Here is a 57671-nt window from a genome sequence, read left to right on the forward strand (position 1 = left end):
ATTTTTCGGTGACCATAGCGAAGAGGCTCCACCCGTTCCCATTCCGAACACGGTAGTTAAGCTCTTCAGCGCCGATGGTACTGCATGGGTGACTATGTGGGAGAGTAGGTCGTCGCCGTCTCTTTTTAAAATCCCCAATACACTCATTGTGTATTGGGGATTTTTTTTTGCCCATTGCCTGGAGTCCCCTATTTCGCTTTTTTTGGATTTTTTTTTAAAATGTTCTGCTCATTTAGCTAACAGTGTTGTAAATTTATACGGCCACGCGTCTCCAGGCAGGCAGGTAAAGATCATCCTTTTTTTTAGCGTTGGATGGTTACAGCCATATGCAGCAGCATGGAGGGCAATTTCACGTTGACCAAACGGTCGAGCACTTTCATTATAGCGATAGTCTCCCAGTAAAGGATGCCCTCTGTGAGCGAATTGGAGCCGTATTTGATGATGTCTGCCGGTAACCAGAATAACTTCAACGAATGAAACCCGGCCATCATAAGCTATTCTCGTAAACCGAAGCTCAGCCTCTTTGCCATCACTGTCTATAACACTATGGCTTTTTCTGCGGCCAATGTTATCTGCCCACACGCCCTGTTGAGGCACTTCTCCTTCTACCAGGGCAATATACTTTTTTTCCACTGTCCGTAAGCGAATTTGTTCTGACAGTCTCGCTGCAGCTTTGGATGTGCGTGCCAGCACCACTGTGCCGGATACAGGTCTATCAAGTCTATGGACCAAGCCGAGATACACATTTCCCGGCTTTTTATACTGCTCTTTCAAATACGATTTACACACGGTTAAAAGGTCAGGATCACCTGAGCTATCCTTTTGCACCAACAGTCCTGTAGGCTTATTTACAACAAGAAGATGGTTGTCTTCATACAGAACTGGTATTATTCGTCCTGCATTAGCAATTTGCTGCCTATCTTGCTCTATAACCACTTATTTCAATCCTCTTTTCTAAGGAGTTATCCTGGAATAACTTGAACATCTCTAATCGCATCTTCAGGTCATCCTTGACTGATCTTTAATCACAAAAATCACAACGTAGCACAAACTACGTTTGCGGCTTTAGTCAATTAGATCAACCAAATCCAACCTATATATGAGCGTGATATTGTTCAACTCGTTTACGGATAGCCCCTAATTAAAAACATATCCACCATATTATGCCCGCTCGTCTTCTTATCATTAATCCGGCCAGCCCTTTCTTTTTTTATATTCCCATGGGCACTTTTGGTCTTTGTGACTACCTGGAAACACATGGTATAGCTTCCCGTATTTTCAATCACGCCCTCTATGACACGCAAACTGCAGACGTCTCACTTGCCCAAACATTGCTCGACTTTGAACCAACCCATGTTGCTGTCATATTTCATTGGCAGGAAACTGCCCATGGTGTTCAACATGTCCTTGAACACATACACCAACATGCCCCACAACTACCCATCATCATAGGCGGCTTCAGTGCAGGGTATTTTGGCAAAGATATACTTCGCCATTTCTCAACTGTAGACTACCTGATTCAAGGAGATCCTGAAGAACCACTCCTTCACCTGCTGCAGGAAAAGCCGATTGGGAATATAGCCAACCTTACTTTTCGCAACCAAGACGCAATTACCACCAGCTCCCACGAGTGGCTCATAGACCAGCAACTTCTCAACACGATGTCGTTTGCCCGTATCGATCTTCTAGAGGATGCCAATCAATATTTTACAAAAATAAATGCAATATTAGGGTTCCCACTTTTTATCGGCAGGGGTTGTGTCTTTAATTGCGATTATTGCGGAGGGAGTCGCCAGGCATTCACGATACATTCTCACCGAAACCACCCTGTTTGTAGGTCAATCCCATCCATTATTAAAGATTTACACCACCTTAAAGAGGTAACAGACACTTTATATATCTGTTATGAAAACAACCCCCAATACATCATCTCATTATTTCGCGCTATCGCTGCTGACCAAGAATTACGCAACCATTTCACCCTCAACTACGGCGCATGGCATCTCGTTGGCGATGATTTTCTTGCGGCATATAAAAAAGCCTTTAACCGGCAAGGGGCCAAACCCGTCTTTGAATTTTCTCCCGAAGTCATTGCAGACAAGAGTCGAAAAAAAATTAAAGGTGCTGCTACCTATGCTCTGGGTGATCTTATTGATAACTGCATCAAGCTCAGCAAAGAGCTGCAACATAACACGCGGATTGAACTTTTTTTCAGTCGCTACCATCCAACTGAAGCGACGAAAGAACTCCTGGACCGGGAAATTGAGCAAATATTTAGCTTGAAGCATACTTTATACACCTCAGGACACCACTCTATTCACGTCTGCTATGATCATCTCTCGACTGATGTAGCTTCCGGTTATTGGCATCAACAACCTGAACACTCCAATATTTTTTGTGATTTTCTTGTCCAAAAACAGCTTATTGATCAACAGCAACGGTATCCTTTTCCGGTCGACAATTTATGTTTGTATATGCCTCCATCACTCTCTGAAAAGGAACTGATGCACACCGAAGCACTTATTCAGTGCCTTGAGCATATCGAACAAAACTACCATGAACTTTTCCATATTCTTTTCTATTGTACCGGTACATTCTGGCTGAGGGCCCTCGCAACTATCATTCAACCCTGGGTTGAAAAACAACAGGCTGCTTTTTTTGCTCAACTACCGCTTGCGGCGTTATTGGATGAACTGGTGAAAATAATTAGAAACGAAAAAAAATATGAGCGTCTTTCGTTTTTCAATGATTTGGTAGCGTATAGTTTGAAAAAGGAGGAACTTCGTTTTTCCGGCTCCGAGCTAGCCGAATATAGCGAGTCAGATGATATCCTCTGCACCCTCAATCGACAAAGAATGAGTATACACCAGTATGATTATTCTGATTTGAGCAGTTTTCTTGACCTGCTCCAACAAATGGAGGGTAATGCTGCCATACCATATCAGCGCACAGTGTGTTTCTTTCTTCAAGATGAGGTCCTCTCCCTGCCCCACCGCAGTTATCGTCTGACCTTGCGCCAATTTGAGCAATGCTTAAAGCCTTCCGTTTACCTCGAAACATTGCACAAAACAGTCCAGGTTGACGTAGCAGCCCACACTCAGATTATTGAACGCTTTAGAGAGGCCGGTGTCCTCGTTCCCTGTTATGACAACATCGAGTAAATTGATGATGGTTTGTGTCTGACTATTGTTCGTTCAAAACTCCTGGGAACTCTTCCAGTACAGTCTCAAAAGGAATGGCAAACCCGATGCCTTCCGTATTATTGATGATCATCGTATTCACACCTATAACGTGACCTTGAGCATTGATTAACGGCCCGCCACTGTTCCCGGGATTGATGGGTGCATCGACCTGAACCATTTTTTTTCCTTTAAGCGTCCTGTACCCTGAAATGACACCCGAGGTAACACTATGATGTAAACCGAGCGGACTCCCTATGGTAAATACAGAAGCTCCCTGCTTCGGGTATTCTGCAGCCTTAACTACAGGGATGGCTGGTGAATTATAGACATCAATTGAAAGCAAAGCGAGATCCTGCTCCGGACTGAGCTGAAATGTGCTCACAGCATATTCGCTCCCATCTACAAGAATAATTTTTCCGTCCTGTAGAAAATCACTCTGTTTAATCTTTGTAATCTGCTGCTCCATTTCCGTTAACTTTTGCTGATACTTGGTATATTGTTGTTCGCGTAAACCAATATTTTTCATTACCTGTTGTTTCACCCGGAGGTCGTTGACCTGTTTTAACTGCCTCCGCATCAAATCGAGATTTTCCCTTTCATTATGTAAACGATCTCGCAGAAGTTCAGCCTGCGATTCCATCCACTCTAATTGATCGACGTTATACTGAACCACGTGGCGATTGGTAATAATTGTTCCAAATCTATCGATAAAAAAACCAGAGCCGCTCCCCCATGGTGTGACAATGGAGACGGTGGCATTTCGGGCAGATTCCACGGGGCTCCCTGTCCCTGCAAAGTTCTGTGCAAGCTGACCAGCCAGCCCTTCGGGTTCCACCCCACGGCCTTGATCACTTCCCAAAAGAGGCTGTAGTCGCTCTATTTGTGCAGGTGCTGCACCTGGCCGCGGCTCCTGCGCAGCCACCAAATTGCTCTGATCAGTGCTCACCGATAACGTGTTATCGGCAGGCTTCTCCGCCTGCATCAAGTGCAATCCAACTGCGACTGACACACCAGCAACAATGACCATGCCGGTAATCAAAGAAAAAATACCTTTTCCACTTGAACGGTTATCCTGCAGAGAGACGCGTTTTTTTCTTTCCTGGAACGCTTCATATTTCTCAAAAATAATACCGCATTTAGTACATTCACGATTATCAGTTTGGATAAAGCCGCACTTTGGACATTTCATCGTATTTGCTTGACCTCAAGAAGTGGTATCCGACCTAGATTTCTTTTTGAACATGGTCATGAACAAATGCTGACACTCTCCAAACAGAAAGCCGGATGAATAAAAACAGTCAGGAAGGAAACATCATCTTTCCCGACATACGCCACTAGTTATAAGTGGATCGTATGAAGGGAAAGACAGTATGACGCGTAGCTGATGCCTCTTTAGAAAAGGGCATCAATCAAGGAGATCAAATTGGTCTTGGGTAGCATAACACATTGGGCAAACCCACGCTTCCGGAAGCTCAGCAAAGGGGGTATCGTCAGCAATGTTGTTCATTGGATCCCCCTTGGCAGGGTCATAAACATACCCACAATTTATACATATATATCTTTCGTTTAGTTCATCGCTTTCCATGGTTACACCGCAAAATATTTCGCTTGTGGATGATGAACAACAATCGCCGAGGTAGTTTGCTCCGGTACCATCTGCATATTTTCAGTAAGGCTAACACCTATTTTTTCAGGTTTAAGAAAGGCAAAAAGTGGTTTGTGTACGTCCATATCAGGACAGGCAGGATAGCCAAATCCATAACGTGACCCCTGGTATCCTTGGGTAACAACACCCTGCACATTGGTGTCACCGATCCCAAGTTCCTCCCTCATTTTGGCATGCCAATACTCGGCCAAAGCATCTGTCACTTCAACGCTAAAACCATGGAGCATTAAGTAATCATGATACGCGTCAGTATCGTAAAGCCGTGCTGTGGTCTCAGCCATTTTTTCACCAATCGTAACGACGAAAAACCCAGCGATGTCGCCACCCTCTTCTTTGGTCTTAAAATAATCAGCGATGCACAAATGAGGAGCCTCTGTCTGGCGTGGAAAGGCAAAGGGATATGTTGTACCATCGGCCTCTATGAAAACCGTATTATCTTTGGAGTAACAGGAAAAATACCCATAGGATACTTTGGGAGCAATCAGGTGTTGTTCAAGTGACTGCTCTATGAGCCCATCATAAATAGGCTGCACAGTAGTGGTTAGAAGTTCACTGTATTCCTCGGCTCCCATTTTTCCACGTCGATATCCCCAGCGCCCTCGAAAAAGAGCCTGGATGTTGACCAATGGGAAAAGTTCTTGCGGATCGATTGCTTCCACATACCTCTGCCCAATAAAAGGAGGGGTCGGCACCGGGACGTCCCGATCTATTGCGGCATCCTTCACTCCAGGTTTCATGGCCTCCACACTGGTGATACGATCAAAAACAGTGGAAGTTAAAGTACCATCTTCAAATTCCCGTACCGCTTTTAGTCCTGCAAACGCATCCCGGCAATACACCACAGGTCCATCATACCCGGGTACACAGGATTCAGCGACAAACTTAGGGGTCAATGCTGCACCGCCAAGCATGATCGGTGTTTTTAAACCGGCAGCCTTATACTGAGCCATGGACTCCTGCATCACAATAGCCGATTTCACAAGTAAACCACTCAGGCCGATCAAATCGACATCATACTCTTTGGCCTTCTCGATAATAGCTTCAGCAGGAATCTTTATCCCAAGATTGTAGACCTTGTATCCATTATTGGAGAGAATAATATCGACCAGGTTTTTACCGATATCATGTACATCCCCTTGAACCGTGGCCAAAAGAATTTTGGTAGCGCTCTCTCCATCAATTTTATCCATAAAAGGCTCCAGCAAGGTTACTGACCTTTTCATAACCTCTGCGGACTGCAGTACAAAGGGGAGAAGGATTTCACCTTTACCAAACAGTTCGCCCACATGGCGCATGGCAGGTACAAGCATCTGGTTGATAATAGCAAGTGGCTTGTAGCGCTCCATCAGCACCGGCAGTATATCTTCCAGCCCATCCTTATCGCCGGTCACCACATGATGAAACAGTTGTTCTTCAGGAGTCCTGCCGCTGCCCTTCTCTTCATCGAAATCATCATCTGCTCGATCGCTGAAATGTTCAATAAATCGCATCAGCGGCTTAGGCTCCTGCCCTGCTGTTCTATCAAACAGCAGATCAAGGCACACTTCACGATCCTCTTGAGAGATCCTGGCTAAAGGCAAAATTTTTGCAGCATCGACAATGGCGGCATCCAGCCCTGCCTCAACCGCTTCATGTAAAAAGACAGAGTTCAGTATCCGGCGCGCCTTGGGTGCCAACCCAAACGAAATATTGCTCAACCCAAGAACTGTCAGGGTGCCTGGTAATTCTTTTTTTACCAGCTTAATACCTTCAATGGTATGTATGGCAGCATCGCGAAGATTTTCATCACCCGAGCCTACAGTAAAGGTAAGGCAGTCAAAAAGTAGATCGCTTGGTCGCAGGCCTAGTTCTTCCACAGCAATGGCATAGATCTCTTTCGCGATGGCCAGCTTATCAGCTGCCGTCATTGCCATTCCCTGCTCGTTGATGGTCAAAGCCACGACCGCCGCACCATATTTTTTCGCTGCACCGCAGATCCGGCGCAAATTGGCACCACCATCTTCAAGGTTGATCGAATTAATAATACATCGCCCGGGGTAGAGCTTTAAACAAGCTTCAATGCACTCAGGTGTAGTTGAGTCAATCATAAGCGGCGCCTTGACTGAACCAGCACACATTTGTACTAAAGTGGTCATGTCGGCCAGCTCATCCCGCCCGGCATAGGCTGTGCATAAATCGATGATATGGGCACCTTTAGCCTCTTGCTCCTGGGCTATTTTCAGACAGCTCTCAAAATCATCGGCCAGCAGTAGTTCTCTAAATTTTTTGGAGCCATTGGAATTGGCGCGCTCCCCTATTAAAAGTGGCGGAATTTCCTGCTGTAATTCCACTGCCTGGTACAGACTTGAAACTGAAGGCTTCATGCACTCACCTCCCTGCTCGCAGGCTTCACGTCTTTTAACTCCTTGACCAATGCACGGGTATGTTCAGGCGTTGTTCCACAACATCCGCCGACTATACTTACTCCGAATTCAGTAACAAAACGCTTCATAGCCAATGCATATTGTTTCGGTGAAAGCGGGTAACAGGTTTTGCCGTCCACAACCTCTGGCAACCCTTGGTTAGGTACGCAGGAAATCCGTCCGGCCCAATTCTGACTCAAATATCTGATGTGTGATTCCATTTCCCCCGGACCAGTTGCGCAGTTCAAGCCAAAGGAGAACAATGGAAAAGGCTCAAAAGTCACCGCCGCAGCCGCAATATCAGTGCCGACAAGCATGGTTCCTGTACGCTCAATGGTAACAGAGGCCATAACCGGAATATCCTTTTTCTCCATCTCTTCCAGAACTTGAAAACAGGTTGTCATGGCAGTTTTAATTTGCAACAGATCCTGGCAGGTTTCAATTATCAGCAGATCCACCCCCCCTCTTACTAAAGCACGTATCTGCTCGGCATGAGCGCTGGCGAGCGCGTCAACGGTTATATGGCCGAGCGAAGGCAGTTTGGTTCCCGGTCCCACAGAACCGGCAATATATGTATTAGGCTTACCGTTAATAGCTCTACGAGCGTTCTCCACCCCGGCAAGATTGATTTCTTCTACTTTCTCCTCTAGGCCGTATTCTGCAAGCACGATGCTGCTGGCACCAAAGGTATTGGTTTCTATTACCATTGCCCCGGCATCGACAAAGCCGGTGTGCAGTGCAACAATCGTTTCCGGGGAGGAAATGTTAAGCAATTCGTTGCACCCTTCGCTTTCCCCCCAAGCTGACGAAGGTATATCCATCTCCTGAAGGTTGGTCCCACAAGCACCATCCAAAATAAGTATTTCGTGATCTGTTGGTTGCATTATTATCTATAGTTATTCAAAATCATCTATTAACAGTTGAAACCGCCATGAACTCGCACCTTTTCAGATGGGCATGAGGAGAGACACTGTACGCTTTACCCTGAATCAACATTCTTTTCGCTTTACCCTTTAATGGATTTATGGCGGCTGCAAGTACAGCAACTTTACGCAGTGAAATGAATCATTTTCTTCGCCTACCTGCTCAAATGCATACAAAAGTATGTTTATATCCAAAAAGAGTAATCCTGGGTTCCTCTTTTCCTTTTTTACTTATTAGCGACAGCTAGTCTTGAAAACCAACAGTACAATTAATAATAAAAACAGAGAAAAACTTATCATCTTTCTGAAAATAAAGCCACATCAACAGTAACTCAGTGGGTTAAGTAAATACCCTCCAAAAAATAAAGCGTCGGTCCCAAAACCCCCTTTTACCAGAAAATCATTGGCGCACAACCCTTTTAAGAAGCCCCCTCTTATTCTATCACCACTACGCCATAACACTTTGAAGTATATAGCTTTTTTCAACTTGACGAGACCTTCACAAGCCAGTAAGCATACGAATGGTTTCGAAGTATAGAATCTTTAAAAGTATATTTTTCATCCTTTGAGATACCCTATAGCTACATTTTGGGTGCACCAATAACTGTAATGACAAACAGTATGATCAAGGTCACCACATCCGCCATCACTATCTTAAAACGATACCTGGATAAAAAACAGGCCACTCATGCTGTGCGCATTGATCTCGTTAGCTTGGGGAGTAACTGGAAATCCCTTGCACTCCGTCTCGATTCGCCAAGAAGAAGTGATCTTGTCTACCGCTACGATGAGGTCACGTTTCTGGTAGAACCAGCCCTACTCACAGCCTGCGGTTCCATCAAAATTGATTACAGCCCTTCTGATTTACGAATGAGTGAGTATCTGCAAGGTGGCTTCTCAATATCTTCCCAGACACCTCTTTCCTCCGCTCTAAAATAATTACTGCTTAACTTTCAGTAACATGCCACCAAGCCTGGGCCTACTTGTGCGTACGACCAGGACGGATAAACGTAGCATGACTACGGTTATCCTGCCTGAGTGTTTGCAACCGGAGCACTACTGAACAGTTAAAAATCGTGGAGGCAAGGTTATTTGTTATGTTGCTTAATAAACGATATTCCTGCCTTCCTTTTTTACAGCCTAAGCCCTATAAAGACTCCACAACGCCCTTTGCGCCAGTCAAGACTGTCGAAAATTCTGCTATTCATAAGCATAGGCTGCCTGCTGCGGTGATGAAAAATGGTGATAATCCATTTCCAGGGAATCGGCACCAAACCACATGGGAATCTTACCGTTGCTCCCTGGTATATGGCCAAAAAAACGAGCAGCGGCAACCAGACAGGCAAACTGTTCTTTGGAAATTTTGGAAAGAGGGAGAGAGCCGGCAAGAAAAAAATCGACACTCTCTTTTTCTTTTACTATCAGCACATTGTTTTGCTCCTGCAACATTTTGTCGCTCAAAAAACGGACTGATTCAAGCTGCGCCTTACCTTCAACAATTCCGTTAAATACAAACATTGCCCGACTCACTATCATTTTAAATTGCATAACACTCCTCCTGTTTGTCGTTTTTCTTGACTCTACCAGGGGAGGTTTGTCATATAGTGATCAACCCCCTTTTTTTTTGAAAAAATAATTATGAGCCTGCTTGAACGTATCTATTTTTTTCACTCTCGAATTGACAACAATGGTTTCCCCAATGCTTCTGAATTGGCTGCTGAGTTTGAAGTATCGACAGCCACGGCACATAGGGATATCAGTTATCTCCGTGACCGTCTTCTCGCCCCTCTTGCTTTTGATCAACAAAAAAACGGGTATTACTATACAGAAACCGGTTTTCGGCTTCCCTTTGAAGAAAGTTCCAAAATCATTCTTTTCCTCGGTATCCTGACTTCCATCGCCAAAGAAGCCGGCCTCTCAGAACTGCCGGAATTTGCCCAACTCAGCAATAAATTAACCTCCCTGGTTGTTCCAGGCCATCATAACCTGGAACAATATCTTCATTGTGAATGGGTGGAAACCGAACCTGTTGACCATGTTACTTTAATGTGTATAATTAATGCGCTGCTTGAGCAGAAACAGCTTGCCGTTGCATATACCAAAGAGCGTCATCTCTTGACCAAAAGAACGCTTGATCCTCTTAAGTTGCTGCATTATCAGGGCCGATGGTACCTTTATGCGTGGTGCTACCTGCGTGAATCCAGAAGGTTGTTTCATCTTTCACGAATACAAAACGCACAACTGCTTCCCCAACCTATTCAGCACCCCATGGATAAACGGGACAGGTCACTTACCGGCGTTTTCGGTATTTTCAAGGGAGCACCAACAAACACGGTGACCATTTCCTTTAAAGGCCAGGCAGCCGAAACAGTAAGATACCAGCAATGGCACCCGGAGCAGTCTGTGGATGAAAAGAGTGATAGATTACTCCTTACCCTGCCCGTTGCCGATCACCGTGAAATCATAATGAAAGTACTTCAATTCGGCAGCTTGGCGGAAATCATCTCCCCACAGCAATTGAGAGAAGAAGTCCATGTAGAATTGGGCAAGATGCTACACTTGTATGCAGCGAATCTTACTCCCTGATATATCCATTTCACGCAACGCGTTGAATTAACCAATTAAATATCGCCTTGAGGAAAAAGATGGTCCCTCTTATTACCGCTGTTGTCCTTGCCGCCGGCAAAGGAACTCGGATGAAATCCGATAAAGCCAAGGTGCTCCATGAAGTTTTTTTTAAACCCATGGTGCATCATGTACTAGACAGTATTCAACAGATTCCAGTGCAACAAAGCATTGTCATTGTCGGCCACCAGCAAGAGCGTGTTGCAAGCTCCTTGAAAGAATACGAATACATCCCAGTAACCCAACAGGAACAACTGGGGACCGGGCATGCTGTACTGTGCACGGAAACAGCGTGCACAAATGCTGAACAGGTAATGATCCTCTGCGGCGATACACCACTAGTCCGGCCTCAAATGCTCCAAGCTCTTCTTGAGCAACATCTGGACACCGATGCAACGCTTACCCTGCTGACGACATCATTGGATAATCCCTTTGGTTACGGAAGGATAGTTAAAGATGCTCTACACAATGTAGTTGAGATTGTAGAACAAAAGGATGCCACTCCAGAGCAGCAAAAAATTTGTGAAATTAATGCGGGTATATATGTGGTCAAAAAAGATTTTCTGTTTTCCGCTCTTCATCAGGTAGGGACAGATAACAGCCAGGGCGAAGTCTACCTCACCGATATCGTCTCCATTGCCGTCAACAGCGGCCATAAAGTCCACAATTTTTCACACCCTGAGGCAATCGATGTACTTGGGGTGAATTCACGGGTGGAGCTGGCCCTTGCTCATCAAGAGCTGCAAAAACGATGTAACCACGAGTTCATGCTCACCGGCATCACTATGCTCTCTCCAGATACCACTCTGGTAGCTCCCACCTGCTCTATTGGGGGAGACTGCATACTCTACCCGGGAATCCAGCTCACCGGAAAGACATCGCTTGGCAGAGGCTGCATTGTCAACACAGGGGCTGTGCTCCATGATTGCACTGTTGCCGACAGTGCTGTTATAGGTGCCCATGCAGTTCTTGAAAACTGCTCTATCGACCAAAATGAACGTATTCCGCCACTGATCCACAGAGTAGGATAATAATCAGTGCCGATCATTTCGCCACTGATTGAGTTTTCACTTTCTCAATGAGTAACTAAAGGGTAATATCCACCACTTTTCAGCGATTTCTACTCAGGCATTCAACACGACGGAGCTTCACAATCATGAGTAATATAAAAAAAATGTATTCATCTATCCTTGGCGATTCATTCCCCATGGAAATGACCATTTCCTTTGATAACCAGAAACTGGTCTATCGCAAGAAAACCTGGAACATCAAATCCGCTGACGGAACCGAGGAAGAAAGAGGTCTGCGTTATGGCGAAAACCCTAACCAGGAGGCAGCGCTCTACGAACTGGTCAACGGTAACCTCGTCCTCGGCGAATGCAGCTATATTAATCCAGGTAATGGCCTGGTCAGCGCCATTACCGTAGATGATATGGTACAAGTAGGGAAACACCCTGGTAAAATTAATCTGACCGATGTTGATAACGGCCTGAACATTATCAAATACCTGGCAGATAAACCGGCTGCTGCAATACTAAAACACAACAATCCCTGTGGTGCAGCAGTGGGTGTAAATCTTGCTGATGCCTATAACAAGGCCAACCGGGTTGACAGAATTGCTGCATTTGGAGGTGCGGTTGTAACCACTCTCCCGGTTGACAGAGAGACAGCAAAATTGATGGCGGAAAATTATCTTGAGGTCGTATGCGCACCTGATTTTGAAGAAGGAACGCTTGATATCCTTGCCCAAAGAAAGAACCTGCGAATTATCAAGATGGCCGGGATTAACAAACTGGCTGATTTTGAACACCATCGTTTTATTGATTTTAAATCACTGATCGATGGCGGCATCATTGTACAGCAATCTGCTATTAACACCATCCGCACCCCTGAAGATTTAATGCCCGCAGAAACAGTGCGCAAAGGGGTGGAATATCGCTGTGAACGGCAACCCACCCAGAGAGAAATTGACGACATGCTTTTTGGCTGGGCAATTGAGCATGGTGTAACATCGAATTCGGTGCTGTATGTCAAGGACGGTTGTACTGCCAGTATTGGCACAGGCGAACAGGACCGAGTAGGTGTCGCGGAAATTGCAGTACACAAAGCCTACATAAAATATGCGGATATGCTTTGTTTTGATATGTACAATATTCCCTATGCGCAACTGGCCCTTGAAATTGAACAAGGGAAAAAAGACGAGTCCATGCTGGAGGAAATTGACATCAAGGTCATGGCGGATAATGCAGGCTTGTCAGGCTCTGTGATGATTTCTGATGCATTTTTTCCTTTTCGAGATGGCGTTGATGTCGGTATCAAGGAAGGAATAACGGCAATTCTGCAGCCAGGCGGCTCGCTGCGTGATTTTGAGTCCATCGAAGCCTGCAACGAAGCAAACCCAAAGGTTGCCATGATGTACACAGGACAACGTTCATTCAAACACTAACCCGGGTTTCTCATCAATAAAGTTTTTCGCAGGGCAAGGCACAAGCCGCGCAGCAGGTAGCGAAGACTCCGGTAGTAAACTACCGCAAGTGGTTTGTAACGCAGATCCTGCGGAAAAATCTATTGACCCGAAGGGGGAACTTTTTGATTGAAGACGAAAGACAGACTGTCAATTGCACAATTACTCTTTAATTAATAATATCAAACAATTGAGTTTAAAATCAAAAAGTTCATGAGAAATTCGGCCTAATCGTTAGACTCTACACAACCTGCCGTTCATGTACTTATTCCCAAGAAGTATTGATGGTCGGCAGGTCCCCTTTTACAGGGTCACCCATTGCTGCAGCCGGGCAGCTTCCAGACAGGCTTCACATATTCGAACAGACGCCAGCCCTTCAATCCCAGGAACCGGATTTGGCGCCTGCCGATGCAGATACTGTTCCCATTCACAGAGTAGCGGTACAATAGTACTTACAGGTTCCAGCGGACTTAAGTCGGTTATTTTCTGCTGCTCTATTTTCGTGCATTTATTGTAGATCTGTTCACCTAGAAGTTGGCACTTATCGCCAACAAATTCAAACAAGCCGGACCTTGCATGGCCGACCTTGGAACAATCTACGGTACCGACCACACCGTTATCCATTTCAAGCAAAACAGCCAGTACATCCTCAAGCTGTTTATCCCCTTTTGAGCGAGTAACAGCTGCTACCTTGCCCACTTCCAGACCTGTAATGTAGCGAAGGGCATCAAAAACATGCACTGCTGTATGAAAACTTACCCCCGCTCCTGCCAACGAAGGATCTTCATGCCATTGAAGGGTGGACGGTTCCAGGCGCTGGTTGGCGGAAAAAGTGTGCAACGTTCCTACTTGCCCAATATTTTGCTTCAATGCCTGAACAACAGCATTGTAACGCAAAGTCTGGCCGGTCGTCAGTTGTAGCCCCGTTTCACTTTCCAAGGATACAATGCGGTGAGCATCCTCCAAACTACCTGCAAGTGGTTTTTCAATCAGCACCGGCTTGCTCACCCGAGCACATTCCTTTGCTATGGCCAAGTTCATGGTCGGCGGCACCGCGGCTACCACACAATCAACATCACTACTGGCGATCAGATCCATCCAGTCGGCATAAAAAGAGCATCCCCATTGTTTTGCCTGACCTGCGCCTTTGGCGGCGGAGCGACGTGAGATTGCAGAAAGCTCCATACCAGGAATATCACGGACCAAATGGTTAGCATACCGGCTACCGTGTTTTCCTGTACCAATCACCCCAACTCGAAGGATTGATGGCTTACTTTTTCCAGTCATGGCTATTCCTCCGGCATTCTCTGTTTTTATCGTCTTTTATGTGGATCGTTTTGCAGGTACGCACAATCCCTGCCAATCCTGGGGAAGCTGATCAAGTGGGATGTGGAGTGCGCTAATAAAATCACAAAGATGCACAGATGAGCAATTAAAAGATTGAGACGCCTGTCCTGGCCGTTTTTCATTGCATTCTAGAGTCATAAACGCAATCAACGCCCGGGCAACATCCTCCCGATATGTAGCCACATCAACCTGAACCCGCTTACAAAACCTCTGCAGTCTTGCCCAGTTGACTCTAGCCCGTTCCACACCTCTGAACAAGGAAAGGGAACGGTTATCTGCGGTCAAATCTCGACGAATAATTTCAAGATATCGCTTAATAACGGCTTCGTGCAATGCGCTGAGTTCTTCTTCTGTGAGCACCATTGCCGGTCCTTCACCATCACGAGTGAGGTACTCCAAAGTTGAATGAAATGCTATTTCCGGTATTTCCCCGGAATCACGGATAATGAGCAATTCCTCCTCGATGATCAGCTCACGTTCTTCAGTAATCATAATGAACTATTTCATAGATTCATTGTTATCCAGGTTAAAAAGAGCCCTGACCACGGTAATTCTTTCAGTCTGATTTACGCAATGATGGTCTGTCTTGAGGTACTGCAAAGGGTGATGCATAAGTTTCTTGGCTATGGCCGATGCCATTTTTTCCATTGAACGTTTGTCACTTTCTGTGAGCCCGTTTATACGGTTAACAGTTTTTTGATACTCTCCCATAACGACTTCGTCCACCATCTTACGTAGTTCAATGATAGTCGGTGTCGTGACGAGATTTTCAAGCCATTTGGTGAACTTGAGTTTTTCCTCGGCAACAATCCGCTCAGCCTTGACAGCCTCCCTATCTCTTTCACTCTTGTTCATTTCTACGACATTATTCAAATCGTCAATATCGTAAAGGTAGACATTATCCAACTCGTTTATGCCGGCATCCAGATCTCTGGGGACTGCAATATCGATAAAAAAGAGCGGCCTGTTACGGCGCTCCCGCATGACACCACGAACGTCATCTTTGTTGAGAATAACCTCTGTTGCTCCGGTGGAACTGATGACAATATCAACTTGCTCAAGCTGGCCAAGGACTTCTTCGAGTGCAACGGCATAGCCATTAAAACAGCGAGCAAGGGTCACTGCCCGTTGTAATGTTCGATTGGCAACCACCACCTCAGCAACGCCCTGCCCCACCAAATTCTCTGCCGCAAGCTCTGCCATCTCGCCGGCCCCGATGAGCAGCACTTTTTTGTCGTGCAAGTCGCCGAATATTTTTTTAGCCAGCTCAACCGCAGCATAACTAATCGATACGGCACTGGCTCCTATGCCGGTTTCCGTTCGCACCCGTTTTGCTGTTGAAAAAGCCTTGTGGAGCAGTTTGTTCAACACAAATCCAGAGCTTTTATGATTTGAAGCATACCGATAAGCCTCTTTCAACTGGCCTAAAATCTGTGCCTCTCCGACAATCATTGAATCGAGACTGGCCGCAACCATGAAAAGATGCTCCACAGCAGCTTCGTCCTGGTACTGATAGACATATTTTTCAAAGTCATCGCCGGTAGCCGCATCAGCAAAAAGCATTTCGAGCACCCCGTTACTGCACTCTGTCGGCTCCCGACAGGTGAACAACACCTCCACTCGATTGCAGGTGGAAAGCAGGTAGCATTCTTTAATGCCATCCAGCTTACTCAACACTTCCAGAGAATGATCATAGCCCCCGGAAATGGCAAGTTTTTCTCTTATGGCCAGCGGTGTGGTTTTATGATTGACCCCCAGCAAAACAATAGTATCACGAGGCATAAGTATGAACCCCTTTCAAAAGAAAGGACACCCCCCACAAGGTAAACATGGCTGAAACAAAGGCTATAATACTGATGACGGCAATCCGTCGGCCGCGCCATCCAACTGTAAAACGCTGATGCATGACCCCGGCGTAGAGGAACCAGGTAATGAGCGACCACGTCTCTTTGGGATCCCAGTGCCAATATGCACCCCAAGCTTGCTTGGCCCAAAGTACACCGGTTACCAACCCTAAGGTAAGCAAGGTGAAGCCAACACTGAGGCAATGGTGGTTGAGTTTATCCAGTGCCTCCAAAGAAGGAAGACGGGAATAAAAAAGGCCGAAGCGTTTCTGCTTAATTTCTCTTTCCTGGAGCAGATACATAATACTACCGAGAAAGGACAGAGCAAGAAAAGCATAAGCAACCAGGGAAATGGATGCGTGAACAGGTAGCCACCAAGATTGATAGACAGGAGCAAGGGGAATAATGTGCCGGGAAGAAAATGCAGCGACCAACATTAAGACAACCACTAGAGTACTAACGAAGGTGCCGAGATTTTTCACGGTATAACGCCAGCGAAAGGAGAGATAACTCCATGCCGTTGCCCAAGCGAAAAAAGATATGGTTTCGTGATGACTGGTTATGGGCGTATGCCCAGCCTCAATATATCTGAAAAGAATATTAAGGGTATGAAGAACAGCAGCAATAAAAAAGAGCCACCGGGCAACTTTCCGAAATTTTTTTTTCTCTGAGAGAAAGAAAAAAAGATACGTAGCTGCAGATAACAGATAGATAATACAACTGACTTGAAAAAGTAGAAAACTCATAGACGGTTCTCTCTAATGTCCTTCCAATCAACCTCAACGGTTGTCCCCAGGACGTTATTTATATGCTCTTCAACCAATTCCCATTGGTCGTTTTTTATCCAGCCGATTATATCCTGATGAAGAATTTTCTGGAATAGAATTCTTTTTTGCTGCTGCCCTTCATCTCCGGCTAAAATTTGACTCCGAATAGCGGCAACAAGATTGAGTAGAACCCCGTACTCTTCTCCAATGGTATGTTCCAGTTGTTTTCTCACCATGGCCGACATGGCTGGGCTTTTGCCGTTTGTTGAGATAGCGAGGGTAAGATCTCCCCTGTGGATAGAAGCTGGAACATGAAAGCTGGACCCTTCGGGATCATCAGCTATATTGATGAGCTGATTTGCAGCGTTGGCATCTCGTTGAATACGTTTCTGCACGGCTCGACTTGAAGTGGCGGCATAGACGAGAAAGGCACCATTTAAATCTTCCGGCTCATATTCTTTCCTCAGCCAGACAACCTTGTCCCCTGAAGCCATTGTTTGAAGTTTGGGACTAAGTGCAGGGCTTACAAGTCGAACCTTGCCTTGTTGGATAAGAATCTCTCGAACTTTGCGTTCAGCCACCGCACCGCCGCCGATGACCACACAAAGCTTATCTTTTAACTGCAGACAAACAGGATACACGTTTTTTTTAAGGCTCAGATTTTAAAAAGCTCCAGACAGCAGGCGACTCTTGGTGCCGACACTAGAGAGGTTAACTTATTTCCTTAATAAACGGGCAAGCAGGATAACTTTATCACCTTCCAGACTTTTCAATGTTCGCTTGACTACACTAATTCTAAAATCCTGCTGCGCCAGTTCAAAAAATGGGGCTATATTGCGACGGCCGGCATCATGAGAGAGCACGATAACACCGCCGGGGCGTAACGCAGTTTTAAAAATGTGAATAAGCGGCTCAAAAAACTCATCGCGATACAGAATTTCTGAACCGGCAATCACATCATACTGCCCTATATCTGATGGCTTGAACCAATCAAGAAATTCGAACCGTACTCCTGATAAATTGCTTGCCGCAGCATTTATTCGCTGAAATTGCTGAATGCGCTCTTCAAAATCAGTGAGAGTTACCTCATACCCTGCTGCTGCGGCAACGAGTCCGCTAGCTCCCAACCCTGCACCAAGTTCCAGCAAGCTCGTGCCAGGTTGAGGCTTTTGTCCTGCAAAATAATTTGCAAGAACGATGGCAGCCTCCCACAAACGTATCCACAGGGGAAAGGCGGAAACATCCTTCAAAGGGTCTTTCCCCTCTAGAATCTGTTCCAGATCTGTACACTTCAGAAGATTGAGACGATAATCCTGCACCTTGAGCGGTTCAAAAGCAAGTTTTAGTTGTTTTCTCAGTGAGGTATAGAGGGCCAGCTCTTCAGCCGGCAAGGTTTGTGGGTCCATAAAATTCACAATTACCAATCAGGTAGAAATATTTTTTGTTCAAACAAATTTTACTGCAGGGCATACCAGCTAAACCCTACGAACGAAAGACAGAGACAGTAATAACCAAACCAGTGCAACTGTCCCCTACGCACAAATCGCATTAACAATATAATAGCAAAATATCCAGAAACAAGAGAAGCTGCCGTCCCAACCATGACATGCCACATCTCGCTGCTACTTGGTGGCGCTGCGACAAGTTCACTTACCTGCAATACAGCAGCCCCAAGAATAGCCGGAATAGACATGATAAAAGAAAACCTGGCGGCTGTCTCCCGATGAACCCCCAGTGCCATTCCGGTGAAGATGGTGGAACCACTTCGCGACAACCCCGGCAAAATTGCCATGGCCTGGGCTACGCCCATCCACAAGGATCTTGTTCCGTTTATCTGTCCTTTTTGTTTTTTCAGTTTTGTCGTTAACAACATGATGCATCCGGTAACCGCAAGCATCGTAAATGTCACAAGAATATTGCTAAAAAAATGTTCAATAGAATCTTTGAGAAATAAACCGACAAAAACGGCGGGAAGGGTTGCAAGGATGATATAAATATTCCACAGAAATGACCGCTGCAGTTCCGCGTCATCCTTACGCTGGGCTGGCGTGGAAAAAAGCGAACGTACCATATGGAGTAAATCTGTTCGAAAGGCTATCACCACAGCAAGCAGTGTTCCTACATGGAGAAAGACCTCAAAGGCAATACCAGGATCGTTGAAATTCAATAATTCTGACCCTATGACAAGATGGCCGGAACTTGAAACAGGTAAAAATTCTGTGAGCCCTTGGATGATCCCAAGGAGGATGGCTTTAAAAAATTCCATAGCAGGGTCAGCATAAAAAAAGAGCGGGGCGGTGAAGCACCGGCCCGCTCTAAAAAAAAATAAAAAGAGTCTACTAGCAGCCTTCGATAGCTTTCTTTTTCTTGGCTTTTACAGAGACGTTGTCGCCTACTTTCAATTTATCAGCGTTTTTACAGGTCATGGTGACCGTATCGCCTTCAATTGCGCTAACCTCACAGGTAACCTTGGCAGCCAAAACAACACTGGCACTCATCACAAAAGCAGCAACCATTACAGCGGAAATAACCTTTTTCATCATATCCTCCTTTAATTAATTGGAACTTAACTCAACATCTTTACTGCAATCTTTGCAGCGAAAGGTAAGGGAAAACACACCAGTTGTCAACAACAAACCCAAGCAATGTCTTCATACAGAAACGTTTAAAGAATTGATTTAATATCCTTTTCCAATAGGCCGCGAGGTATGTACCCTGGATATTTTTTGACCACATGCCCTGCCTTGTTGATTAAAAAAGAGGTTGGGATACCAATAATCCCTCCAAATTTCCGTGGTGTTAATCTATCTGCCATGAGCACCGGGTAATTTATCTTTGCCTGTTCTACCAGTTCCGCGACAACCCCAGGCCCTTTTTCATCAACGGAAAGCCCGATAACGGAAAAGCCTTGCCCTTCAAATTTCTGATGGAGTTCTTTGAGAACCGGTACTTCCTGCCGACAGGGAGCACACCAGGTTGCAAAAAAAGTAACCAGTAAAGCTTTGCCGGCAAAAGAGGAACTCTCTACAACTTTTCCATCTGTTACTGACGGCAAAGAAAACCGGGGCATATCTACTGCGCCCAAAGTGGTCATGGGCAAGCCGAACAATGCTATACTACAAACCAAACTCAGAACCCGCATCCTCAACCCAACACTCAACATTATTTTCTCCCTGAAGGCCTCCTCTCAACACTATCGACAAGCAGCCTTATTCCAAATAATAAAGTTATGACTCTTGTACAGAAGAATGCACTGTACCATAAATTTCAAGGCTAAATGATATCTATCGTAGCTCAAGCTACTCTTTTTTAAAAACGAGAAAACTACCGCAAGATGAAAAGAAACAACGCAATGTACTTCTGATTGGCCAGTATAGGCTGATACTTCCGCAGGATCGAAACCAGGAAAAGTGCTAATCTGTTGTTTGTGAAAAAAGGTACACAGTGCATCCCCGAAAGATAGAACAAATTGCAAATAAGTAATTCAAAACTCGAATATGTCAGTCACTGACGAAACTTTATGACTATGCCCAGAGAGCGTCATGCCTTAATATCAAAAAGAGAGGCTGTCATATCATCGGCAACCTGCAGTGTTTTAAGGTTTGCATTGTAGGAGTGCTGATTGACCATCATTTGCGGCATTTCTTCGCTTAGATCCACATTTGACTTTTCGATGAGAGCCTGTCCCTCGGACGTATCTTCTATGGCATATGCTCCTGGTGTCTCAACCTTTTCGACAATTGTGCTTACTCCTTGCGGAAGTTGTTCGGCCTGCAGTACTCGCCCCTTTTTAAATCCGTCTGAGTTCAGATTTGCAACATTATTTGCTGTATTAGCCGTTTGAACGCCCGCTGCGGCCAGGCCGGATAAGGCTGAATGTATTCCGCCGATCATGATTATATCTCCAAAAAATAAAAGGTATTGAATCTTAGCATAAGAGTACAAAATCCGGGCCATTTTCTGTAATCTTAAAGTGGAGGCTTTTCTCTCCGAGGTCGTTTTCACCAAAAAATATTGCGCCTTTACCTCCTACCGATTAGATAGTCAGGTAATACAGTTATTCTTTTCGTAATTATTTACCGACTCTGAACACTACCGTTTTTTCACACCTCGCCAAAGTCTTACATTCCAGCCAATTCTACCAACAACTACAATCATATATGACTGGGAAAAAATTCGCTCTTTTATTGTTCTTCTTCTGCTGCTGCACACCGTACAACGTACCCGCAGAACTCGTTGACCGAAGTGTAGCTATTGTCAACAATGACATTATCACGCTCTCAGAAGTCAACGAACTAGGTCAGCCTCTCTTTCAAAAAGCTGCCTCTGAGGTTCCGCCTGAGAAATTACAAGAAGTTATGGAGCAGATACGTTCAAGCGTCATCCAAAAACTCATTGATAAAAAATTACTGCTTCAGGAAGCGGGGAAAATGCAAATAACCGTCTCTGAGCAGGAAGTTGAAAATGCTCTGCAACGTATCCTCGTTAACAATAAAATTTCACGCCAACAATTCCTGGAAGAGCTCAAGAGCATGGGCATGACCGAGCCGCTCTATCTAGAAGACCTCAAAGGGCAGATATTACGTTCTAAACTCGTCAACTATGAGGTGCGCTCTAAGGTTATCATCCCGGAAGAGAAAATTATTGATTATTACGATTTACATTACACCGAGCAAGTCGGAGCGGGAGGATATTATATACTGCAAATTGGTGTTTCCAAAAATACGCTGGGTGCCGACGGCCGAAAACTCAGTCAAAAGAAGGCAAAAGAAAAAATTACCAAAGTGCATAAACTTGCTCAGCAAGGGGGAAATTTCAAAGAGCTTGCTCAGCAGTATTCAGACCTCCCATCGGCAAAAGATGGAGGAGACCTAGGCATTTTCCAAGAAAAAGAAATGGCACCTTTTATGCGGAATGCTATTGTTGGTCTTAAACCTGGCCAGATAAGCAAAATAGTTGAAACTCCCTCCGGATATCAATTTTTTACTATTTTGTCTAGCCAAGAGGGGCAAATTATCACCAAAGTACCATACGAATCCGTCAAAGAAGAAATACGGGAAAAGCTGTATCAACAGGAGATGGAGTTGTTGTATAAAAGCTGGATTGAAAGTATCCGGAACAAGGCATATATAAAAATATTGTGAACGTTGACCATTGCAGTAGAAAACATGCGCGTAAAAGATAAAAATAATCATCCCACAGAACAGAAAGTCGTCGGCAGCCACCTCAAGCACCTTCGCGAAGAGCAAGGCCTCAGCTATGAAGAGGTCTCGACCGAAACCAAGATTTCCGTGTCCAACCTAAAAGCGATGGAAGCCCATGATTTTGCCAACCTGCCTGCAGACACCTTCACCCGAGGCCTGCTTACTCTATACGGCAATTTTTTGGGCATTGACGGGCAGCTTGCTGCCAACCGTTTCATCAAGGAACGTAATAATGGTAAAAAGCCTGATCGTTTCAACAAAACACTGATGAGCGGTCACTCTCTTGCTCCTAAAAAACTTGCAGAACCCTCCCATATACCTTCTGCAACGGTAGCGGCGTTTCTGTTGGCGCTGATCGCCCTCACCTTTACCGGATTTTGTCTGTATACGTCATGGAATCCGTTTGCATTTTTCACCAACACCACCAAAGATATCACCTCAACAATCATGGCAGCTTTCGACGATTCGCCCCCATCAGTAATCGAAACCATTGAAGGTGACCAAATCCTGCTCAAAGCTCATTTTCTGGACAATGCCTCGGTTGAGGTAAGTATTGATGATCAGCCGACAGTACATCAGGAATTTATAAAAAATAAAAAGACAGAATGGCGGGCAAGCTCCCGCTTACTCTTACGATTCTCAGAGCCGGCAAGTGCAAAACTGACGTTAAATGGCAAACCATTTCCATTTGATGATACACATTCAGGCGAATTCCAGCTACAGCTGAAAAAAGGTCTGGAAAAATAATGAATGTCTCCAGTACCCGTTGCCTGGTACTGAAAACAGCTGATCACGGAGAATCAGATAAAATCGTCACCCTTTTCAGTGAAAACCTTGGCAAGGTAACCGGAATCGCCAAAGGCGCCAAGCGCAGTAAAAAACGCTTTGTCAACAAACTGGAACCCTTCTCCAGAATTCTCGTTTCCTATAAACCATCCCGCACAAGTACCCTCCTGTTTATCGCTGAGGCCGAGTTAGAGCACGCGTTTCTCTCCCTTCGCCAGTCTTATCAAAAATATGCAGGAGCCATGTACCTTTGTGAACTCATTCTTCGATTTACAAAAGAAAAAGACCCTGAATGCGGACTTTTTTCTTTGTTAACCTGGGCCTTACACGCTCTTGACGAAGGTGATCGCCCCCTCAAGATAGCAGCTCTTTTCCATATCAGGTTACTTGACATTGCCGGGTATAGGCCTGAATTGGAGTGTTGCAGTCAATGTTGCAAGCCCATATCCCCCAAAAACACCTACACCATGCAACCTGGTATCGGTGCCCTCCTCTGCAATCAATGCCGGTCGGGCAACACCATGCTCACGCGGCAGCTCTCTGTGCAGACATTGAAATTTTTAGAAAAAGCGCAAGGCGTTAGCCTCGGACACCTCAGTCGTCTGCAGCTTCCAGACAAAGCCGCCAGAGAAACGCTGTATACTCTCCATGGTTACTCGTGTTCACTGCTGCAACAAGATATCCATTCCTGGAAAAATCTCATGGCAACACTAAAATAGGAGCGTTGGAGAGCTTGCTCTTTTTGCACACCAGCCTCAAGAGTTACGAATCAGCGACAGGAGTTCATCAGCACTGATACGTGCACTCACATCCGCCCCTTCAAGCAACGAATTAGCGAGGTCTCTCTTTTCCTGATGCAGGCGAACAATTTTTTCTTCAATTGTCCCTGAGGTTACCAGACGGTAAACCGTTACCGGCCGTTTCTGACCTATACGATGCGCCCTGTCAGCTGCCTGGTCTTCTACTGCCGGATTCCACCAGGGATCCATATGAATCACATAATCGGCAGCGGTCAAATTCAACCCGAGCCCGCCGGCCTTGAGGCTGATTAAAAACAGATCACCCTCACCGGCTTGAAAACTTTCGACCTGCCGCTGTCTTTCTTTTGCAGGTGTTGTTCCATCCAGATATTTATAGGAAATATTCTGTTCATCCAGAAAAGCACGAATCAGGGCAAGGTGACCGGTAAACTGACTGAATACCAAGGCCTTATGCCTGCCTCCTAAAAGCTCTTCCACCACTTCCTGAAAAACTTTCAGCTTGGTGGAAGGAATTTGAATATTCTCATTAATCAATTTTGGATTACAACACGCCCTTCTCAGCCGCATGATCTCGGCAAGAATACGTAAATGACGTCCGTTTTTCTCTGCACTTCCCTCTATATTTTCGATTGCCTGCTGTCTCAATGCTTCATAAAACTGCAATTCCTCCGGCTGCATCTCAACTCTTAATGTAATCTCGGTTCTTGGGGGCAGTTCATCCAGAACCTGGGATTTAATACGACGCAACATGAATGGACGAATCAATTTTTTAAGGGACCTGCGTGCATCTCGATCATGGTATTTCTCGATCGGAATTCCAAATCGTGAATTAAACTGTTTATAGGTGCCCAACAGTCCACGATTGACAAAGCTAAACAGATTCCACAATTCACCTAAATGATTTTCAATGGGCGTACCAGTGGTAATCAACCTGAACCTGGCATTGAGCCGCATTGCCGCACGTGATCGCTTGGTTGCGGCGTTTTTTATGGCCTGCGCCTCATCAAGCACAACCGATTGCCACTGGACCTTTTCCAAAAGGTCTATTTCCTGTTGCAGCAGAGTGTAACTGGTAATGAGCAAATCAAACTTACCCAGGTTTTCGATGGTATCTTCTCTGTTCTGGCTTAAAAACTGATGAATCTTAAAGGTGGGGGCAAACTTAGTCACTTCTGTTTCCCAGTTCATGCACACAGAAGTAGGAGCAACAACCAATGTCGGCCCTTTGTCAGCAAGACTTAAAATAACGGTTATTGCCTGCAGAGTCTTGCCCAGCCCCATATCATCAGCAAGACATGCGCCGATACCCAGGCTGGCTAAACGGCTCATCCAAGTGAAACCATCCTGTTGATAATCCCGCAGTTCCGCCTTAATGGTTGAAGGAATCTGCGGAATTGCCTCCTGAGAATCTGCAATGGCTTTAAGTTGTCTTTGCCACCCCTCGTCGACGTTTGTTTGCGCCTGCTGGGTAAATTCATCAAGTGCAATTGCAGCAAGGGGATGAACGGCAACTTCATCATCGTCACCAAACTCACTGTTTCCAAACAGAATCAGTTCCTCCAGCCGGTTACGAAATTCTTGGGTTAAAGCCAAAAACTGGCCGTCCCCCATGGGAATAAAGCGACTTTGAGCCTCACTGACCTTTTCCAGTAATGTTTTCAGGCCAATGACCTCGTCCTGATCAATCTGCAGTTGCCCCGAAAGCGCAAACCAATCCTGTTGGCTTGTGCGAATATTAAGGTTCAACTGATTGACACTTATCTGTCGACGGATGGCAATCTTTTCGCCCTCAGGCCACTCAAGGACAACCTTGTCCTTAATTTCCTCCAGCTCGAGCAAAACCTGCAGACACTCCTCAGGGTCAAACAGGTGCCATTCCCGCTTATCTTCCTGCTCCAGATCAATTGCCAGGTCAAGCATTGGGCAACTTTCTTCAATTTCTCTGGCTTTCTCCTCTTCCAGCGACAGATTCCTACGTGTCTGCAATCGCTTGCCGCCAATTTCAGACATCAGATTGGAAACACCAACACCGGGTTTTAAATAGGGTCCTCCTTGAGAAAATGGCCTGACAAACATTTCCAACCTGAAGCCACTGCCATAGGGAATGATATGAATGTGAATCGTTGGGTCACTCTCTACCAACTCGGCCTGCTCTCCTTCACTCACCATCTCTATGGAAGAATGTACGGTCATGAAAGACGCGATATTGCCGATTGCATCAAGAACCTGCTGGCTGGCTTCAAGGGGCACATGCAATCCACTTTTCCCCGTAATTTCGGCAACTTTTCGATGTTCATCCCTGATTTTTATAATACGAAATCGGGTTGGGGTCTCTTTCCAGATGGCAATATTGCCATCGCCTATATCTTGAGAAAAATGAATAAAAAGGGTGTCCCCTTTTTGCTCGACGACAAGCTCTGGTTCCCCGTTTACGAGTTCAACGGGTGTTCGCTGTGCTTGTTCCAAAAAAACATGAGGATGGCCGACCAGCAAGGGCAGAGCCTTGTCTTTGTCGAAATCACACCCTCCATTTCGTCCTGTGACTTCGCCAACCTGGTGTATGGTTTCACACACCTGACGGTCCTGGCTTGTGAGATAGGCAAAGTCTTTAGTGTGCATCAATCGATTTAAGGCAACAGAACGCCCCTTTGTCCAACCACCGGAACTGGTTCGCTTCTGTTCCTTTGGCTGCACAACCAATTCATTAGGTTCATATCGAACAAACCACGCCAGCCTGGTTGTTCGTTCCGGTTCGCCCACCTTTCTCGTTATCTGAATCAACTCCTGCAAGCTTTGTTTCCAGGAATTTTGCGGAGAAATGATATGGGTGAGAAATCGACACTGCAGGTTTGCCGCCAGTTCATCGGCAATTAGTTTTTTCTCGTCCTGCCCGTCACCCACAGTAGCAAGCAGCTCTGCAGTTTCCATTGCCAACCAGTCAAAGGTGTTGAGCCTGGCCTGTTCATAAAGAGCGGAAAGCGAACTTTGAAAGTCAGCCGGTATTTCGACACCGATCCAATACAATGAAAGGACTGCAACCAAAGTTGTCAAGCTCCTCTCTTCAGCTGCAAGCCGATCAGTCAGTGCCATCATGTCCGGCAGGGTCCCTTCCGGAGCACGGATCACTGTTTCAAGAAAACGATACGGCACTTCTTCAGGACAGCCCTGGCAGCGCTGTAATACAGTAGCTACCGCGTTCTGAATAGCCTGCCTATCTCCCTCCTCGTTTCTTGCAAGCAGGGCAAAAATAGAAAATAATCCAGGGAGACCGAAGAAAAAAACGGGATTATCACCTGCATATTCCTGCAGCCGTTGCCGATCCTCTTCAAAAAGACGCAATGCCTCACTGACATCACCACACAAAAAAGTGACACTGCCGGCATATCCTGACCCCTGAAAGGAGTCACCATGCTTTTCAAGCAATGTATTGAGATCAGCAAAACGCCCCTGAAGCAAATAATAATTAGCAAGCAATCGATGAAAGGGTACCATCTCTATGCTGGATACCGACAAGGTTACTTCATTCTCGAGATAGGCAAGAACATCTGGAAAATGCTGCAGGCTTTCCAGGGAATGCCTTACCACCTGCTCTAGTAGGTAAAACTGCAAGGAACCAGGCAAAGTACTGAGCCATTCAGGATCAAAGGCCCGCGCCGTCACGATCACTGCCGGAGGATCTGTCTGCACCTCCTGGCCGCACTCCTGATCAAGAAATGCCAAAGCCTCATCAATCCGATCAAAATCTTCAAGGTACACACCGATACGAAACTGCCTGAGGGCACGCCAACAACGCGTTGCCCGCTTGCCTGAATGATAGGAAACCGGAGCTTCCTTTTCGATAAAAGCCACAAACCGTTCAAAACGTTTTTCACTTATTGCCGACCGGGTCAGATACTCTGCACTTACCTGCTCACATTGATTTTTATTGTTTAGGTATCCGTTTGCCCGCAAGCTCTTTATGGCGGCACCAACGTCGTCCTTGCCGGGCTTCTTAGCACCTGGAAAGGGACCTCCTACTTTGGCAATACATTTTGTTAAAAAAGTTTTTGAGACAGGCTCATAAATAACTGAGGCTAGTTGCAGCAACAGCTTCTCCAAAAAGGTGAGTTCTGCAAACGAGTTAAGAATATTTTTTCCGTGGTTTGTCACAGGCATGAATTTTACCAATCAGGTGCCCGGAAATGGGCGACAACGATGTTAATACACTTGGGAGTGTAAGATTTGAGCACTAAACAGACTAAAAAAAACACCCCGGCGAAATTGCCAGGGTGCAAATGAAATTATGAAATGGGCAGTGAGAATATGCTAAAGCCACCAGGCTTACGGTATCAATTGGTCGTTGACCCATATTTTTGCATCAGCACGAAGTCTTTCCACCCAACTGGCAACCAAACGGTTCTGCTGGTTTACCAATAATTGCTCAGCGAGCTGTTTTTTCTGGTCAGCTTCCATGGCAGTCGGATCTTGGCGATGTTCAAGGACCTCAAAAACATAGAACATATCACCCACAGCCACAACTTCACTGCTCAATTTTTCGCCTCCTTTGAGGGCAAATGCCGCCTCCACCAACTGCGGAGGAATATCACCATCACCGCCCCCTCTTTTCAGGTATCCTGACTCCAGGCCTTTACCTTCCGGCATCAATTTTCCTGCCTCTAGAGCAATTGCGAGAGCTTTGTCTGCAGCTGCATGGGCTAATGTTATACTTTGCTCATGCTTGTAATCACTGACAACCTTATCTTTTACGGTGGCTAAGGGTGGCACTTCCGGCTTTTTGATATCTTTCACATAACCAATGGCATATCCGTCTTCCACTTCAACCAGTGAGCTAAGTTCACCTTTGCTCAACCCAAAGGCAACGTCGAGGAGCGCACCTGCTTTGGCAAGAGAATCCGGTGGCAGCTTACGGGCAAAAAGGTCGGTTGTTTGAACGGCCTTCCCTCCCTGTTCCATATATTTTTCAAGGCTGCCGGCCCGAATAATGTCTTCATACGCGTTGGAGACATTTTGAAATGTCAATCCCCTTACCCGTTGTTTTTTCAACAGCCCTTCAATTTCAGCGCGAACATCTTCCATTTTTTTGGTTATTGCAGGTTGCACATCTTCGACCAAAATCAAGTGATACCCAAAAGAAGTTTCAACCAGATCAGATAAATCGCCGGGCTCCATTGAAAAAACAGCCTCCTCAAATGCAGGCACCATAGAGCCACGTTCGAAAAAACCTAATTCCCCGCCCGACTCCCGACTCGGCCCTTCTGAATATTCCTTGGCAAGGGTTGCAAAATCTCCACCATCTCGCAAAAGCTGAAGAACATGCTCGGCCTTTAACCTTTTTTCTTCTTTAACCTCCGCAGAGTCTGTATCGCTCACCTTAAACAGAATATGACGAGCCCGACGCTTTTCCTTTACGCTATATCTGTCAATATTATCATTATAGAATTGCTCTACCTGCTCATCTTCTAGGGTAACCTTACCCATGTCAGCAGCAAAAGGAAAATAGAGGTACTGCAACGCAATTTGCGGATCAGTTACATAATCCTGCTGTTTTTTCTCATACCAGGATGCCAACTTATCCGCTTCCACATTCACCTCATCAAGATAGTCACTGCCTTTAAAACTCAAGTAGACAAGTTTAAGCTCGGTCTTGGCAAAATCGATCCAGGCCTGCACGGCTGCAGGCGGTACATCAGCAAAAGAGCCAATAAGTTCCACAACTCTCCCGGTGATCAAATCGCTCTGCAAGCCAGCCTCAAAAGAGGTAGGGGTAAGTCGGTTTTGCCCTAAAACGTCTTTATATCTGCTCATTACAAACTGGCCGTTTTCCTGAAAAACGGGCATATCCTGGATACGACGCTGGGTTTCTTCCCGACTGACAGCAAGGCCGATTTTGTCAGCACTCTGTCGTAACAGTTCGGACTGGATAAGTTGATTAATCACCTGTTTCTTGAGCCCTATCCCTTCAAAAAAACCTTCCGGCACCTGCCCACCAAGCTGTTGCCTATAGGTATCTACAGCTCGGTCATAGCTTTGCTGAAACTCTTGAAAAGGAATTTCTACATCATTGACAACCGCAGCCGCATTCCGATTATTATCAAGGTTGCTCCCCACACCCCAAAAAATAAAGACGACAGCAATCAGTAGCACCAAAGCCTGAATAACAACAGACTGGGCTCTTTTTCGTAAAATATTCAACATGGTACGCACACTCCTTCAACAAATCGGACATTTGGTTATTTCCTGGAGAAAGGGCCCATTATGTTCAATTTTCCTGCAACTTACCAGTGAAAAATGCATCCAACCCACGAACAAAAAATGATTGGCCGTTCACTCAAAAAAACCAAGACCTTTGCTTGACAAACGCACACCCCTATAGTAAGAAACTGGTGATTTTTACAATTAGCATTCAACTTCTCACTCATATTAATCACATATTCCAGGAGGAACACATGGCACAAATCGAACACAATGGCACAACCTACGAGGTGGATGAAGACGGCTTCCTGTTGAAAGGCGCTGACGACTGGGATGAAAACTGGATCGATTACGTAAAAGGCGTAGAAGGTATTCCAGAAATCACCGATGAACATCAGAAAGTTATCGACGCCCTTCAAGAGTACTACAAGAAGAACGGCATCGCACCTATGGTTCGTATTCTTTCCAAAACCACCGGTTTTCCTTTGAAGCGAATTTACGAACTGTTCCCTTCAGGGCCAGGCAAAGGCGCTTGTAAAATGGCTGGCCTTCCTAAGCCTACCGGTTGTGTATGATATAGATTTACTATAGCATACTGCAGTTATAAAAAAGGGGTTGCTTTTAAAGCAACCCCTTTTTTTATTGACTGTAGCGGAACCTGACACACTCTAAAAAGACATCTCCAAAAAATGTGCGTGATACCGGGTGAGGTCCTCACCACATTTACCGCAAAGAAATTTAACGCCGCCAAAGACCTCGGTATCATTTTCTTCAGGGGTAAAAGAACCGTCACCATTTTGCTTGTAACGAGTTGTTACAAGAACATTCTCAGCTATCTCAACAAAATCGGTTTTATTACCGCAGGCATTACAGACAACCCTTCCAGCCGGTTCCCCTGCCGGGATCTGTACTTTTTTTATCATATTATTTCACTTTTGTGGGTCACAGACTTCGTCTGCGTTATATTACAATACTGTTAATCATAAAAAACTACCATCCCAACCCTATCTTTTCTATCAATATCGAACAACAAACGATACTTCACTGTCAACCGGCTGCTCTTGGCGAATAACGACCTCATCCACTCTTGCTGCAGGGGGGCCATGGTGCAGCCAATGCAACATTTCCGCTACATTGTCAGCATTTCCCTCTATAACGGCTTCCACCGTTCCGTCACGACAGTTTCTGACCCACCCCTTTAAGCACAACCGCTCTGCTTCTTTCCGCGTGAAATCTCGAAAAAAAACTCCCTGCACTCGACCATAAACCACAACATGAACACGCTTGCGCCCAATCATTATCTACCCTGCAGATTGCGTATTAACCCGACAAAAGCCTCCTCTGCTAACAAGCCCAGCCCAAGCTTTTGTGCCTTTTCCAGCTTTCCACCTGCCCTCTCGCCGGCGACAACGTCTGTCACTTTGCCGCTTATAGAGGAAACCACTTTACCACCAAGCGATTTAACCAACTGCTTTGCCTCATTTCGTGTCATATGGTTTAAAGAACCGGTAAAAACAAATATCCGCCCATCTAAAGGCCGTGCTGATTTCCCGGCAGACTGAACAACAACCCCAGCCTGATCAAGCTTAATCAGCAGTTTTGCAAAAGGTTCTGAACGCAAAAATGTAACTAATGATTCAGCTACCTGCGGGCCAATACCTTCAATTGCCATCAATTCGCTTGCCTTGGACTGGACAAGTTCATCAAGCGATTCATAATGACCAGCTATGAGTTCGGCGGTGACTTCGCCAACATAACGAATGCCCAACGCCCTGATAAAGGTATTTAATGGAGGCGCTTTCACCTTGTCTATCGACTGGATCACTCCTTGGGCTGATTTCTCTCCCCAGCCGTCTAAAAGGATCAACTGGTCTTTTTTCAACAAAAAGAAATCTGCAATATCTTCTATCAACCCAGCACTATACAATTGCTCTACATGCTTTTTGCCAAGTCCTTCAATATCCAGCCCGCTTTTCCCTGCAAAATATATCAGCCTTTGAATTTTCTGTGCAGGGCACAAGAGATTAGTGCAACGTATAGCAGCCTCCCCTACACCTTGCTCCAGTTGTCCATCACACTCAGGGCACCTCTCAGGAAAGACGATAGCCTCCTCTTTGCCGGTACGATTCTCAACTACAGCCTTAACGACTTCCGGGATCACGTCACCAGCTCGTTGAACCAAAACAGTATCATGAAGACGCAGATCTTTTTTGTTAACTTCGTCCCTATTATGCAAAGTTGCTCGCCGGACAATCGCTCCATCCACTTCCACCGGCTGCAAATGAGCTACCGGGGTAACCACTCCCGTGCGTCCTACTTGGAACTCTACCCGTTCTATGATAGTTGAAGCCTGAACAGCTGGGAACTTCCAAGCAACTGCCCACCTGGGCGCCCGCGCTGTATTCCCAAATCTTTGCTGCAAAGAAAAACGATTCACCTTGACCACCATACCGTCAATTTCGTAATCGAGCCCATGACGTTTCCGGACAAGAAGATCAAACTGGCCTCCGACATCATCAACGCTCTTGCAATGACACACCAGTGGACTCACGGCAAAGCCCAGGCTACGCAAGTAGGCCAGCAGGTCGAACTGAGTATCACACCGCACTCCTTCGGTCGTAGCAACACTATAAGCATAAAAACGAAGAGGCCTTTGAGCTGTTACTTTAGGATCAAGCTGCCGAAGGGAGCCTGCCGCAGCATTCCTAGGGTTGGCAAAAAGCGACAAGCCCTCTTCCTTTCGCCGTTGATTGAGCTGCTTAAAACCTTTTTTGGGAAGAAAAACTTCGCCACGGACAATAAGTTGCCGCGGAATAGCGACCTCTCCTGTAGCCAGCAGACGTAACGGGATGGTTGGTACGGTTTTTAACTGTTCTGTGACATCTTCCCCGATTAGGCCGTTACCTCGGGTGGAACCGGTGACCAAGCGGTCATTCTCGTACACCAGCTCAACGGCAAGACCATCTAATTTCGGCTCGGTAATATACTCCAGCACAGTGTCGCCTTTTAGATACCGCTTGAGCTTTTCTTCAAAATCAAGGAGTCCTTGCCTTGAAAAAATATTATCCAAACTCAACATGGGATAAATGTGCTCTGCCGTTTTAAATCCTTTAAGCGGCTTACCCCCTACCCGCTGGGTTGGCGAATCAGCAGTTATACTTTCCGGATATTGCGCCTCCAAATGCAGCAATTCCTGAAAAAGCCTGTCATATTCTCCGTCGCTAATGACTGGGTCATCCAGCACATAGTAGCGATGTCCATGGGCATGCAACTGCTGGCGAAGTTCTTCGATGCGTTTTTTAACATCACTAGTCATAAACGCTACATATCCCCTATAAGTACGCCGCCTTTGGCAATATTATCACGACTTTCTTCATCAATAAAAAGTAATACGGCTTCTTTGGGCTTGTTTGTCACCTCAGAAATAATCTCTGTCACGCCTTTGGCAATTTTCTGTTTCTGCTCTTTGGATAAGCTTCCTGCGACTCTAATATTTACATATGGCATGCTCTACTCCTGCAATACAATTGCACTGAAAAACAATATAGTCTTTTTCCACGCTAAAAATACCCGTAACTCATATCAAAATTTTACTTTTACGTCGATCAGGTTATGATAAAGGCTGCGTAATTTTGTTTTCTAATTTTTCCATGAGCATTTCTAGAAAAGGAATTCATGCACCCCCCAGATACACGTTGAGCCATAATTCAAACAAAATACAAAATCTCACTTACTCTATAGACAGGAAATTAGGGAATGCTGCTAAAAAAAATCCCAAAAAAGAAAAGACTCATTATTTTCATTGGCGTGCTTCTGGTATTGGGTTTTACAGCAACGAGTCTAATCAGCTACTTTGCAGCAGCAGGAACCTTACGCATAGAAATGACTGAAGACATCCTGCCGCTCACCAGTGATAATATTTACTCTGAAATCCAAAAGGATCTGGTACGCCCGGCTTTTATTGCCTCAATGATGGCTTCGGACACATTTCTAAGAGACTGGGTACTCAACGGAGAGAAAGAGAGCAAACAAATCACAAAATACCTTGCCGAGATAAAAGAAAAATATGGCTTGGTCAGCAGTTTTTTCGTCTCTGAATCAACCCGAACCTACTACTATGCAGGCGGAAAACTTAAAACAGTTAACCCAACAGACAGTCGTGACCGCTGGTACTTCAGGGTTCGCAACATGGAGCACCCTTACGAAATTAACGTCGATTCCGACATGGCTGACCGTGATAAACTCACCATTTTCATCAATTACCGTGTAGTAGATTATAACGGTAATTACATTGGGGCTACGGGGTGCGGCCTCACGGTAACAACTGTACAAGCACTGCTCGACAGCTACGCGGATCGTTACCAACGGACTATTTATTTTGTCAACAAACAGGGCCAGGTTACCCTCACAGGCACGAATACACCACCTCCATTTACCACGATTCCCAAGAATATATCACTGCCGGATAACGCCCAAAATACTGCTAGATCGAAAACAAAGGCGATCTCGTACACACGTAACGAAGAAACCTACCTCCTCAACACACGCTTTATCCCGCAACTCGGATTGTATCTCTTTGTTGAACAATCGATCCAGAGACAGATACGGCAGATGCGTAGAATCCTCCTTAACAACCTTGCGGTCAGCATCGTTATTTCCGTCTTGGTACTTTTCGCCATCTCCTCAACCATTACTCTTTACCAAACAAAACTGGAATCAATGGCAACAACTGACAAATTGACACAGCTGCTCAATCGACATGCTTTTGAAATTCTTTTTGATCAGGCTGTGCAAGAGGCAGAACGCGTAAAACGACCGATAACGGCTATCCTTTTTGATATTGATGAATTCAAAAAAATTAATGATCGACACGGCCACCCAGCCGGCGATGCCGTTTTGGTAAGTGTTGCTGCCACGGCTGCGGAAGCTATTCGCAAATCAGACGGCATTTGCAGGTGGGGGGGTGAAGAATTTCTGCTGCTTCTCAAAGACTGCTCCCTTGAACAAGGAGAGCTGCTGGCAGAAAAAATCAGGCAGTCTGTTGCAGAAACAATTATTTATTATGACGGAAAAGCGATCCAAGTAGAAGTAAGCCTTGGCATCGCTGAGTTGCGCAAAGGGGAAAACCAGGAAAATTTATTACACAGAATAGACCAGGCACTTTACCTGGCTAAAGAAAAAGGAAGAAACCGCTTTGAATCTGCTCTTTGAAGCAGACCAGACTCTTGCCCGGATGAAAACAATTGGACACTGAGACCAGAGCTCCCTCCACAGTAGAGGGAGCCTAGCCCCACAGCTAACAATGCTTAATAACCGCTCGCAACTATAAGATCATTTTTTGTCTTTTTGGCATAGGAATTCTTTTCTTTACCTTTCCACTCATACTGCAACCACACACCTTCGGTAGTAGCAGCCTGAAGCGCCTCGTAAATCGGCATTGCCTTTACTTTCAGATCTTCCCCGGCAAGGCTTGGATGAACTAGGAGTTTACCGTCTTTTTCCATAATAAAGGCATAGGGGGTGTACGCATCTGCGGCAAAACTGGACGCTTCTTTTCCGCTGTCTATTGCAGCTACAATCTCATCAACATTCTTGCTGATGGCAGCCTTGTCAGCAGCGAGTACCTGGGTAGAGAAACAAGCGATTGCAACCATTGCCAGCACGAAAAACAGACGTTTCATAATCTCCTCCAACTTGTTATTATACTGGGTCTTTGTCCAACACAAAAACCACCCTTGAGATAACAGCACGGTGGAGGCAAAACCTTATTGCTCTCTCCTTTGCCGTCCACCTCTTCAAGCAAAATATACACCAGGAACCAAAAGAAAATAAAAAATCACCCTAACAACCTATTTTTAAGGAAAATATCCATCAATGCTCCTTTATTTTCGTCCAGTAATAGCCTCTACAAAAGCCTACTTCGTTCTTTTTTGTCGCAAAAAAGATACTCCATTTTTTCCTCTCTCTTGCTTACCCGCTGAAACCCTTTATTTTCCTTAAAAACTCTCAACACCGTAAGTCTCCCAAAAGCGACACACTCAATTCTTTAACAAGCCCAAACCACACCTACGCTGCAAAAAAAGATGGACCTCTTAGTGCTGTTCTGCAGCCTTTTCCGCAGCATGGTCATTATGCTCGTTGCCATGCTCCACATCAGTTCCATGTTTTCCTGAATGGAAGCCTCGAATCAACTCATACCGAGTAAGATGACATTGAAAATCTGTCGCTCGGGAGTGGATAAATTTTCGTTGTAACGAGTTATGCTCCATTGTTTTGCCGGCTGGTACAACCCCAGCCAACAACCACTGTTTACTATCCAGGTACTGTGCTTGCGGATCGTAAAACTCACACACCACTCTGACATTTTTAACGTCCTCTGCCGACACATTGCTGACAACAAACTTCGCCCTTACCCATCTGTTCGGATCCTGTTCAAGATCGTAGCTGCTTAATTGCACATCACCCGCCAATCCAGTCTCACTTTCCTGCCCATACCTATTATCTTTCACAAATACCCCTTTGGGAGTAAGTACGTTCCGTAGCCCAACCAGTCCCCAAAAAAAGACTAGACCAAGAAACAGACACAGAATAACATTTGCCGATTTTTTCATATTCATAACAAGCTCCGCTATGGTAAGTAGAGTTGACATCTTTGCCGAGGTTATACTTTTGACTCCCCCAGAGTTCAAGGCACTTTTCTTTTAACACCAATACCAGTGATTTCTTTAGAACCATAGACCATGCAGCAGGACAGACTCTTTACCAGTGGAAAAATAGAGGAAGATTTCACGTTTAATAAAAACGTAGCCGATGTTTTTGATGACATGGTCAACCGATCCATACCGTTTTACGAAGCAGTGATTGATGCCATTGCCGATTTGCTTGAACTGCGCCTGAAAGATGGCGACACCATCGTGGACCTTGGGTGCTCAACCGGTTCAACTTTGCTTGAACTCAGCAGAAGACTTGCGGGTACATCAATAAACTATATCGGTATTGATAATGCCGACGCCATGCTGGATAAAGCGCGCAGAAAATGTGAACTTTTCTCGAAAGGTGACACCATCTCATTTACCAGCGATGACATCACCACCTGTGACCTTTCCTCAGCCAAGGTCATACTCTGTAATTACACATTGCAATTTCTACGGCCAATGACGAGACAATCTTTTTTGGATCGTCTCTACCATAACCTCCCCCACGGCGGTATACTTATTATAAGTGAAAAAACCATTTCCCACGCCAAGCAGCTCAATCGCGATTTCATTACCCTCTACCACCAATTTAAAAAGACACAAGGCTACTCGGAACTGGAGATTGCCAACAAACGTGAAGCCCTTGAAAATGTCCTGATCCCATTCTCATTCCAGGAAAACCTGCAGTTACTTGAGCGAGCCGGATTTAAAGAAATAGAGATCTTTTTCAAGTGGTTTAACTTCAGTTCTTTTATTGCCATCAAATAATACTATGTCTAACTATTCGCATATTTTCCCCAACGCCGACCACGCCGGATTACATACTTTTCTGCAAGACAAACACAATTGGCTCTCCCAACCGAAAAAAGGCTTCCTTCGCTACCAGGAACCATTAAAAAAAATCAGCCACCTCCGGGCATCAAGCTGCTGCTTCAAAGAAGATATAGTGACCATTGGCACACCGGAAGAACTCAATGCCGACGAGGCTCTCTTGGTATCCAGGACAATGCAAAACCTGATGCCCTGGCGAAAAGGCCCGTTTTCTATTTTTGGTATCGATATAGATGCAGAATGGCGCAGCGAAAAAAAATGGAACCGAATTGCCCCTCAGCTTCCTGAGCTTAAAGGAAAGCTCATCGCAGACATTGGTTGTAACAACGGCTACTATATGTTTCGCATGACAGAGTATAATCCTCGCTTTGTCCTGGGGTTCGAACCATATGTTCATCACTATTATACCTTTCGTACCCTCAATACTTTTGCCAATCAAAAAAACCTTGACGTCGAGTTACTTGGCATAGAACACCTCCCCTTCTTTCCTGATAGTTTTGATGTTATTTTCTGTCTCGGTATTCTCTACCATAGACACTCACCCATTGTATCGTTGCAGGATATGCACAACGCCTTAACTCAAGACGGAACATTAATCATAGAGTCTCAGGCTATCCCTGGAGAAGAATCCCTAGCCCTGTTCCCTGAAAAAACATACGCCAAAGTACCAGGTACTTGGTTTGTGCCCACTGCTTCCTGTCTGAATAACTGGCTGCAAAGAACAGGTTTTAGAGATATATCCCTTTTCTGTCAACACCCCATGAGCTCTCTTGAACAACGCAGAACCAAATGGATGACATTTGAATCATACGAAGATTTTATTGACAAGCAGAACCCTACGCTTACTATAGAGGGGTATCCAGCTCCACACAGAGTTTTTTTCAAGGCAACAAAATAAAAAATAAGCTGTTCTTGGCTGCAAGATATGTATGCAGTCAAAAATATTGTTATTTCGACAACGACTCATATCAAGGTGACAAATGATGAACGCAAATGAGTGTACACTCTACCACGGCGGCCTAAAAGGCGCAGAATCAGCTTTTGGCGAACAAGCCGAAAAATATGGTATCAATGAAGTGATTTTTACTTTTGAAGGACACCGCCTTAACAGGGACCGCAACACAGAGCTTTTAAGTGAAGAGGATCTACAACGTGGTAATATCAGTATGGAAATTGCGTCCAGAATGATGAACCGCACCTATTATGAGACCGAAAAAATTCGTAAAGTCCTGCAGGTCATTTTCCACATGGTCAACAAAGGGCATCAAGTATTTGTAATTGGAAGCATTCTGGATGACAACTCCGTAAAAGGTGGCACCGGCTGGGCTGTTGAACTGGCGAAACTTTTCAACCGACCACTGCATGTGTACGACCAAGACAAGAAGCAATGGTTTACCTGGAAAGACAATTCATGGCAGGAAGACACTCCCACCATCACCTATAACACCTTTGTCGGTTCCGGAACCCGCTATCTGAGCGATGACGGACAGGCAGCCATAGACAAACTTTTTTCCGACTCCTACGGCGAATAACTTCTTTCCAATTCTGCTTTCAAAGGGTACTCCTGCCACTTTTGCTTATCGTATTTTACCGATTTCCAAGAGGGCAGGAAAACACCTGTCGTGCCCCTTTATCTTGCATTTCCAACAGTCTCCGTGTATACGGTACATCAATGGTAACTGCTTACAGGTTTTAGGTATAATAAATCAAAGAGTTATCCCCCCGCGAGCAGTTACCATCAAAGATAATCAATTCGTCTGATCTAAATGTTTAAATGGCAAATAGCAAGAGTTAGGGTCTCCTTTGCGTTTCCCGTAACATTTCTCCTGTTATTTATTGTCTGCAGTTCTGCAGCTCAAACTGCACACACTTGTCCAATGCAAGCAATCAAAGCCACGTACACATACCATCATGCAAAATAAAAACCTTCATATCCTGGTAACCGGCGAAAGTGGGAATGGGCGTGCCTATGTTATCTCCAAAAAGGCATTGCGCAATAGTATCACTGGATGTCTTATAGGTGCGCTTGTGCTCAGCTTAGGCAGCGCTCTCAGCGTGCGTCTATTTTCATCCAACTATACCCTAAAAAAAGAGGTTGCCGCTCTCCGTACAGACATTAAAACCAATACCGAATTAGCCACCCAACTCGCTACCGCTACCTCTCAGCTTGAGGAGTATCAACAACAAATTTCTCTCCTCCGACAGCAGCAGGAAAACCTGGTTGAAAAAAGTGTGAGCCGACTTGATGAACGCTCTAAAATTATCGAGTCAGTCATGGACTCCATTGGGGTCGAGGTGATCATTGAAGAAGATCCGAAACACAGTGGTGGTCCTTTTATCTCTTCCGGTGAAGGTTCCTATGGTGAGCAGTTGCTCCTCCATACAGACAAGTATCTCAGCATCCTGGAAAAGACCCCCATCGGCCGCCCGCTACCAACAAAAATCAGTTCTCGCTTTGGCCGAAGAAAAGATCCTCTCAATAAAAAGAGTGCCTTTCATGAAGGATTGGATTTCAAAGGAAATACAGGCGATAAAATTCGAGCAACTGGTGGTGGTACTGTCAAGACATCGACCTACTCAAGAGGATGGGGTAATTATATTGTCATAGACCACCATAACGGTTACAAAACCCTTTTCGCGCATTTAAGTAAAAGATTAGTCAAAAAAGGTGAAAACGTTACTCGGGGTATGGTGATAGGCCATGTTGGTAATACAGGAAGAAGTACAGGTTCCCATCTTCATTACGAGATACAGCTTCATGGCAAGCCTATTGATCCAATGAAATATATAAAAATAGCAAGCTTATCCATGAAAATCAAAAATTAAGCTTTCACACACTCATTATGGCTTTATTTAAAAGCAAAAACGCTCCTTCTCACAAAACTGTTGACCATCCACCTAAAAAAGCATTGTCCAAGGACGTTATATCCTCAATTATTTCCCAGGAAATGCAAATTACAGGCGAGATCTCTTTTGCAGGCAAAGCTAGAATTGACGGTACAGTGGAGGGCAACCTTACGGGGGAATATCTCATCCTCAGTGAAGTTGGTAAAATAAAAGGGGACTTACAGCTGGAAGCCCTGGTCTGTCACGGTCAAATCGAGGGCAATATTTACGCAAAAGTTGTTACCATTCACGCGACTGCTGCAATCAAAGGCAAACTGATTGCCGAAAGCCTGACAGTTGAACCCGGCGCTTTATTAAGCGGTGAGATTAGTGCGGCAGATAAAGGAAAACCGACAAAGACGCCTGAGATTTCACAGCCTCAAACAAAAACAGTACCAGCAGAAAGCAAAAATAAGAAGTAATACAATAAGTGCACAGGTGGACATCGGTGAACGAAGAAAAACGTTTTATTTTCCTATACAAAACTCATTAAAGATAGCATCCAAAACATCTTCAGGGGTTGTCAACCCAATAATATCTCCCAGATAATCCAATCCATCCTGGGCATCAACAGCCAGCAGATCACACGGCGCACCATCGCAAATTGCAGCCAGCAGTCTCCGACAGGCTTCTGCTGTTTTCTGCAATGCAGCTAAGTGCCTTACATTAGGTGCGCACAATCCGATTTCTGCAGCCTGGTCATCACTGAGAACGGTCTTAAAAATGGTTTCACGCAAGGTGTCGATTCCCACATTTTCCTTGGCTGAAATTTCGACCCGCGTTGCCTGCTCAAATTTTCGATGCAGACCATCTAATTCCTGCTCGTTACCCCTGTCCGTTTTATTAAAAACCACTATAAGCTGCTTATCTTTAATCGTTGCATAGAGGTCGAGATCTCGCTTGGTCAACGGCTGTGAGGCATCGAGCAAAAACAGGACCAAATCAGCAGCATCCATCTTGCGCCTGGCCCGTTCCATTCCCAGCTCTTCGACTACGTCATTATGGGCCCGAATGCCTGCAGTATCGACAAGATGTACAGGGATACCCTCGATGACGATACTTTCTTCAATAGTATCTCTTGTGGTACCCGGTAACGGTGTGACGAGCGCACGTTCTTCCCTGAGCAGTGTGTTAAGCAGGCTGGATTTACCCACATTGGGACGACCGGCAATGACGACACTAATCCCCTCTCGAATAATTTTAGCACTGGATACCGAGCGGATCAGTGCTTCAATCGGCTTTAGAATATTAACCTTCAGTTGCATCTCGATTGCTTTTTTATCGAGCAGTTCCACATCATCTTCAGGGAAATCTATCGCGACTTCAAGGAGTGCCAGAATGGCGATCAACTCCTTACGGACTGGCTCAAGTTCATCGGTCAAACGGCCTTGCAGTTGGTTAACTGCAAGGTCGATCCCTTTATCCGTTTGAGCCTGCAACAAATCAATAACAGCTTCAGCCTGGGTAAGGTCAATACGGCCGCCAAGAAAAGCACGCTTGGTAAACTCTCCAGGCTCAGCGGGCCTAGCCCCCAAGGCAAAAACTGTTGCCAACACCTTCTGCAACAATATATATGAACCGTGGCAATGCAATTCGACCACATCTTCAACCGTGTATGTCGCTGGCCCCTGCATGAAAACAGCAAGGACCTCATCTATAACTTTACCGGCAGAATCGGCTAGTGTGCCATAATACATTTTATGGCTTTCAAAATGAGAAATGGGGTACTTTGGAGTAAAAATCTGCTCAAGAATGGTTGCAGCAGTTGCACCAGAGATGCGAATAATACCGATGCCGCCAGTCCCAGGTGGCGTGGCAATGGCAGCTATGGTATCTGTTGAACGATGGTACCCCATCCGTGCTATCCTCTCTTTTTTCTGGATCCGGACCGACGTCCTTTGCCGGGCTTATAAATCAGCACTTTTTTAAAGAGTCCATCTCCGACCGAACGGCTCCGGATCCCTTTATCCTCTTGCAAGATCATGTGAACAATACGACGCTCCGATGGGTTCAAAGCTGGAATTGCCTGGGTTTTTCCATCTTCTTTTACCTTTTCGGCAAGCTCAACTGCTCGTTGTTTTAAATCTTCTGCACGTCGCTGCCTGAAATCGCCGGCATTGAGCGACAAAAGAAATCTATCCGGCAAACTTTGCAACATCATCTTACGAATAAGATACTGGAGACTATCAAGCGTGCGCCCTTCTGAACCGATTATATCTTCCTCGTATTCGCCATTGATGTTGCAGGTGACAGTATTACCCTCAAAGGTAACATCAACCTGTGACGGAAACTTCATGAGAGAGAGCATCTCACTTATGGTCGCTTGAATAGCATCCAACGCTTCTTGCGACGGCTCTTCGTAGCTCATTTCAGCAGATTCGGTAGCCCCCCGCCCTCCTCCTTTAGCAGAAGGAATTTCTTTCTTGATTTCAACATCATCATTGGCTGTGTTTGTAGTTTTTGCGCTTTCTGCCGAATCGTCTTCCTTTTGCTCGTGTCGGGCATCACCGGCCAGGGCAGCGTTCTCTTGACCTTCTGGTTTTGTGTCAGCGACAGGTTCCTGCTCAACGGGGCGCGGCTCAACCTTCTCTTGCTGGGTTTTTTCTTTCACCCGAATATGGGCTTGTTTTCGGCACAAACCAAAAATCCCGGCTGACCCCGTTTCAAGGATCTCAATCTCCAAGTTGTCTTGTGTTGTAGCAAACTCCTTACAAGCCTGATCAATAACATCTGTTATATCTTTTCCAAAAAAATCTTTGTCTTTTGTCATAAGAGTTTTCCTTACAGCCCCGAGTTATGCCTTACTTTGCCGGTTGATGAGTTGTTGCTGAAGAATGGAAAGAAGATTATTTATAAACCAATAAAGTACCAGACCAGAGGCAAAATTAATAAACATAAAAGTGAAAATTATCGGCAAAAACTGCATAACTCTCGCTTGTGTTGGGTCAGCAGTTGTAGGAGTCATTTTCTGCTGCAGATACATGGAAGCCCCCATCAGCAAGGTCAACACAGGCAACCCATGCAGATAAGGAATATCCACCCCTATCCAAAGCCGATCTGGTGCAGAAAGGTCATTGATCCATAGCATGAACGGAGCATGGCGCAGCTCAATTGCAGCCATCAAAACACGATACAGGGCGAAGAAAAATGGAATCTGGATAACCATGGGCAGGCACCCGCCCACAGGGTTGACTTTGTACGTTTTGTACATAGCCATCATTTCCTGATTCATTTTTGCAGGATCATCCTTGAATTTCTCTTTCAGCTTTGCCACTTTTGGCTGCAGTTTCTGCATGTTCTTCATGGACTTCATACCCTTCTGGGTAACAGGCCAGAACACCGCTTTAATTAAAACGGTCACCAAAATAATAGCTATTCCATAATTTTTTGTATAATCATAAAAAAAGTTCAACAGCCACAGCATGGGCTTTGCCAAAACATCAAACCAACCGAAATTCACTGCCTTAGCAAGTTCTCCCCCTGTAGCCTGCAGGATCTTAAGTTTTTTAGGACCGAAATATATGGAATATGCGTGCTCACTGGTTTCGCCAGCGCCAAGTGTCTCTATCCCTTCTGAAATGACAGTGCGAACACTTTCCTCATTACCTTGCAGGCTTACTACCAGGGTTTTATCTGATTTCGGCACAATGGACGTCATAAAGTAGTTATCCACATACCCAGACCAGCTGACATCTCCCTGTAGAATAATTGGGCCTTCGGCTATCTTTTTAGGTTTCGTTTCTACCAATTCGCCATTGACGTACGCTGCCGGTCCAGAAAAGAGGAATCGGCTGGTCGCACTGGCATGGGAAAACGACTTATGAATCATACTCATCGCAGGTGATATCTGCAGCGGATTCCCCCCCACATTTTCCACCTGATACGTATCATCGATTAAGTAGGTATTCCCCCGAAACTTGAGCGTCCTAACTATTTTGGTCCCATCATCAAGGGTTGCTTGCATTACCAGAACAGCTTCTCCCTGCTCGTCAGTAACCACAACCGAATCGTTTCCCGCTGTAAAAAGCGGCAACACTTTTCCGGCTCCGTTATCAAGCGAAAAAAGAACCGGTAAGGTGTTGGGTGTCTGGGTAAGAACCAACTGCATTGGACCTGATTCAAGCTCAATGTCCGTTCGATACTTTTTGAGGACAAAACTTTTAAAACCACCCCCCTGCTCACTGATAACAGCCGTGTAAAGTGGTGTATCTATCGTGATATCCCGCGCATCAGGATTCACAGGGACAGCAACCATACTGTTGCTTGCCTGCGACGCTACCACTGGTTGTGCCGGTGCAGTGCTCTGCCCTGCACCTTGTTCCTGGCTACTGACGGTTTCCTTAACAACTGGTTGTTCAGCAACCGGTTTAACAAAAAAATATTGGTACCCGACAAGAATCAGGAATGAGAGAACAATAGCCAGAAAGGCTCTGAATAAGTCCATTTTTTTTCACACCTCGTAAAGACACTCTCGGCTGCACATGTATTTAATGCCCAAGACAAAAGTATTATTTCACAGGGTCGTAACCGCCCTGAGAAAAAGGATGACAACGCAATATACGCCAAAGGCCTTTCAACCCTCCGCGAATTACGCCATATTTTTGTACCGCTTCAATTGCATACTGAGAACAGGAGGGAGTAAATCGACAGGTGGGGGGGAATAGTGGCGAAATAACATATTGATACCCCTTGAAAAGCAGCACCAGAAACTTTTGGGGAATCGACGTCACAACGGCAAAAACATCTCTGATTTGCATCACATATTTTCTTTTCAACAAAGCTCCCCATCGTTTAAATCATCAGGGAAGGACTTCGCATCCATTACGGCTGAAACCATATGCTGGAAGTCGCTGGAACTACGCGCAGAAAAACCTGGACGAACAGTCACAACGACATCCGCATTCCGGGGAAACAAGTTTCTGTTCTTGCGAAAGACCTCACGTATAATACGCTTAATCCGGTTACGTTGAACCGCCCCCCCTACCTTTCGCTGTACACTTATGCCCAATCGACTCCATTGCTTCTGATTCGACATATAAATTACAGCAAAGCCATCACCGTACAGTCGATTTCCGTACCGGTAAACCCGATTGAATTCCCTGTTTTTTCTTATCAGACTTGTTTTAGGGAGTCCATGGGGTTTCATGTTTTCCTATGCTGCTAACTGCTTGCGCCCTTTTGCCCTTCTACGCTTGATTACAGCTCTTCCACCATGGGTTTTCATGCGGCTGCGAAAACCATGGGTACGGTGACGCTTGATGTTACTGGGTTGAAAAGTTCTTTTGCTCATAACTCATTTCCTTTCATGGTATAATATGTTTAATAAAAGCAGTTGTGAAACGGAGCTGAACCTTTCCAAGTAACGTATAAACCTGTTCGGTAAGATGTACAATGGTCGATAGAACATATGGTTTTTCGAAAAAAGTATCTACTCTGTCTGCACACACTACAGTTGTTTCACGAAACTGCGTATTTTAATCACAGCATAGTCTATCTGTCAAACCATTTCATCTCAACAACGAAAATGTATGGTCAAATTGGATTATAATAGTGTCGATTGGGGCAAACTTTGGCAACAAGCGCAACAAAGTAGAGCAAAAAAAGAAAAAAAGGTAAAAGACTGGGATAACCGGGCCCACTCTTTTGCCGCACGGACTGCGACCTCCATCTACACCAAGCACTTCCTGCAGCTCCTCCGACCTGAAGCACACTGGACAGTCTTGGACGTCGGATCCGGGCCTGGGACACTGTCACTGCCCCTTGCACCTCGTGTGAGACATATCACCTGCCTTGATTTTTCAGGCAACATGCTCGATATACTTAACAAACGAGCACAACAGTACAAGATAGCAAACATTACGACCTGCAAAGCCGCTTGGGAGGATGACTGGAGGCAGCTGGGTATCCGTCCTCACGAGCTTGCCATTGCTTCCCGATCGCTTGCTGTCAGAGATCTAAAAGGTGCGATCAAACAACTCTGCTGTTTTGCAACTGAAAAAGTAGTGATCACTGACAAAGTTCGCCATGGTCCTTTTGACCCTGGCGCCTTCAGAGCTCTACAAAGGCCTCTACAGACCGGACCTGATTATATCTATACCGTTAATCTCCTCTATCAAATGGGCTTTCTAGCCTCGATAGAGTATATACGCCTTGATGAGCATCCAACGTATCGCAACTTTGAGGATGCCATGACAAGCTACAGCTCCATGTTTCCCTCAATCAATCCCGATGAAAAAAAGCAATTGAAAAAATACCTTCAATCCATTACCACCTCCAATCAAAATGGAGGGGTTACAGTTCATAGGCAGCATGTTCCAACCTGGGCCTTCATTTCCTGGAACCCTAATGAACGTAATCTGTAATCCAAAACTTTGCTAACATGTCAACAAAATAGTCATCTGTGTAAAAAACAGGGGCACAAGAATTTGCAGCTGATCTGCAACACATCATTGAGCATATGATTTTTAAAAAAAAAGGTGCCACCGAAAATATCCTTATCCTTGGTCTTGGCGGCATTGGTTCTTACCTGGCTAAACGACTCCTCCATGAAGGGTATGCGATTACCGTAATCGAGCCTGACAGCGACCTTGTCCGTTACGCCGACGGCGCTATGGATGCCCGCCTGATACAAGGCAACGCCATGTCAGTGTCCTGCTGGAAGGATGCGCATGCAAAAAATATGGATTACCTGATTGCGGTGACAGACAACGATGCGATCAACATGCTCTCTGCAATGGTTGCTGATCGCTTTGACATACCTACTAAGATTGCCCGAGTAAGGTCCCAAGACTTTGGCCATAGCAACTCCCTGCTGAAAGGAGAAGACCTCAAAGTAGACCTCTTCATTCACCCTGAAGAGCTTGCCGCCCAAGAAATTGTCCGCATGATCAAAAGAACTGCCGGTGATGAGATCATTGACATAGCTCTTGGCCAAATGCAGGTAATGGCCACCAGGATTACCCAAACATCCCCTTTTGCATTTAAAAATTTAATCGATATATCGAAAACCTACAGTGAGTTCCCGTTTCGAGTTGTGGCCATTGCCAGGGGGATCAGTACCGTTATCCCCTCCGGCGAGCACGAAATTCTTCCCCAGGATCAAGTCCTGATTATGGCAGACAAGAAAGACCTGCCGAAATTGATGGAGCTCACCGGGGTAAAGCAACATCGACGACACCGGGTGATGATCCTCGGCGGCGGCTTGGTTGGCTCCCGGATTGCCGAACTTCTTGGAAAAACTTTTCGCGTCACCCTGCTGGAAAAAGACGGGAAAAGAGCGGAAGAATTGTCTTCTATGCTCAGAGACACGGAAGTACTCCATGGAGACGGCTCTGACAAAGAAATTTTAGAAGAGACAGGCCTCAAGGACATTGACACGTTTATCGCTGCAACAGGAGAAAATGAAACCAATATCATGAGCTGCATCCTCTCTAGACATCTCATGGCCGCTCATGATGGTGAGACGCAAGGAATGCAGAGAAAGACGATCTGCCTTGTCACCAAGGAGGAATATCTTGTACTTGCCTCCACCAGCGGACTCGACATAGTCCTTAACAAAAAGATCCTGGCCGGAAACGAAATTCTTACCTTTATTCGCGGGAGCGAGTTACTTTCCATCTCCCACATGCATGGCTTTGATGCTGAAGTTGTTGACCTGATCGCGGCCCCCAACTCTCCTATCACCCGAAAACCGCTCGCTAATCAGACAAAGGCACTTGCCGGTCATATCATTATCGGTAGTGTCTTTCGGGACGGGCAGTGGAAAACTGCTGTAGGAGATACACATATTCATAGTGGTGACAGGGCGATCGTCATCTGCAACTCACTCTACCTAAAAGATGTTCGGAAGCTCTTTTCAGCCTGACAGTAGAAATGCCCTCTATTTCTTCCAAAATGACGGATAAAAAATAACCAAAGCGGAAAACATTTCCAATCGTCCAACCAGCATATTCCAGGACAGAAACCATTTGCTGGCATCAGATAAAAAAGCAAAATTTTCACTGGGACCGACAGCACCAAAGCCAGGGCCGATATTCATCAGAGCTGAAATAACTGCGCTCATAGCACTAATATAGTCAAGCTCCTCCAAAAGAGACATCAAGCATCCGCCCCCCAGAACCATAAAAATATTTACTATAAAATAGCACAAGGCTAGATCGACCACAGAAGAATCTACAGCCTTCTGATTCAGACGAATCGTAATCACAGAGCGGGGCTGAAAAAATATTTTGCGAATGGAATTGTACATGTATTTACAAATAATCACATAGTGCACCACCTTAATCCCACTTGTTGTAGAGCCGGCACAGGCGCCGACAAAACAGACGGCAAAAAGAAACATCTGCGCAGCTTGAGGCCACAGTTCATAATTTGTGGTCGTAAAACCTGTGGTCGTTAAAAGTGACATTACCTGAAAAGTGCCGAACCGAAATGCATCAGCGATCGTATTATAGGTGCCGTTTTTGAGCAGTATGAGTGATACCATTACCGAAAAGAAGAGAACCAGCACCACGTACCACTTGAATTCCGTATTCCTGTAAACAGCTTTCCACTCCCCTTGCAGCAACAGAAAAAAAAGAAGAAAAGTTGTCCCACCCAAAAACATGAACAGGATGGTTACCCAATCAAAATAAGCACTGTTATAGTGCCCAATACTTAAATTTTTGGGAGAATAACCAGAGGTGGAAATCGTCCCAAAAGCTGTGCAAAGGGCATCAAAAATCGACATATCGCCGGCCCACAATAAACCGGCCTGGAGAAAATTCAAACAAAGATAGATCCACCAGAGACTGATCATGGTGTCACGATTGCGCGGCTTGAACTTTTCTTTAGTGATGACTTGACCAGGGCTTGACTCCGCCCTGAACAAACGGAGGCCTCCCATTCCTTGGGGAAGTAAGATGACGGTTAGAGTAAGAAATCCCATCCCGCCGAGCAGATGGGTCTCACTGCGCCAGAACAATAAGCCATGGGGAACACACTCTATGTCGGTGAGCACTGTTGCTCCGGTGGTGGTATACCCGGATATCATCTCAAAATAGGCATCGGTAAATGAAGGTATTGAACCATGAAGCATAAATGGGAGGGCGGAAAAGGCAGAAACGATAAACCAACCAAAAACTGCAACAATAATCCCGTCCTTCATATTCAGTTCGTAATTTTTGCGACATAACCACCACGCAGGAAGCCCTAGAAAAAAAGTCACGGCAGCTGACACCACCAAGGGAATCAGATCCCCCTCTCCGTAATACAAAGAACAGAGAGCAGGGAACAGCATGGTGCTACCGGTCACCATGAGTAACAATCCAAACACGTGAATGATTGATGCAAAATGCATAACGAGAGGAAAGGTCCTTGTAAAAAAGTAGGCTCTACTATCAGCAAAGATGGTCACGGTAAAGAATAGCGGCTCCACTTTATACGCGCTAATTCTTCGTCAATTGATGCTTCCCATTGCAAAATGGAACTGTGCTCTCTATAATAAATGTTTTATTGCAGAGTCAATAGCTGATCACTTCGCTTCGCTATGCCGCAGTTTCAGTATACTCTTCATTCCTTCTACCCAGTTAATCATATGACAGATTTTGATATTGCCGTAATCGGTGCCGGTCACGCCGGTTGTGAGGCAGCTCTTGCTGCCGCCAGGATGGGGTGTCGCACCCTTGTGTGTGTTATTAATGTAGACACCATAGGTGCTATGTCCTGCAACCCTGCCATTGGAGGACTTGCCAAAGGTCACCTCGTTAAGGAGATCGATGCTCTTGGCGGAGAAATGGCAAAAAATATAGATGCAACCGGTATCCAATTTCGTCGACTTAACACCAGTAAAGGACCTGCCGTACGATCCTCGCGGGCCCAAGCCGATAGGCTGCTGTATCGACTGCGAATGAAGAATATTCTTGAAAACCAGGAGAATTTAGAAATAAGACAAACAGTAGTTGATGAAATTCTTGTAGAAAATGATCAAATTGTCGGCATCAGAACCTCTCTAGACGAACATCTCACCGTCAAGGCCGTGGTTGTCACCACCGGAACCTTTCTCAACGGGCTTATTCATGTTGGCCTGAAACATTTCCCGGCAGGAAGAATGGGTGATGTTCCATCGCTGAAACTTGCAGAGTGGTTCAAGGCATATGGCTTCACGGTGGGTAGGATGAAAACAGGGACAACGCCCCGTATCGATGGCAACACCATTGACTATTCACAACTGGAGGCACAGTATTCTGATGAGCCGCCAAATCTATTCTCTTTTTCCTCTTCCGGGGCACCTCCGCTTGAACAACGTCCATGCTATATTACCTACACCAATCAAAGGACTCATCAAATAATCGGCGACTCCATAGACCAGTCACCATTGTTTGCAGGTATCATAGAAGGGGTTGGCGCTCGTTACTGCCCTTCCATTGAGGACAAAGTAATGCGTTTTCCCGAAAAAAACAGACACCAAATTTTCCTTGAGCCGGAAGGGCTTGACACTGTAGAGGTGTATCCTAACGGAATTCCGACCAGTCTGCCATTGAGCACTCAGATTGACATGATCCACTCAATACCAGGCATGGAAAATGCTTGTATTATACGCCCAGGGTATGCCATTGAGTACGACTATGTTGATCCACGGGAGCTTAAACCGTCCTTGGAAACTAAAAAAATCCAGGGGCTCTTTCTGGCAGGCCAGATAAACGGCACCTCCGGCTATGAAGAAGCTGCGGGACAGGGATTGATCGCTGCAATCAACAGTGTCAAATTTGTTCGCAATCAGGAGCCATTAGTGCTCGACCGCTCACAAGCGTACCTCGGCGTACTGATAGATGATCTGGTTACTCTGGGTACCAAGGAACCCTACCGCCTCTTCACCTCCAGAGCTGAATATCGGTTGCTCCTCCGCGAAGACAATGCCGATAGAAGGCTGAGGGAAATCGGCTATAATCTTGGCCTGGTAGACCAAGACACATGGGAGTCTTTTCTTGCCAAAAAGAAAAGTATAAATGAAGCAGTCAATGCGCTGCATGAGACCAGGATAAAGCCGTCAGCAGAGGTTAATCACTTTCTACAAGAGTTTAACTCTACGCCTTTAAGCCAGGCATTATCCATGGGAGACCTTCTTCGCCGACCGGAAATCAAACTTGCCGACCTCACCCGGCTGGTCTCAGAAACTGAGGTGGGCTTACCAGCGGCACTTGAGGGCCTGAAGTTTGTAGAGGAAGTAGAGCTCCAGGTCAAATACGCCGGCTATATCAAACGTCAGGAAGAACAGGTCCACAGATTCAAAAAGCTTGAACAAATGGCCTTACCGGAAAAAATGATATACAAAGGACTCCCCGGACTCTCCAATGAAGTCGTTGAAAAGCTAACCAAAGTTCAACCGCAATCACTTGGACAGGCTTCGCGTATCTCGGGAGTAACACCTGCTGCGGTATCAGTTCTCCAGGTCTATCTGAAGCAGAAAGGACTCCTCTAACCTGAGAATTGTTTGCATGCTCTCCTATCCTCAGCTAGACCCAATCATTTTTTCCGTCGGCCCATTGTCAGTTCGCTGGTACGGCTTGATGTACGTAATTGGGTTTGTCGCCGCATACCTGCTGGTTGCCTACCAAGCCAAAAGATTTGGCTGGCACAAGTTAACAAACCATCTGGACAATCTTAACCTCTCCCTCATTATTGGGGTTATTATCGGGGGCAGATTGGGATATGTTTGCTTTTACAACCCAACGTATTATCTTCAAAATCCTTTGGATATGTTCGCCATATGGCACGGGGGGATGTCGTTTCACGGCGGCTGCACGGGTGCACTGACAGCAGGGGTTATTTACTGTTCCCGCAATGGGCTCCAATTCTGGAAAGCAGCAGATCTTTACGTTGTTACGGTGCCGATTGGTCTTTTTTTCGGTCGCTTAGGTAATTTTATAAACGGAGAACTCTATGGTCGAGCCACAACAGTTGGCTGGGGCATGATCTTTCCCGGTGGGGGGCCGCTGCCGCGCCATCCTTCACAACTCTATGAAGCTTTTTTGGAGGGAATTGTTTTATTCGCTATCCTGTGGAGCATAAAAGGCAAACCATGGACTAAGCATCCGAAAACATTGTGGCCCCATGGATCTCTGTTGGCTCTTTTTTTGATTTGCTACAGTGTATTTCGTTTTATTGTGGAATATTTTCGTGAACCTGACCCACAGTTAGGATTGCTGCTTGCTGGTTTTTCTATGGGTCAGGTGCTCAGCTGTTTCATGAGCGCGATTGGGATAGGTATTTGGTATTGGCGAAGTATAGTCTCAACGGGCAGCAAGCTGCCGTAGGCGCGAGTGCTTAATACTCGCCAAGCTTTCGTGAAAGATGTTTTCCTGGTCTGAACCTGACCGCCTTACGTGAAGGGATTGGGACGACTTCGCCTGTTTTCGGATTTCTCCCAGTGCGAGGGGCGCGATCAACAACGCTAAAGCTACCAAATCCAGCCAATGTAACTCGCTCACCACCTTCCATGGCGCTCGACATCATAGTTAACATTCCGTTCAGGCCTCGTTCTGCTGCGGCTTTACTGATCCGTGCTGAACTGGCTATGGTTTCGATGAGATCACTTTTATTCATTCTTCCCCCTTCTTCTCTTTGGATAGTAATCAAAGGCATTAAAAATGCGATCTTTCCATTTTTTTATTTGATTAACTAAAACGCAGCAGAAGTAAAAAAACAATTGGGGGAACTACTGACCGGCATTAGGTATTTTTACCTAAAAGACCAAAAAATAATATAAAAGAAGGGAAGTTAAGAGAAATGGAATAACCTAAAAAAAAAACACGTTGCCTATCTTTTTTTAGACATCTTCTAAAAATAAATTATTTCGAACAACATAATTAACCAAGTCGACCGTGTTTTTCATGTTGAATTTTTTGATAAGACTTGCCCTGTGATGATCGACGGTACGTGGGCTTAAGGTTAACAAGGCGGCAATTTTCTTACTCGTATATCCCTTGACAACCAATTGCAGCACCTGTTTTTCACGCGGTGACAAAGTAACCATCGGTACACTTGCCTGTTCTCTAAAGGCACCGATCATATCCCCGGATATTGCCTCCTGCAATTGCGGAGAAACATAGGTTTTCCCTTTTTTTATTCTCTCTATGGCTTTTATCAGCTCAGCGTCGGAGTCTTCTTTGATCAGGTAACCATGCACCCCGGCAGCTATGGAATGGTAAAAGTATTGATTATCTCCATGCATGGTAACAATCAAAACTTTGATATCAGGATAACGTTGTTTTATCTTTCCGACAGCCTCGATCCCGTTCATATCAGGCATTGAAATATCAAGAATAACCATGTCAGGATTATGCTCTTTGAGCAATTCGAGCAATTCAATGCCGTTTGCAGCTTCCGCAACTACACTCATCCCATCATTATCAGCAATAATACTTTTTATACCTTGTCGAATGAGACTATGGTCGTCTGCTATGATTATTCTATAGTTTTCTTTTTCAGTGTCCATTATTGATACTGTATGCTTACGGGACAATGATCAGACCCCATTATATCATCATGGATGGCAGCTGCAACAAGCCGACGCCGACTACCGGGATCAAGCAAAAAATAATCAATCCGCCACCCTATATTTTTAGCACGAGCATTAAAACGATAGCTCCACCATGTATAGTTTCCCGGTTCATGGTTAAATTCTCTGAAAGTATCGATGTAACCCGCTCCAATAACCTCATCCATCCATGCTCGTTCATGAGGGGAAAACCCAGGATTCTGCATATTAGATTGTGGATTTGCCAAGTCCATAGGTTTATGAGCTACATTCAAATCCCCACACAGAACCACCGATTTACTCAACTGCAGATCATGTATAAATGAAAAAAGGGCTTGGTTAAATTGCAGTTTATAGTCAATTCGTTTGAGAGCCGGTTGGGCGTTGGGGAAATAAGCATTAATAAAATAAAAATCATCATACTCCAAAGCAATAACTCTACCCTCTTCATCAAATTCTTTTTTACCCAAACCATACAGGACATTAAGAGGCTCTTTTTTAGAAAATACGGCTGTTCCCGAATACCCCTTCCTTTGAGCCGGATTCCAGTAGATATGATAGCCCGCTATGTTGCGCACCGATTCGGGTAACTGTTCAGGCATGGCTTTTATTTCCTGGACAGCAAAAATATCAGCATCAAAGGTATGGAAAATTTCCATGAATTCTTTGTTCAATGCTGCCCGTAGGCCATTGACATTCCAGGACACAAAACACAACCCTTTGTCGGATTTTTTCCGCTCAATCTGTTTTCGCTGTCGGGGAGTCACTCCTATCTTTGGACAAAGTGCCTCCAAAACGCACTGATCACAGTGTGGTCGTTGTGGTTTGCAAAGTCCCTGGCCAAAAGCAACAAGAAGAGAATTAATATCAAGCCAATACTGTTGAGGTAACTTCCTCCGCAATTCCATTTCGGTCTGTAATGGCGTTTTAGTAGTAACATACCCCCAAATATTCATTATCCGATGAACGTGGGTATCAACGCAAATTGCAGGCTTTTTAAAGGCAACAGCCACCACCAAATTTGCCGTTTTCCTCCCTACACCAGGCAGACGCAGTAACTCTTCCACACTTTGCGGCACTTCCCCTTTAAACTCATTTTCCAGTACTTGAGGCAGAGCATGCAGATATTTAGCTTTATTTCTATAAAAGCCAACAGGGTATATTATTTTTTCCAATTGAGAGACAGACAGACCGGCTAACTGCTCGAGTGTTTCAGCCTTGGCAAATAACCGTTGCGCGGCTACGGCCGTCACCTCATCTTTTGTACGTGCTGAGAGAATGGTGGCAACCAAAACCTTAAAAGGATCTTTGGTTTGCACGGCGATGAGATCGACTACAGGGACCTGGTAGTTAACAACCTCCTTTTTCAGAAGGGAAACAGCTTGATCAATATTTATAGCCACAGCACTTTATAATGTGAGAAAGAATGAAATACATAGCAGTTCTAGACACCATAGACTGATGTACACTAGTACACTAGCATAACAAGGAATAAAAGAGCAATCGGTTAACGGTGGGAATCAAAAGAAGAGAGCACTATTGGAGGAGTATAGGTTAGCTGCTAATATGCAAAATATGACACGTAATCGTACAACAACTTGGCACAATCTATTTTTCTTGATAATAGTAGCCGGCCTTATAATCCTGGTAACCAAAAATTTTAGTGTCCAGCACGTTTGTCTGGTGTGCATTGAACACGACGCTAATAATTTTATCTCTGCCTATTGTATCAGCCAGCGCCTTTACGTGCTCTCGCCGGGATTTACCTTGCCGAATAACAAGAATAACCCCATCAACATGTTGAGCCAGCACAGCGGTTTCAGCTGCAGCGTGGAGCGGCGGGCTATCCAACAGAACAAATCGATCATCGTAGCGCTCTTTCATCTCATTAACGAGCTTGATCATAGAATCAGAACCAGATAATTCCGCAGGATTAACCGGAGGTGGACCTGCTGGTAGAATAGAAAGCTTATCAACACCTGATTTTATGATCAATTCCTCTGCAGCGATATTCTGTTGAAGATGATTGACCAACCCGCGTTCATTGGAGACCCCAAACATCTGATGCTGAGAAGGACGTCGCAAGTCACAGTCCACCAGTATACAATAATCATCCACCCCTTGAGCCAGTGAAATCCCAAGGTTTGCACAAATAAAACTTTTCCCCTCCCCCGGCGATGCACTTGTTATTAACAAAGTACGTGGAGTGTTGCCAATAACCGGATATAAAATTCGGGTTCGCAGAGTACGAATACTTTCCGCCACTGCTCCTGTGGTTGCAGTGGCCAAGACCAGTCGCTCGTCCCATGGGGCGTTTGGTATTGCTTGTTCTTCAGCCTGCAACAAACCAAACTCTTCTCTTTTTTTGTCGGTCAGTTGCGAAGAAAACTCACCAGAATACTCACAGCCAGATGAAGGTCGTTCAGATACTGCCGTTTTACGCAAAACTTTGGAAAACTTACCCACTTTGCCCTCCGAAAAAACTTTCAAATATCGTTCGCAGCCATTGCTGCACAGGGGCAGGAAGAACCTTTTCCATCAGTGTCCCCCCTGAAGAATGCGGCAGAAAAGCCAATAATAACAACAGGCTCAAGCTTGCCAAAAATATACCAATACTGATCAACAACGCTCTTCTATAATCACGATCTTTTCCTATTGATTGCCCAACTGGCAATGGATTTTCCTCTCCAGGAAAATGTAAATCCTCTACACACTCTTGAATCAGATCTGCATTAATCACCGGTCGGTCTTCTGCAAAACCAGTCAACAGAGCATGATCACAAACAATATTAATCAAGCGAGGAGTACCTTTACTGACTCTATGAATCTGCTCAATGGCTTCATCGGTGAATATATGTAAATGTCGGGCCCCTGCATGCCGCAACCTGAAAAGAATATATTGTTTAGTTTCATTCAACCCAAAAGGTTTAAGGTCAAATCGAATCCCTATACGCTGCCGGAGGGGAAGTAAACGATCATCGCTCATTAATGCGTTTAGTTCAGGTTGTCCGACCAGAAAAATAGATAGAACATCCTGCCCCTTGACATCGAGGTTCGACAACAACCGTATTTCTTCCAAAAGATCAATAGGCAGAACGTGGGCCTCGTCAACAATCAACAAAATACGCTCACCAGCAGCATAGGCATTTTTCAGCATTTCATCAAAGGCAATAAGAAACATTGCCTTGTTACCGTCCCAAGGCAGATGAAGCTTCGCTGCCAGGTAGGAAAAAAATTCATCCCGATACAGAAGCGGATTATTCAGCAGACAAAGCTTTACGTCTGTGCCAAGGGATTCCACCAAGGCTTCGAGTAGGGTAGTCTTCCCAAGACCTACATTGGCTGTTAAAACAAGAAAGCCCTTTTTCCCCAAAACCCCATACTTCAGAATGGCGAGTGCTTCCTGGTGGGCTTCACTCCGGAACACGACCTTGGAATCCGGTGTGAGTTTAAATGGTTTTTTGGTAAGCCCGTAATACGCCTTATACATTAAAGAACTGTCCTCGATAAATTGATTGAGATACGTTCAAGCGAACGTCATAATATCACAATACCACGGCTCCATAAGTAATAAAGAGCT

56 protein-coding genes and 1 rRNA gene (1 of these 57 running past the window's edge) are annotated in these 57671 nt (G+C 45.3%); 20 read left to right on the forward strand and 37 right to left on the reverse strand.

Annotated features, from left to right (window positions below; translation table 11 throughout):
- The first annotated feature begins 4 nt into the window (after positions 1-4).
- Positions 5-121 (forward strand): 5S ribosomal RNA (rrf, locus tag JWH17_RS03120).
- A 107-nt stretch (positions 122-228) separates the two neighbouring features.
- Here rrf and JWH17_RS03125 read toward each other — a convergent pair.
- A complete protein-coding gene (locus JWH17_RS03125) occupies positions 229-936 on the reverse strand; it encodes an RluA family pseudouridine synthase (protein ID WP_205221108.1) in 708 nt (235 codons plus the stop codon).
- 227 nt (positions 937-1163) lie between these two features.
- Between JWH17_RS03125 and JWH17_RS03130 the strand changes: the two genes are divergently transcribed.
- Positions 1164-3161, forward strand: coding sequence for a B12-binding domain-containing radical SAM protein (locus tag JWH17_RS03130; RefSeq protein ID WP_205221109.1), 1998 nt, complete (start codon positions 1164-1166; stop codon positions 3159-3161).
- 22 nt (positions 3162-3183) lie between these two features.
- Here JWH17_RS03130 and JWH17_RS03135 read toward each other — a convergent pair whose 3' ends face one another.
- The 4 genes from JWH17_RS03135 to JWH17_RS03150 all read right to left on the reverse strand — a co-directional run bounded on the left by JWH17_RS03135 (position 3184) and on the right by JWH17_RS03150 (position 8134).
- A complete protein-coding gene (locus JWH17_RS03135; RefSeq protein WP_205221110.1) occupies positions 3184-4371 on the reverse strand; it encodes a S1C family serine protease in 1188 nt (395 codons plus the stop codon).
- A gap of 216 nt (positions 4372-4587) precedes the next feature.
- The gene (locus tag JWH17_RS03140; RefSeq protein ID WP_205221111.1) at positions 4588-4767 is read right to left on the reverse strand and encodes a rubredoxin; all 180 of its coding nucleotides are present in this window, start codon (positions 4765-4767) and stop codon (positions 4588-4590) included.
- A gap of 2 nt (positions 4768-4769) precedes the next feature.
- Positions 4770-7211, reverse strand: coding sequence for a methionine synthase (locus tag JWH17_RS03145; protein WP_205221112.1), 2442 nt, complete (start codon positions 7209-7211; stop codon positions 4770-4772).
- Complete coding sequence (locus JWH17_RS03150; protein ID WP_205221113.1) at positions 7208-8134, reverse strand: homocysteine S-methyltransferase family protein; 927 nt, start codon at positions 8132-8134, stop codon at positions 7208-7210. The genes JWH17_RS03145 and JWH17_RS03150 overlap by 4 nt, the downstream gene beginning before the upstream one ends.
- 648 nt (positions 8135-8782) lie before the next feature.
- Here JWH17_RS03150 and JWH17_RS03155 point away from each other — a divergent pair.
- On the forward strand, positions 8783-9112 hold the full coding sequence (locus tag JWH17_RS03155; protein ID WP_205221114.1) for a hypothetical protein: 330 nt from the start codon (positions 8783-8785) through the stop codon (positions 9110-9112).
- Positions 9113-9373: 261 nt separating this feature from the next.
- Here JWH17_RS03155 and JWH17_RS03160 read toward each other — a convergent pair whose 3' ends face one another.
- Positions 9374-9721: a hypothetical protein gene (locus JWH17_RS03160; protein WP_205221115.1), complete on the reverse strand. Its 348-nt coding sequence runs from the start codon at positions 9719-9721 to the stop codon at positions 9374-9376.
- Positions 9722-9811: 90 nt separating this feature from the next.
- On the opposite strand from JWH17_RS03160, the gene JWH17_RS03165 reads away from it, so the two are divergent.
- The 3 genes from JWH17_RS03165 (at position 9812) to JWH17_RS03175 (ending at position 13244) form a co-directional block, all read left to right on the forward strand.
- Entirely contained in the window at positions 9812-10759 is a 948-nt protein-coding gene (locus tag JWH17_RS03165) for a helix-turn-helix transcriptional regulator (RefSeq protein WP_205221116.1), read from the forward strand.
- A 59-nt stretch (positions 10760-10818) separates the two neighbouring features.
- The gene (locus tag JWH17_RS03170) at positions 10819-11829 is read left to right on the forward strand and encodes an NTP transferase domain-containing protein (RefSeq protein WP_205221117.1); all 1011 of its coding nucleotides are present in this window, start codon (positions 10819-10821) and stop codon (positions 11827-11829) included.
- Positions 11830-11954: 125 nt separating this feature from the next.
- Entirely contained in the window at positions 11955-13244 is a 1290-nt protein-coding gene (locus tag JWH17_RS03175; RefSeq protein ID WP_205221118.1) for an IMP cyclohydrolase, read from the forward strand.
- A 321-nt stretch (positions 13245-13565) separates the two neighbouring features.
- Here the strand turns inward: JWH17_RS03175 and JWH17_RS03180 are convergent, their stop codons facing one another.
- From JWH17_RS03180 to JWH17_RS03225, 10 genes are all read right to left on the reverse strand, one after another.
- Positions 13566-14549 (reverse strand): Gfo/Idh/MocA family protein, encoded by a 984-nt coding sequence (locus tag JWH17_RS03180; RefSeq protein ID WP_205221119.1) that lies wholly within the window; start codon positions 14547-14549, stop codon positions 13566-13568.
- A 36-nt stretch (positions 14550-14585) separates the two neighbouring features.
- Positions 14586-15101, reverse strand: a complete 516-nt coding sequence (locus JWH17_RS03185; protein ID WP_205221120.1) for a hypothetical protein — start codon at positions 15099-15101, stop codon at positions 14586-14588.
- 6 nt (positions 15102-15107) lie between these two features.
- Positions 15108-16391: a glutamyl-tRNA reductase gene (hemA, locus tag JWH17_RS03190; protein ID WP_205221121.1), complete on the reverse strand. Its 1284-nt coding sequence runs from the start codon at positions 16389-16391 to the stop codon at positions 15108-15110.
- On the reverse strand, positions 16381-17199 hold the full coding sequence (ccsB, locus tag JWH17_RS03195) for a c-type cytochrome biogenesis protein CcsB (RefSeq protein WP_205221122.1): 819 nt from the start codon (positions 17197-17199) through the stop codon (positions 16381-16383). Before ccsB ends, hemA begins: the two co-directional genes overlap by 11 nt.
- Positions 17196-17861: a precorrin-2 dehydrogenase/sirohydrochlorin ferrochelatase family protein gene (locus tag JWH17_RS03200; protein WP_205221123.1), complete on the reverse strand. Its 666-nt coding sequence runs from the start codon at positions 17859-17861 to the stop codon at positions 17196-17198. Before JWH17_RS03200 ends, ccsB begins: the two co-directional genes overlap by 4 nt.
- A gap of 75 nt (positions 17862-17936) precedes the next feature.
- Positions 17937-18626 carry a class I SAM-dependent methyltransferase gene (locus JWH17_RS03205; protein WP_205221124.1) on the reverse strand — a complete coding sequence of 230 codons (690 nt, stop codon included), beginning with the start codon at positions 18624-18626 and terminating at the stop codon, positions 17937-17939.
- A gap of 50 nt (positions 18627-18676) precedes the next feature.
- Entirely contained in the window at positions 18677-19486 is an 810-nt protein-coding gene (gene uppP, locus JWH17_RS03210) for an undecaprenyl-diphosphatase UppP (protein ID WP_205221125.1), read from the reverse strand.
- A gap of 73 nt (positions 19487-19559) precedes the next feature.
- Positions 19560-19763, reverse strand: a complete 204-nt coding sequence (extJ, locus tag JWH17_RS03215) for a selenite/tellurite reduction operon protein ExtJ (RefSeq protein WP_232370859.1) — start codon at positions 19761-19763, stop codon at positions 19560-19562.
- A 122-nt stretch (positions 19764-19885) separates the two neighbouring features.
- Complete coding sequence (locus JWH17_RS03220; protein ID WP_205221126.1) at positions 19886-20383, reverse strand: TlpA disulfide reductase family protein; 498 nt, start codon at positions 20381-20383, stop codon at positions 19886-19888.
- Between the two features lie 377 nt (positions 20384-20760).
- Positions 20761-21114, reverse strand: a complete 354-nt coding sequence (locus tag JWH17_RS03225; protein WP_205221127.1) for a flagellar basal body rod C-terminal domain-containing protein — start codon at positions 21112-21114, stop codon at positions 20761-20763.
- A gap of 266 nt (positions 21115-21380) precedes the next feature.
- Between JWH17_RS03225 and JWH17_RS03230 the strand changes: the two genes are divergently transcribed.
- Genes JWH17_RS03230 through recO form a run of 3 tightly spaced genes read left to right on the forward strand, consistent with a single transcriptional unit; the run spans position 21381 to position 23929 of the window.
- A complete protein-coding gene (locus JWH17_RS03230; protein ID WP_205221128.1) occupies positions 21381-22364 on the forward strand; it encodes a peptidylprolyl isomerase in 984 nt (327 codons plus the stop codon).
- Positions 22365-22388: 24 nt separating this feature from the next.
- Positions 22389-23171: a helix-turn-helix domain-containing protein gene (locus JWH17_RS03235; protein ID WP_205221129.1), complete on the forward strand. Its 783-nt coding sequence runs from the start codon at positions 22389-22391 to the stop codon at positions 23169-23171.
- Complete coding sequence (gene recO, locus JWH17_RS03240; RefSeq protein WP_205221130.1) at positions 23171-23929, forward strand: DNA repair protein RecO; 759 nt, start codon at positions 23171-23173, stop codon at positions 23927-23929. The genes JWH17_RS03235 and recO overlap by 1 nt, the downstream gene beginning before the upstream one ends.
- Before the next feature lie 36 nt (positions 23930-23965).
- On the opposite strand, the gene JWH17_RS03245 is transcribed toward recO, so the two are convergent.
- Positions 23966-28126 carry a DEAD/DEAH box helicase gene (locus JWH17_RS03245; RefSeq protein WP_232370860.1) on the reverse strand — a complete coding sequence of 1387 codons (4161 nt, stop codon included), beginning with the start codon at positions 28124-28126 and terminating at the stop codon, positions 23966-23968.
- Positions 28127-28291: 165 nt separating this feature from the next.
- Entirely contained in the window at positions 28292-30166 is a 1875-nt protein-coding gene (locus tag JWH17_RS03250; protein ID WP_205221131.1) for a SurA N-terminal domain-containing protein, read from the reverse strand.
- A 251-nt stretch (positions 30167-30417) separates the two neighbouring features.
- Between JWH17_RS03250 and JWH17_RS03255 the strand changes: the two genes are divergently transcribed.
- Entirely contained in the window at positions 30418-30738 is a 321-nt protein-coding gene (locus JWH17_RS03255; protein WP_205221132.1) for a TusE/DsrC/DsvC family sulfur relay protein, read from the forward strand.
- Positions 30739-30831: 93 nt separating this feature from the next.
- Here the strand turns inward: JWH17_RS03255 and JWH17_RS03260 are convergent, their stop codons facing one another.
- The 4 genes from JWH17_RS03260 to JWH17_RS03275 all read right to left on the reverse strand — a co-directional run bounded on the left by JWH17_RS03260 (position 30832) and on the right by JWH17_RS03275 (position 33670).
- Positions 30832-31086, reverse strand: a complete 255-nt coding sequence (locus JWH17_RS03260) for a hypothetical protein (protein ID WP_232370861.1) — start codon at positions 31084-31086, stop codon at positions 30832-30834.
- A gap of 93 nt (positions 31087-31179) precedes the next feature.
- A complete protein-coding gene (locus JWH17_RS03265) occupies positions 31180-31461 on the reverse strand; it encodes an acylphosphatase (RefSeq protein WP_232370862.1) in 282 nt (93 codons plus the stop codon).
- Positions 31461-33479: an NAD-dependent DNA ligase LigA gene (ligA, locus tag JWH17_RS03270; RefSeq protein WP_205221133.1), complete on the reverse strand. Its 2019-nt coding sequence runs from the start codon at positions 33477-33479 to the stop codon at positions 31461-31463. Before ligA ends, JWH17_RS03265 begins: the two co-directional genes overlap by 1 nt.
- Before the next feature lie 5 nt (positions 33480-33484).
- Entirely contained in the window at positions 33485-33670 is a 186-nt protein-coding gene (locus tag JWH17_RS03275) for a tautomerase family protein (protein WP_205221134.1), read from the reverse strand.
- A 249-nt stretch (positions 33671-33919) separates the two neighbouring features.
- Between JWH17_RS03275 and JWH17_RS03280 the strand changes: the two genes are divergently transcribed.
- Positions 33920-35374 (forward strand): sensor domain-containing diguanylate cyclase, encoded by a 1455-nt coding sequence (locus tag JWH17_RS03280; RefSeq protein ID WP_205221135.1) that lies wholly within the window; start codon positions 33920-33922, stop codon positions 35372-35374.
- A 95-nt stretch (positions 35375-35469) separates the two neighbouring features.
- Here JWH17_RS03280 and JWH17_RS03285 read toward each other — a convergent pair whose 3' ends face one another.
- Both JWH17_RS03285 and JWH17_RS03290 read right to left on the reverse strand, forming a co-directional pair.
- Complete coding sequence (locus tag JWH17_RS03285) at positions 35470-35844, reverse strand: PDC sensor domain-containing protein (RefSeq protein ID WP_205221136.1); 375 nt, start codon at positions 35842-35844, stop codon at positions 35470-35472.
- A gap of 411 nt (positions 35845-36255) precedes the next feature.
- The gene (locus tag JWH17_RS03290; protein WP_205221137.1) at positions 36256-36780 is read right to left on the reverse strand and encodes a hypothetical protein; all 525 of its coding nucleotides are present in this window, start codon (positions 36778-36780) and stop codon (positions 36256-36258) included.
- A gap of 123 nt (positions 36781-36903) precedes the next feature.
- Here JWH17_RS03290 and cmoA point away from each other — a divergent pair, with 123 nt between their 5' ends.
- The 5 genes from cmoA to JWH17_RS03315 all read left to right on the forward strand — a co-directional run bounded on the left by cmoA (position 36904) and on the right by JWH17_RS03315 (position 40997).
- Positions 36904-37626 (forward strand): carboxy-S-adenosyl-L-methionine synthase CmoA, encoded by a 723-nt coding sequence (gene cmoA / locus JWH17_RS03295; protein ID WP_205221138.1) that lies wholly within the window; start codon positions 36904-36906, stop codon positions 37624-37626.
- Between the two features lie 4 nt (positions 37627-37630).
- Positions 37631-38587: a tRNA 5-methoxyuridine(34)/uridine 5-oxyacetic acid(34) synthase CmoB gene (gene cmoB, locus JWH17_RS03300; RefSeq protein ID WP_205221139.1), complete on the forward strand. Its 957-nt coding sequence runs from the start codon at positions 37631-37633 to the stop codon at positions 38585-38587.
- 85 nt (positions 38588-38672) lie between these two features.
- A complete protein-coding gene (locus JWH17_RS03305; RefSeq protein ID WP_205221255.1) occupies positions 38673-39221 on the forward strand; it encodes a hypothetical protein in 549 nt (182 codons plus the stop codon).
- A gap of 379 nt (positions 39222-39600) precedes the next feature.
- Positions 39601-40515 carry a M23 family metallopeptidase gene (locus JWH17_RS03310; protein WP_205221140.1) on the forward strand — a complete coding sequence of 305 codons (915 nt, stop codon included), beginning with the start codon at positions 39601-39603 and terminating at the stop codon, positions 40513-40515.
- A 17-nt stretch (positions 40516-40532) separates the two neighbouring features.
- A complete protein-coding gene (locus JWH17_RS03315) occupies positions 40533-40997 on the forward strand; it encodes a bactofilin family protein (RefSeq protein ID WP_205221141.1) in 465 nt (154 codons plus the stop codon).
- Positions 40998-41042: 45 nt separating this feature from the next.
- Here JWH17_RS03315 and mnmE read toward each other — a convergent pair whose 3' ends face one another.
- The 6 genes from mnmE to rpmH form a co-directional block, all read right to left on the reverse strand.
- A complete protein-coding gene (gene mnmE, locus JWH17_RS03320; RefSeq protein ID WP_205221142.1) occupies positions 41043-42431 on the reverse strand; it encodes a tRNA uridine-5-carboxymethylaminomethyl(34) synthesis GTPase MnmE in 1389 nt (462 codons plus the stop codon).
- A 5-nt stretch (positions 42432-42436) separates the two neighbouring features.
- Positions 42437-43345 carry a Jag family protein gene (locus JWH17_RS03325; RefSeq protein ID WP_205221143.1) on the reverse strand — a complete coding sequence of 303 codons (909 nt, stop codon included), beginning with the start codon at positions 43343-43345 and terminating at the stop codon, positions 42437-42439.
- Between the two features lie 24 nt (positions 43346-43369).
- Complete coding sequence (yidC, locus tag JWH17_RS03330; RefSeq protein ID WP_205221144.1) at positions 43370-45019, reverse strand: membrane protein insertase YidC; 1650 nt, start codon at positions 45017-45019, stop codon at positions 43370-43372.
- Between the two features lie 64 nt (positions 45020-45083).
- Positions 45084-45332, reverse strand: a complete 249-nt coding sequence (yidD, locus tag JWH17_RS03335; protein ID WP_205221256.1) for a membrane protein insertion efficiency factor YidD — start codon at positions 45330-45332, stop codon at positions 45084-45086.
- Between the two features lie 14 nt (positions 45333-45346).
- A complete protein-coding gene (gene rnpA / locus JWH17_RS03340; protein ID WP_205221145.1) occupies positions 45347-45721 on the reverse strand; it encodes a ribonuclease P protein component in 375 nt (124 codons plus the stop codon).
- 6 nt (positions 45722-45727) lie between these two features.
- A complete protein-coding gene (gene rpmH / locus JWH17_RS03345; protein WP_205221146.1) occupies positions 45728-45865 on the reverse strand; it encodes a 50S ribosomal protein L34 in 138 nt (45 codons plus the stop codon).
- A gap of 238 nt (positions 45866-46103) precedes the next feature.
- Between rpmH and JWH17_RS03350 the strand changes: the two genes are divergently transcribed.
- Entirely contained in the window at positions 46104-46937 is an 834-nt protein-coding gene (locus JWH17_RS03350) for a class I SAM-dependent methyltransferase (protein WP_205221147.1), read from the forward strand.
- A 95-nt stretch (positions 46938-47032) separates the two neighbouring features.
- Positions 47033-48439, forward strand: coding sequence for a Trk system potassium transporter TrkA (trkA, locus tag JWH17_RS03355; RefSeq protein WP_205221148.1), 1407 nt, complete (start codon positions 47033-47035; stop codon positions 48437-48439).
- Between the two features lie 15 nt (positions 48440-48454).
- Here the strand turns inward: trkA and JWH17_RS03360 are convergent, their stop codons facing one another.
- On the reverse strand, positions 48455-49912 hold the full coding sequence (locus JWH17_RS03360; protein WP_205221149.1) for a TrkH family potassium uptake protein: 1458 nt from the start codon (positions 49910-49912) through the stop codon (positions 48455-48457).
- A 237-nt stretch (positions 49913-50149) separates the two neighbouring features.
- On the opposite strand from JWH17_RS03360, the gene mnmG reads away from it, so the two are divergent.
- Positions 50150-52033, forward strand: coding sequence for a tRNA uridine-5-carboxymethylaminomethyl(34) synthesis enzyme MnmG (gene mnmG, locus JWH17_RS03365; RefSeq protein ID WP_205221150.1), 1884 nt, complete (start codon positions 50150-50152; stop codon positions 52031-52033).
- Between the two features lie 16 nt (positions 52034-52049).
- The gene (lgt, locus tag JWH17_RS03370) at positions 52050-52868 is read left to right on the forward strand and encodes a prolipoprotein diacylglyceryl transferase (protein WP_205221151.1); all 819 of its coding nucleotides are present in this window, start codon (positions 52050-52052) and stop codon (positions 52866-52868) included.
- A gap of 10 nt (positions 52869-52878) precedes the next feature.
- Here the strand turns inward: lgt and JWH17_RS03375 are convergent, their stop codons facing one another.
- From JWH17_RS03375 to JWH17_RS03400, 6 genes are all read right to left on the reverse strand, one after another.
- Positions 52879-53157 carry an HU family DNA-binding protein gene (locus tag JWH17_RS03375; protein ID WP_205221152.1) on the reverse strand — a complete coding sequence of 93 codons (279 nt, stop codon included), beginning with the start codon at positions 53155-53157 and terminating at the stop codon, positions 52879-52881.
- A gap of 223 nt (positions 53158-53380) precedes the next feature.
- Positions 53381-54049: a response regulator gene (locus JWH17_RS03380; protein ID WP_205221153.1), complete on the reverse strand. Its 669-nt coding sequence runs from the start codon at positions 54047-54049 to the stop codon at positions 53381-53383.
- A complete protein-coding gene (locus JWH17_RS03385) occupies positions 54049-55494 on the reverse strand; it encodes an exodeoxyribonuclease III (protein ID WP_205221154.1) in 1446 nt (481 codons plus the stop codon). The genes JWH17_RS03380 and JWH17_RS03385 overlap by 1 nt, the downstream gene beginning before the upstream one ends.
- Before the next feature lie 205 nt (positions 55495-55699).
- Positions 55700-56557, reverse strand: a complete 858-nt coding sequence (locus JWH17_RS03390) for a CpsD/CapB family tyrosine-protein kinase (RefSeq protein WP_205221155.1) — start codon at positions 56555-56557, stop codon at positions 55700-55702.
- Positions 56550-57581: an ExeA family protein gene (locus tag JWH17_RS03395; RefSeq protein ID WP_205221156.1), complete on the reverse strand. Its 1032-nt coding sequence runs from the start codon at positions 57579-57581 to the stop codon at positions 56550-56552. The genes JWH17_RS03390 and JWH17_RS03395 overlap by 8 nt, the downstream gene beginning before the upstream one ends.
- Before the next feature lie 47 nt (positions 57582-57628).
- Positions 57629-57671 carry the end of a GumC family protein gene (locus JWH17_RS03400; protein ID WP_205221157.1) on the reverse strand. 1544 nt of this gene lie beyond the right edge of the window, so only the last 43 of its 1587 coding nucleotides appear in the window; the start codon falls outside the window, past its right edge; it ends in the stop codon at positions 57629-57631.

Source organism: Desulfogranum marinum (assembly GCF_016918565.1).
Taxonomy (GTDB): Bacteria; Desulfobacterota; Desulfobulbia; order Desulfobulbales; family Desulfobulbaceae; genus Desulfogranum; species Desulfogranum marinum.

Bases quoted from the DNA above. Each gene is read 5' to 3' on its own strand.
- rnpA (WP_205221145.1), bottom strand. From the start codon at position 45,721: ATGAAACCCCATGGACTCCCTAAAACAAGTCTGATAAGAAAAAACAGG.
- JWH17_RS03205 (WP_205221124.1), bottom strand. From the start codon at position 18,626: ATGGACCCACAAACCTTGCCGGCTGAAGAGCTGGCCCTCTATACCTCA.
- JWH17_RS03220 (WP_205221126.1), bottom strand. From the start codon at position 20,383: ATGTTGAGTGTTGGGTTGAGGATGCGGGTTCTGAGTTTGGTTTGTAGT.
- JWH17_RS03305 (WP_205221255.1), top strand. From the start codon at position 38,673: ATGAACGCAAATGAGTGTACACTCTACCACGGCGGCCTAAAAGGCGCA.
- ccsB (WP_205221122.1), bottom strand. From the start codon at position 17,199: ATGAGTTTTCTACTTTTTCAAGTCAGTTGTATTATCTATCTGTTATCT.
- JWH17_RS03285 (WP_205221136.1), bottom strand. From the start codon at position 35,844: ATGAAACGTCTGTTTTTCGTGCTGGCAATGGTTGCAATCGCTTGTTTC.
- rpmH (WP_205221146.1), bottom strand. From the start codon at position 45,865: ATGAGCAAAAGAACTTTTCAACCCAGTAACATCAAGCGTCACCGTACC.
- recO (WP_205221130.1), top strand. From the start codon at position 23,171: ATGAATGTCTCCAGTACCCGTTGCCTGGTACTGAAAACAGCTGATCAC.
- lgt (WP_205221151.1), top strand. From the start codon at position 52,050: ATGCTCTCCTATCCTCAGCTAGACCCAATCATTTTTTCCGTCGGCCCA.
- cmoB (WP_205221139.1), top strand. From the start codon at position 37,631: ATGTCTAACTATTCGCATATTTTCCCCAACGCCGACCACGCCGGATTA.
- JWH17_RS03225 (WP_205221127.1), bottom strand. From the start codon at position 21,114: ATGATCGGCGGAATACATTCAGCCTTATCCGGCCTGGCCGCAGCGGGC.
- JWH17_RS03185 (WP_205221120.1), bottom strand. From the start codon at position 15,101: ATGATTACTGAAGAACGTGAGCTGATCATCGAGGAGGAATTGCTCATT.
- JWH17_RS03280 (WP_205221135.1), top strand. From the start codon at position 33,920: ATGCTGCTAAAAAAAATCCCAAAAAAGAAAAGACTCATTATTTTCATT.
- JWH17_RS03260 (WP_232370861.1), bottom strand. From the start codon at position 31,086: ATGATAAAAAAAGTACAGATCCCGGCAGGGGAACCGGCTGGAAGGGTT.
- JWH17_RS03230 (WP_205221128.1), top strand. From the start codon at position 21,381: ATGACTGGGAAAAAATTCGCTCTTTTATTGTTCTTCTTCTGCTGCTGC.
- JWH17_RS03380 (WP_205221153.1), bottom strand. From the start codon at position 54,049: ATGGACACTGAAAAAGAAAACTATAGAATAATCATAGCAGACGACCAT.
- JWH17_RS03155 (WP_205221114.1), top strand. From the start codon at position 8,783: ATGACAAACAGTATGATCAAGGTCACCACATCCGCCATCACTATCTTA.
- JWH17_RS03150 (WP_205221113.1), bottom strand. From the start codon at position 8,134: ATGCAACCAACAGATCACGAAATACTTATTTTGGATGGTGCTTGTGGG.
- cmoA (WP_205221138.1), top strand. From the start codon at position 36,904: ATGCAGCAGGACAGACTCTTTACCAGTGGAAAAATAGAGGAAGATTTC.
- JWH17_RS03395 (WP_205221156.1), bottom strand. From the start codon at position 57,581: ATGTATAAGGCGTATTACGGGCTTACCAAAAAACCATTTAAACTCACA.
- JWH17_RS03255 (WP_205221132.1), top strand. From the start codon at position 30,418: ATGGCACAAATCGAACACAATGGCACAACCTACGAGGTGGATGAAGAC.
- ligA (WP_205221133.1), bottom strand. From the start codon at position 33,479: ATGACTAGTGATGTTAAAAAACGCATCGAAGAACTTCGCCAGCAGTTG.
- extJ (WP_232370859.1), bottom strand. From the start codon at position 19,763: ATGATGAAAAAGGTTATTTCCGCTGTAATGGTTGCTGCTTTTGTGATG.
- JWH17_RS03360 (WP_205221149.1), bottom strand. From the start codon at position 49,912: ATGCATTTTGCATCAATCATTCACGTGTTTGGATTGTTACTCATGGTG.
- JWH17_RS03245 (WP_232370860.1), bottom strand. From the start codon at position 28,126: ATGCCTGTGACAAACCACGGAAAAAATATTCTTAACTCGTTTGCAGAA.
- JWH17_RS03235 (WP_205221129.1), top strand. From the start codon at position 22,389: ATGCGCGTAAAAGATAAAAATAATCATCCCACAGAACAGAAAGTCGTC.
- mnmE (WP_205221142.1), bottom strand. From the start codon at position 42,431: ATGGGGTACCATCGTTCAACAGATACCATAGCTGCCATTGCCACGCCA.
- yidD (WP_205221256.1), bottom strand. From the start codon at position 45,332: ATGCAAATCAGAGATGTTTTTGCCGTTGTGACGTCGATTCCCCAAAAG.
- JWH17_RS03290 (WP_205221137.1), bottom strand. From the start codon at position 36,780: ATGAATATGAAAAAATCGGCAAATGTTATTCTGTGTCTGTTTCTTGGT.
- JWH17_RS03325 (WP_205221143.1), bottom strand. From the start codon at position 43,345: ATGACAAAAGACAAAGATTTTTTTGGAAAAGATATAACAGATGTTATT.
- mnmG (WP_205221150.1), top strand. From the start codon at position 50,150: ATGACAGATTTTGATATTGCCGTAATCGGTGCCGGTCACGCCGGTTGT.
- JWH17_RS03145 (WP_205221112.1), bottom strand. From the start codon at position 7,211: ATGAAGCCTTCAGTTTCAAGTCTGTACCAGGCAGTGGAATTACAGCAG.
- JWH17_RS03350 (WP_205221147.1), top strand. From the start codon at position 46,104: ATGGTCAAATTGGATTATAATAGTGTCGATTGGGGCAAACTTTGGCAA.
- JWH17_RS03275 (WP_205221134.1), bottom strand. From the start codon at position 33,670: ATGCCATATGTAAATATTAGAGTCGCAGGAAGCTTATCCAAAGAGCAG.
- hemA (WP_205221121.1), bottom strand. From the start codon at position 16,391: ATGCCTCGTGATACTATTGTTTTGCTGGGGGTCAATCATAAAACCACA.
- uppP (WP_205221125.1), bottom strand. From the start codon at position 19,486: ATGGAATTTTTTAAAGCCATCCTCCTTGGGATCATCCAAGGGCTCACA.
- yidC (WP_205221144.1), bottom strand. From the start codon at position 45,019: ATGGACTTATTCAGAGCCTTTCTGGCTATTGTTCTCTCATTCCTGATT.
- JWH17_RS03130 (WP_205221109.1), top strand. From the start codon at position 1,164: ATGCCCGCTCGTCTTCTTATCATTAATCCGGCCAGCCCTTTCTTTTTT.
- JWH17_RS03375 (WP_205221152.1), bottom strand. From the start codon at position 53,157: ATGAATAAAAGTGATCTCATCGAAACCATAGCCAGTTCAGCACGGATC.
- JWH17_RS03175 (WP_205221118.1), top strand. From the start codon at position 11,955: ATGAGTAATATAAAAAAAATGTATTCATCTATCCTTGGCGATTCATTC.
- JWH17_RS03315 (WP_205221141.1), top strand. From the start codon at position 40,533: ATGGCTTTATTTAAAAGCAAAAACGCTCCTTCTCACAAAACTGTTGAC.
- JWH17_RS03180 (WP_205221119.1), bottom strand. From the start codon at position 14,549: ATGACTGGAAAAAGTAAGCCATCAATCCTTCGAGTTGGGGTGATTGGT.
- JWH17_RS03265 (WP_232370862.1), bottom strand. From the start codon at position 31,461: ATGATTGGGCGCAAGCGTGTTCATGTTGTGGTTTATGGTCGAGTGCAG.
- JWH17_RS03140 (WP_205221111.1), bottom strand. From the start codon at position 4,767: ATGGAAAGCGATGAACTAAACGAAAGATATATATGTATAAATTGTGGG.
- JWH17_RS03160 (WP_205221115.1), bottom strand. From the start codon at position 9,721: ATGCAATTTAAAATGATAGTGAGTCGGGCAATGTTTGTATTTAACGGA.
- JWH17_RS03310 (WP_205221140.1), top strand. From the start codon at position 39,601: ATGCAAAATAAAAACCTTCATATCCTGGTAACCGGCGAAAGTGGGAAT.
- JWH17_RS03170 (WP_205221117.1), top strand. From the start codon at position 10,819: ATGGTCCCTCTTATTACCGCTGTTGTCCTTGCCGCCGGCAAAGGAACT.
- JWH17_RS03250 (WP_205221131.1), bottom strand. From the start codon at position 30,166: ATGTTGAATATTTTACGAAAAAGAGCCCAGTCTGTTGTTATTCAGGCT.
- JWH17_RS03135 (WP_205221110.1), bottom strand. From the start codon at position 4,371: ATGAAATGTCCAAAGTGCGGCTTTATCCAAACTGATAATCGTGAATGT.
- trkA (WP_205221148.1), top strand. From the start codon at position 47,033: ATGATTTTTAAAAAAAAAGGTGCCACCGAAAATATCCTTATCCTTGGT.
- JWH17_RS03165 (WP_205221116.1), top strand. From the start codon at position 9,812: ATGAGCCTGCTTGAACGTATCTATTTTTTTCACTCTCGAATTGACAAC.